This window comes from Paenibacillus sp. FSL R5-0473 (assembly GCF_038004565.1).
GTDB lineage: Bacteria > Bacillota > Bacilli > Paenibacillales > Paenibacillaceae > Paenibacillus > Paenibacillus amylolyticus.
Window position 1 is genome coordinate 3,114,258 of record NZ_JBBORL010000001.1, and the last position, 57,671, is coordinate 3,171,928.

Annotated in this window: 51 protein-coding genes (2 of these 51 cut by a window edge); 12 read left to right on the top strand and 39 right to left on the bottom strand. The window is 46.6% G+C overall.

From position 1 onward, the window contains the following. On the bottom strand, nucleotides 1-909 hold the 5' portion of the coding sequence (locus MKY28_RS13325) for a PAS domain-containing hybrid sensor histidine kinase/response regulator (protein WP_340936159.1). It extends 1,839 nt beyond the left edge of the window; only the first 909 of its 2,748 coding nucleotides appear in the window; the start codon lies at nucleotides 907-909; its stop codon lies beyond the left edge, outside the window. A gap of 210 nt (nucleotides 910-1,119) precedes the next feature. Between MKY28_RS13325 and MKY28_RS13330 the strand changes: the two genes are divergently transcribed. Further along, complete coding sequence (locus MKY28_RS13330; RefSeq protein ID WP_340936160.1) at nucleotides 1,120-1,944, top strand: protein-glutamine gamma-glutamyltransferase; 825 nt, start codon at nucleotides 1,120-1,122, stop codon at nucleotides 1,942-1,944. 188 nt (nucleotides 1,945-2,132) lie between these two features. Here MKY28_RS13330 and infC read toward each other — a convergent pair whose 3' ends face one another. The 17 genes from infC to MKY28_RS13415 all read right to left on the bottom strand — a co-directional run bounded on the left by infC (nucleotide 2,133) and on the right by MKY28_RS13415 (nucleotide 21,227). Beyond that, nucleotides 2,133-2,624: a translation initiation factor IF-3 gene (gene infC, locus MKY28_RS13335; protein WP_047842654.1), complete on the bottom strand. Its 492-nt coding sequence runs from the start codon at nucleotides 2,622-2,624 to the stop codon at nucleotides 2,133-2,135. A gap of 120 nt (nucleotides 2,625-2,744) precedes the next feature. Continuing rightward, nucleotides 2,745-3,677 carry a manganese-dependent inorganic pyrophosphatase gene (locus MKY28_RS13340; protein WP_017688903.1) on the bottom strand — a complete coding sequence of 311 codons (933 nt, stop codon included), beginning with the start codon at nucleotides 3,675-3,677 and terminating at the stop codon, nucleotides 2,745-2,747. Nucleotides 3,678-4,119: 442 nt separating this feature from the next. Then, entirely contained in the window at nucleotides 4,120-4,872 is a 753-nt protein-coding gene (locus MKY28_RS13345) for a metallophosphoesterase family protein (protein WP_338708614.1), read from the bottom strand. 99 nt (nucleotides 4,873-4,971) lie between these two features. Then, the gene (locus MKY28_RS13350; protein WP_339199203.1) at nucleotides 4,972-5,979 is read right to left on the bottom strand and encodes an LLM class flavin-dependent oxidoreductase; all 1,008 of its coding nucleotides are present in this window, start codon (nucleotides 5,977-5,979) and stop codon (nucleotides 4,972-4,974) included. Nucleotides 5,980-6,212: 233 nt separating this feature from the next. Continuing rightward, the gene (locus MKY28_RS13355) at nucleotides 6,213-8,150 is read right to left on the bottom strand and encodes an LTA synthase family protein (RefSeq protein WP_340936161.1); all 1,938 of its coding nucleotides are present in this window, start codon (nucleotides 8,148-8,150) and stop codon (nucleotides 6,213-6,215) included. A 115-nt stretch (nucleotides 8,151-8,265) separates the two neighbouring features. Beyond that, the gene (locus MKY28_RS13360; RefSeq protein ID WP_340936162.1) at nucleotides 8,266-10,635 is read right to left on the bottom strand and encodes a putative PEP-binding protein; all 2,370 of its coding nucleotides are present in this window, start codon (nucleotides 10,633-10,635) and stop codon (nucleotides 8,266-8,268) included. Nucleotides 10,636-10,899: 264 nt separating this feature from the next. Beyond that, on the bottom strand, nucleotides 10,900-11,976 hold the full coding sequence (locus tag MKY28_RS13365; RefSeq protein WP_340936163.1) for a fibronectin type III domain-containing protein: 1,077 nt from the start codon (nucleotides 11,974-11,976) through the stop codon (nucleotides 10,900-10,902). A 189-nt stretch (nucleotides 11,977-12,165) separates the two neighbouring features. Continuing rightward, on the bottom strand, nucleotides 12,166-12,483 hold the full coding sequence (locus MKY28_RS13370) for a hypothetical protein (RefSeq protein ID WP_340936165.1): 318 nt from the start codon (nucleotides 12,481-12,483) through the stop codon (nucleotides 12,166-12,168). Nucleotides 12,484-12,617: 134 nt separating this feature from the next. Beyond that, nucleotides 12,618-14,288 (bottom strand): helix-turn-helix domain-containing protein, encoded by a 1,671-nt coding sequence (locus MKY28_RS13375; RefSeq protein ID WP_340936166.1) that lies wholly within the window; start codon nucleotides 14,286-14,288, stop codon nucleotides 12,618-12,620. 99 nt (nucleotides 14,289-14,387) lie between these two features. Continuing rightward, on the bottom strand, nucleotides 14,388-15,386 hold the full coding sequence (locus tag MKY28_RS13380; RefSeq protein ID WP_340936168.1) for an ABC transporter substrate-binding protein: 999 nt from the start codon (nucleotides 15,384-15,386) through the stop codon (nucleotides 14,388-14,390). A gap of 178 nt (nucleotides 15,387-15,564) precedes the next feature. Next, a complete protein-coding gene (locus MKY28_RS13385) occupies nucleotides 15,565-15,939 on the bottom strand; it encodes a hypothetical protein (protein ID WP_340936169.1) in 375 nt (124 codons plus the stop codon). A gap of 22 nt (nucleotides 15,940-15,961) precedes the next feature. Beyond that, the gene (locus MKY28_RS13390; RefSeq protein WP_340936170.1) at nucleotides 15,962-16,624 is read right to left on the bottom strand and encodes a 3'-5' exonuclease; all 663 of its coding nucleotides are present in this window, start codon (nucleotides 16,622-16,624) and stop codon (nucleotides 15,962-15,964) included. A gap of 60 nt (nucleotides 16,625-16,684) precedes the next feature. Then, the gene (locus MKY28_RS13395; protein WP_340936171.1) at nucleotides 16,685-17,260 is read right to left on the bottom strand and encodes a histidine phosphatase family protein; all 576 of its coding nucleotides are present in this window, start codon (nucleotides 17,258-17,260) and stop codon (nucleotides 16,685-16,687) included. After that, the gene (locus MKY28_RS13400) at nucleotides 17,260-19,482 is read right to left on the bottom strand and encodes a class I SAM-dependent methyltransferase (protein ID WP_340936172.1); all 2,223 of its coding nucleotides are present in this window, start codon (nucleotides 19,480-19,482) and stop codon (nucleotides 17,260-17,262) included. The genes MKY28_RS13395 and MKY28_RS13400 overlap by 1 nt, the downstream gene beginning before the upstream one ends. Before the next feature lie 64 nt (nucleotides 19,483-19,546). Then, a complete protein-coding gene (locus MKY28_RS13405) occupies nucleotides 19,547-19,723 on the bottom strand; it encodes an aminoglycoside phosphotransferase family protein (RefSeq protein ID WP_340937921.1) in 177 nt (58 codons plus the stop codon). A gap of 158 nt (nucleotides 19,724-19,881) precedes the next feature. Then, complete coding sequence (locus MKY28_RS13410) at nucleotides 19,882-20,328, bottom strand: RidA family protein (RefSeq protein WP_047842646.1); 447 nt, start codon at nucleotides 20,326-20,328, stop codon at nucleotides 19,882-19,884. After that, the gene (locus MKY28_RS13415) at nucleotides 20,325-21,227 is read right to left on the bottom strand and encodes an AraC family transcriptional regulator (RefSeq protein WP_340936173.1); all 903 of its coding nucleotides are present in this window, start codon (nucleotides 21,225-21,227) and stop codon (nucleotides 20,325-20,327) included. Before MKY28_RS13415 ends, MKY28_RS13410 begins: the two co-directional genes overlap by 4 nt. Nucleotides 21,228-21,354: 127 nt before the next feature. Here MKY28_RS13415 and MKY28_RS13420 point away from each other — a divergent pair, with 127 nt between their 5' ends. The 7 genes from MKY28_RS13420 to MKY28_RS13450 all read left to right on the top strand — a co-directional run bounded on the left by MKY28_RS13420 (nucleotide 21,355) and on the right by MKY28_RS13450 (nucleotide 31,039). Further along, nucleotides 21,355-22,644 (top strand): Gfo/Idh/MocA family oxidoreductase, encoded by a 1,290-nt coding sequence (locus MKY28_RS13420; RefSeq protein ID WP_036670584.1) that lies wholly within the window; start codon nucleotides 21,355-21,357, stop codon nucleotides 22,642-22,644. Nucleotides 22,645-22,765: 121 nt separating this feature from the next. Further along, complete coding sequence (locus MKY28_RS13425; RefSeq protein ID WP_340936174.1) at nucleotides 22,766-24,583, top strand: sensor histidine kinase; 1,818 nt, start codon at nucleotides 22,766-22,768, stop codon at nucleotides 24,581-24,583. Next, a complete protein-coding gene (locus MKY28_RS13430) occupies nucleotides 24,558-26,114 on the top strand; it encodes a response regulator (protein ID WP_340936175.1) in 1,557 nt (518 codons plus the stop codon). The genes MKY28_RS13425 and MKY28_RS13430 overlap by 26 nt, the downstream gene beginning before the upstream one ends. Nucleotides 26,115-26,230: 116 nt before the next feature. Continuing rightward, complete coding sequence (locus tag MKY28_RS13435; protein ID WP_340937922.1) at nucleotides 26,231-27,145, top strand: carbohydrate ABC transporter permease; 915 nt, start codon at nucleotides 26,231-26,233, stop codon at nucleotides 27,143-27,145. A gap of 5 nt (nucleotides 27,146-27,150) precedes the next feature. Continuing rightward, a complete protein-coding gene (locus MKY28_RS13440) occupies nucleotides 27,151-27,990 on the top strand; it encodes a carbohydrate ABC transporter permease (protein WP_340936176.1) in 840 nt (279 codons plus the stop codon). A 38-nt stretch (nucleotides 27,991-28,028) separates the two neighbouring features. Further along, entirely contained in the window at nucleotides 28,029-29,360 is a 1,332-nt protein-coding gene (locus tag MKY28_RS13445) for an ABC transporter substrate-binding protein (protein ID WP_340936177.1), read from the top strand. A gap of 23 nt (nucleotides 29,361-29,383) precedes the next feature. Next, on the top strand, nucleotides 29,384-31,039 hold the full coding sequence (locus MKY28_RS13450) for an MGH1-like glycoside hydrolase domain-containing protein (protein WP_340936178.1): 1,656 nt from the start codon (nucleotides 29,384-29,386) through the stop codon (nucleotides 31,037-31,039). A 172-nt stretch (nucleotides 31,040-31,211) separates the two neighbouring features. Here the strand turns inward: MKY28_RS13450 and MKY28_RS13455 are convergent, their stop codons facing one another. Beyond that, nucleotides 31,212-31,556 carry a hypothetical protein gene (locus MKY28_RS13455; RefSeq protein WP_340936179.1) on the bottom strand — a complete coding sequence of 115 codons (345 nt, stop codon included), beginning with the start codon at nucleotides 31,554-31,556 and terminating at the stop codon, nucleotides 31,212-31,214. 123 nt (nucleotides 31,557-31,679) lie between these two features. On the opposite strand from MKY28_RS13455, the gene MKY28_RS13460 reads away from it, so the two are divergent. After that, entirely contained in the window at nucleotides 31,680-32,102 is a 423-nt protein-coding gene (locus MKY28_RS13460) for a hypothetical protein (protein ID WP_340936180.1), read from the top strand. Nucleotides 32,103-32,301: 199 nt separating this feature from the next. Here MKY28_RS13460 and MKY28_RS13465 read toward each other — a convergent pair whose 3' ends face one another. From MKY28_RS13465 to MKY28_RS13525, 13 genes are all read right to left on the bottom strand, one after another. Next, a complete protein-coding gene (locus tag MKY28_RS13465; protein ID WP_340936181.1) occupies nucleotides 32,302-35,475 on the bottom strand; it encodes a bifunctional cytochrome P450/NADPH--P450 reductase in 3,174 nt (1,057 codons plus the stop codon). Between the two features lie 300 nt (nucleotides 35,476-35,775). After that, nucleotides 35,776-36,330 carry a glutathione peroxidase gene (locus MKY28_RS13470; RefSeq protein ID WP_340936182.1) on the bottom strand — a complete coding sequence of 185 codons (555 nt, stop codon included), beginning with the start codon at nucleotides 36,328-36,330 and terminating at the stop codon, nucleotides 35,776-35,778. Between the two features lie 216 nt (nucleotides 36,331-36,546). Next, nucleotides 36,547-37,272 carry a LutC/YkgG family protein gene (locus tag MKY28_RS13475; RefSeq protein WP_017688925.1) on the bottom strand — a complete coding sequence of 242 codons (726 nt, stop codon included), beginning with the start codon at nucleotides 37,270-37,272 and terminating at the stop codon, nucleotides 36,547-36,549. Beyond that, entirely contained in the window at nucleotides 37,262-38,779 is a 1,518-nt protein-coding gene (locus tag MKY28_RS13480; protein WP_340936183.1) for a LutB/LldF family L-lactate oxidation iron-sulfur protein, read from the bottom strand. The genes MKY28_RS13475 and MKY28_RS13480 overlap by 11 nt, the downstream gene beginning before the upstream one ends. Further along, on the bottom strand, nucleotides 38,776-39,504 hold the full coding sequence (locus MKY28_RS13485; protein WP_017688927.1) for a (Fe-S)-binding protein: 729 nt from the start codon (nucleotides 39,502-39,504) through the stop codon (nucleotides 38,776-38,778). The genes MKY28_RS13480 and MKY28_RS13485 overlap by 4 nt, the downstream gene beginning before the upstream one ends. Before the next feature lie 113 nt (nucleotides 39,505-39,617). Continuing rightward, nucleotides 39,618-40,379, bottom strand: coding sequence for a DeoR/GlpR family DNA-binding transcription regulator (locus MKY28_RS13490; protein ID WP_340936184.1), 762 nt, complete (start codon nucleotides 40,377-40,379; stop codon nucleotides 39,618-39,620). A gap of 1 nt (nucleotide 40,380) precedes the next feature. Next, nucleotides 40,381-41,874, bottom strand: a complete 1,494-nt coding sequence (locus MKY28_RS13495; RefSeq protein WP_340936186.1) for a rhamnulokinase — start codon at nucleotides 41,872-41,874, stop codon at nucleotides 40,381-40,383. Between the two features lie 235 nt (nucleotides 41,875-42,109). Continuing rightward, nucleotides 42,110-42,625 carry a DUF2500 domain-containing protein gene (locus MKY28_RS13500; RefSeq protein WP_339188018.1) on the bottom strand — a complete coding sequence of 172 codons (516 nt, stop codon included), beginning with the start codon at nucleotides 42,623-42,625 and terminating at the stop codon, nucleotides 42,110-42,112. Nucleotides 42,626-42,735: 110 nt separating this feature from the next. Continuing rightward, the gene (pepF, locus tag MKY28_RS13505) at nucleotides 42,736-44,538 is read right to left on the bottom strand and encodes an oligoendopeptidase F (RefSeq protein ID WP_340936187.1); all 1,803 of its coding nucleotides are present in this window, start codon (nucleotides 44,536-44,538) and stop codon (nucleotides 42,736-42,738) included. A gap of 319 nt (nucleotides 44,539-44,857) precedes the next feature. Further along, nucleotides 44,858-45,217, bottom strand: coding sequence for a winged helix-turn-helix transcriptional regulator (locus tag MKY28_RS13510; RefSeq protein WP_062833989.1), 360 nt, complete (start codon nucleotides 45,215-45,217; stop codon nucleotides 44,858-44,860). Between the two features lie 267 nt (nucleotides 45,218-45,484). Then, a complete protein-coding gene (gene hxlB / locus MKY28_RS13515) occupies nucleotides 45,485-46,048 on the bottom strand; it encodes a 6-phospho-3-hexuloisomerase (protein ID WP_036608850.1) in 564 nt (187 codons plus the stop codon). A 4-nt stretch (nucleotides 46,049-46,052) separates the two neighbouring features. After that, nucleotides 46,053-46,685, bottom strand: coding sequence for a 3-hexulose-6-phosphate synthase (gene hxlA, locus MKY28_RS13520; protein WP_036670570.1), 633 nt, complete (start codon nucleotides 46,683-46,685; stop codon nucleotides 46,053-46,055). A gap of 381 nt (nucleotides 46,686-47,066) precedes the next feature. Next, nucleotides 47,067-48,149: a lactonase family protein gene (locus tag MKY28_RS13525; protein WP_076318669.1), complete on the bottom strand. Its 1,083-nt coding sequence runs from the start codon at nucleotides 48,147-48,149 to the stop codon at nucleotides 47,067-47,069. 214 nt (nucleotides 48,150-48,363) lie between these two features. Here MKY28_RS13525 and MKY28_RS13530 point away from each other — a divergent pair, with 214 nt between their 5' ends. Further along, nucleotides 48,364-49,293: an AEC family transporter gene (locus MKY28_RS13530; protein WP_340936188.1), complete on the top strand. Its 930-nt coding sequence runs from the start codon at nucleotides 48,364-48,366 to the stop codon at nucleotides 49,291-49,293. Here MKY28_RS13530 and MKY28_RS13535 read toward each other — a convergent pair. The 5 genes from MKY28_RS13535 to MKY28_RS13555 form a co-directional block, all read right to left on the bottom strand. Continuing rightward, entirely contained in the window at nucleotides 49,271-49,861 is a 591-nt protein-coding gene (locus MKY28_RS13535; protein WP_074094725.1) for a DUF2062 domain-containing protein, read from the bottom strand. The genes MKY28_RS13530 and MKY28_RS13535 overlap by 23 nt on opposite strands. A 58-nt stretch (nucleotides 49,862-49,919) precedes the next feature. After that, complete coding sequence (locus tag MKY28_RS13540; protein ID WP_340936190.1) at nucleotides 49,920-50,378, bottom strand: OsmC family protein; 459 nt, start codon at nucleotides 50,376-50,378, stop codon at nucleotides 49,920-49,922. 20 nt (nucleotides 50,379-50,398) lie between these two features. Beyond that, nucleotides 50,399-51,166 carry a DeoR/GlpR family DNA-binding transcription regulator gene (locus tag MKY28_RS13545; protein ID WP_340936191.1) on the bottom strand — a complete coding sequence of 256 codons (768 nt, stop codon included), beginning with the start codon at nucleotides 51,164-51,166 and terminating at the stop codon, nucleotides 50,399-50,401. Nucleotides 51,167-51,303: 137 nt separating this feature from the next. Beyond that, on the bottom strand, nucleotides 51,304-52,434 hold the full coding sequence (locus tag MKY28_RS13550) for an NADH-dependent flavin oxidoreductase (protein ID WP_076327800.1): 1,131 nt from the start codon (nucleotides 52,432-52,434) through the stop codon (nucleotides 51,304-51,306). A 187-nt stretch (nucleotides 52,435-52,621) separates the two neighbouring features. Continuing rightward, entirely contained in the window at nucleotides 52,622-53,299 is a 678-nt protein-coding gene (locus MKY28_RS13555; protein ID WP_036608866.1) for an SOS response-associated peptidase, read from the bottom strand. A 228-nt stretch (nucleotides 53,300-53,527) separates the two neighbouring features. On the opposite strand from MKY28_RS13555, the gene MKY28_RS13560 reads away from it, so the two are divergent. Together MKY28_RS13560 and MKY28_RS13565 are read left to right on the top strand one after the other, a co-directional pair. Further along, the gene (locus MKY28_RS13560; RefSeq protein ID WP_076318667.1) at nucleotides 53,528-54,049 is read left to right on the top strand and encodes a hypothetical protein; all 522 of its coding nucleotides are present in this window, start codon (nucleotides 53,528-53,530) and stop codon (nucleotides 54,047-54,049) included. Nucleotides 54,050-54,093: 44 nt separating this feature from the next. Next, complete coding sequence (locus tag MKY28_RS13565) at nucleotides 54,094-54,765, top strand: hypothetical protein (protein ID WP_340936192.1); 672 nt, start codon at nucleotides 54,094-54,096, stop codon at nucleotides 54,763-54,765. Nucleotides 54,766-54,903: 138 nt separating this feature from the next. Here MKY28_RS13565 and MKY28_RS13570 read toward each other — a convergent pair whose 3' ends face one another. After that, the gene (locus MKY28_RS13570) at nucleotides 54,904-56,814 is read right to left on the bottom strand and encodes an AraC family transcriptional regulator (protein WP_340936193.1); all 1,911 of its coding nucleotides are present in this window, start codon (nucleotides 56,812-56,814) and stop codon (nucleotides 54,904-54,906) included. A gap of 236 nt (nucleotides 56,815-57,050) precedes the next feature. Further along, nucleotides 57,051-57,671, bottom strand: partial view of a peptide-methionine (R)-S-oxide reductase MsrB gene (gene msrB, locus MKY28_RS13575; protein WP_081745905.1) — the 3' portion only. The gene runs 468 nt beyond the window's last position; 621 of the gene's 1,089 nt are visible here — the last part of the coding sequence; its start codon lies off the right edge, out of view — the gene reads right to left on this strand; its stop codon occupies nucleotides 57,051-57,053.

Consider the following 57,671-nt stretch of genomic DNA (forward strand, 5'->3'; position numbering starts at 1 on the left):
CTGTTCCTGACCCATATTAGCTTTCAGCAGATTGCCTTCCAGATCAAGAGAAGCCACACCTAGGGGATTACAGTCAAATAACGATCTGTACTCCTGCATGCTTAACTGTTGTTGCTGGCTGGCTGTGATATCCCGGGTTACGGCGACCATCTCCATTAATTCACCTGAATCGTCATATACATAGTGCGTAATCGTATCTGCCCATACCGTAGATCCATCCTTATGTAACAGGCGATAATTGAGCCGTTTGGGAGCCAGACCCTTTCTCTGCTCTTCTACGTACGCTTCAACCAGAGGCACATCCTCCGGATAGATAACAAATGTTCCCGGCTTACCTATAACTTCTTCCAACTCATAGCCCAACATGCTTTTACATGCATTTGATACATATTTAAATGTACGACTTGAATCGGCATCATGTATTGCAATCAGGTCTAGTGAAGACTCCGCCAGCAGGCGAGAGATGCGACTGCTCTCTTCCAATTGCTTACGTTGCACAATGAGGATTTCCTCTGCATCTTTTTGTTTCGTAATGTCAGCAGCCTGTACCAACAGATACAATGGCTCACCATTCGTTTCATCCCTAACAATGCAAGCTCTAATGGTTGCCCATAATAACGAACCGTCCTTTCGTTTCAGACGAACCTCCGTCTCGTACATCGGACTTGTTTCATGAGTCATTTCCCAGAACTTGCTGCGGAATTCCTCCATATGCAGATCTTCTTCGTAGATCATATGTATGACCGAAGTATCGATCAGTTCATCTTCACTGTATGCAAGCATCTCGCAAAATGCAGGATTAAGCTGCAACCACCGTCCATTTACATGCGATGCGACAGCAATGCCGATTGGTGCGTGCGTATACAATTGTTCGAACAGAGATCGGCTCTCTGTAATGGATTTCGACATTACATGTCCTCCTTTATGAGAATCTGAATGTATTCCGTATGAATAGATCGACCTGAACATAACTTCATCTATAGAGTACTACCCCAAATGCCATGATTTATAAACGAGATCGGGCAAAATCCCTGCATGAATCGACATATACTACACAATACCCGTGCTCTCCCGATTATACAATGTTGAATATTCGAATAGGAACGGAGGTTATGGATCATGATCATTGTTGCTAATCAACCCGCCCAGCTGAACCGCTCGGAATGGTCTGATTTTGAATGGTATTGGTTACAGCAACTCCAGAATCGTCCAACGAGGTATGTGTACCAATCCATGGATCATCTTCGATTTGAATGGGACTTGAGGGGCTCTCTCGTGGAAGCCGCGGAAGGACTGGATCGAAGCGGTGTGAGTTTTGCATCCTTTGAAAAATCCAGATGTAATCCTGCCTACTGGAATCGTAATGCGGAAGGTGGGTTTGAGCTAAGATCAAACGTGACCCCCGCCGACGGCATCCGGGATATCTGGAGGAATGGACACTTATATGCTTTTGAATGTGCAACAGCTACCGTTATTGTGCTGTATGGTGGAGTGCTGGGAAGCATTCGCGAAGACGCCTTTAATTCCCTGTTTCGCAATCTGTTACTCTTTGACTGGCATTATGACAGTGACCTGCGATTAACCGAAAAAAACGGTAGCGAAACCGCCCTGCCAGGAGATGTGCTGTATTTCAAAAATCCGGATGTTTCTCCGGAAACCCCCGAGTGGCAGGGAGAGAATACGTTCATGCTGCGCGAGAACTTGTATTATGGTCATGGCATTGGTATTGCAAGTGGCGAAGAGATTATACGTACCCTGAATCAGTTCCGCGTTCCAGGTAGCCGAGTCTCCGCCTACTTAATGGATATGGTGATCTATCCGGACTTCTTTTATTTATCCCGATTCGCCAAAAACAGCCAGAATAATATTGCCGCTGGTTCTACGCCCGTATTACCCGGACAGTTATATGTACGACTTGGTGGCAGCCGTTATTTACGCAGCTGAACTACTGAAACGGAAACGGATTTTGCATTAAATTGCGAACAATACCTCTATCCAAGTGATGACAAACAAGCCCAATACAGTAGCAGTTAACCTGCCACCTCATTGGGCTTTTTTTACATCCAAAAAATCATTACTATATCAACATTCGCGTTTACCTTTGTGCTACATCGAGGATCACTTCTGGCAGTTTACGCATTCGGGTCCAGTTGCACAACAACCTGTTTACCACTTACCTGAACACCTGTCGTTTTGCTACCGAATTCAGCCAGCGATTTGCTCAGTTGCTCAGCCCACTCCTTGCCTGCAACTCCTTCTTTGGCTCCATGCACCTGGATGACGAGTTTTACCGAATCACCCTTCTTCAGAATGCGCTCCGCCTGAGACTGCTTCGTCTCCCGGTCATGATCTTCCATCGCAAGGTTCAAGCGAATTTCCTTTACTTTACGTTTATCGGGGGATTTGCTCGCTTTTTTCTTCGCCTGCTGCGCTTCCGCTTTGGCTGCTCCTGCGCCAATCAGCTTGCATGGCGGTGGACTTGTCATCAAGGACAAGCACACCAGATCCACTTTATGCTGCTTTGCAAGTAAAAGTGCTTCCTGCGTGGACATCACACCCAGATCTTCACCATTCAGGCCGGTCAGCTGCACTTCGGCTGCTTTGATCTTTTCATTTTTGATCATGATTCTTCCTCCTCTACATCAAAAGCCTGTCCTGACCATTTACGGATCAGAGCAGGCTAGGATGGTGTTGCTACTTATTTGTAATACGTATTAGCGTACAAATACGCCAATCGGTTTGATTTACAGCGTGTTGAATGCTTCCGTCAGAACCGGTACAATTTGTGATTTGCGTGATACTACGCCTTTCAAGATAGCTCTGCTATCAGACAGCGTCACATTATAGGCTTTCTCCACTGCTTTAGTGGATGTACCATATGCCAAAGCTACGGAATCGTTGTTCAGAATGTCTGTTACGACAAATACAAACAGGTCGAGACCTTTGCTGGAAATGATCGCATCAATAGCTGCTTCAAGCTCAGGTTGCTTCACGAGAACATCATTCACGTCAACAGCATTAACCTGTGCAATTTCCACTTTGGATTGACCCATTACGAATTCTTTGGCATCCAGGGAAATTAGTTCAGCAATTGTTTTTTGGCTCAGATCCGCGCCGGCTTTCAGCATGTCCAGACCATAGCTGTCTGCATCTACACCAGCAATGGCAGCCAGTTCACGCGCAGCGGCTACGTCCTGCTCTGTGCAAGTCGGGGATTTGAACAACAGGGAATCGGAGATAATCGCAGACAGCATCAGGCCAGCAATCGGTGCACTCACTTCGATGCCATTTTCTTTGTACATTTTATTCAAAATGGTTGCTGTACAACCTACAGGCTCTGCACGGAAATACAGAGGTCCGCTTGTCTCAAAGTTAGCAATACGGTGATGGTCGATAACTTCAACAACAGTCACTTCCTCAATATCGCTTACACTTTGCTGACGCTCGTTGTGGTCAACCAGAATAACTTTGTTTACTTCATTTGCAGCGGTTTTAATCAGACGCGGTGCTGCAATTTTGAATTGATCCAGTGCAAACTGGGTTTCACCATTGACTTCGCCGAGACGAACAGCTTCAACGTCCTGACCCAATTTTGTTTTGAGATCCGCATAGGCGATTGCCGAACAGATCGTATCCGTGTCGGGATTTTTGTGACCGAAGATTAACGCTTTTTCCATATTCATAGCCCTCCGTCAATTCTGATTTATATAAGTTTAACCAAAGAATGTTTACACTTGCCACTCCGATGACAGAATAACCTTCCGATCGCTGTTATCCCCAGATTTTTTGATTCCCTTTTAAAGGGAAAATCCGGTGATAAAGGCGAACGCTCCGCTTCTCCAGCTTTTTTCTGTCCTCTCCGTTCTCGTGTAAAAAGTTTAGTTGAACTTATATAGAAAATAAATGTCATATTTAATCATACCCTACTGATTATAGCGCTAATAAGGCTTAATTCCAATCCCTTTACAGCGAATTAATTGCAAATCATTCTCAGGCAAGTCATTTTGGAAAATAGCCAAACTTGGTTCATTCCCTCAAGCTGATATGCTATGTATCCTATTTATTCCATCGTACAACCTTATAAATTAGCATACGAAACTCTGATACGCAACGAAAACATTAAATCTCAGGCTCTTCCGCGCTCTGCCCTTGCCGTACAAAAAAGGTCTGTAGACTGCCGTCCTCGCTAATCTCCAGCAGGTTCAGTTGTGCTCCGTAGGCACAACCACCATCAATGCCAATTTTGTCTCCGCTCGGGTCAAACCAAATGCCTGTCTCATCATGCAAATGCTTCACGGGGGTGTGTCCAAATACGACCGTCTCTCTAATCGTCGTTGGTTTGGAATAGAATGATTCACGAATCCAAATGAAGTCCCGCTCGGACTGGCTTCTCCAATCCTCGATATCCGGGTTGATCCCGGCATGCACAAAAATATAACCCGGAATCTCGTACACCAGCGGAAGCTGTTCCAGAAAACGAAGATGGTGTTCATAGTGTGTACGTATCCACTTTTTGGCTTCAGCATAAGCTTCCCAATCTATCTGCTGCTCATCATAAGTAAGCTCCAGATCCAGATAACTTGCCATCGTCTGTAATCCACCATTACGGATCCAGTGTTGATCATATTGCTCCACATCCTGGGTTAACGCCTTGACCATCATGGCATCGTGATTGCCTTTGATCACCATAATATCGTGCTGTTGCTGAAGCTGCATAATCTGTTCGATGACCTGTTTGCTGCTTGGACCGCGATCCACATAATCACCGAGTAAAATCAATTCATCCTGCTGCGGATTATAATCTGCAAGCTTAAGCAGTGCATTAAATTCATCGTAACAGCCATGAATATCACTAATGACACATCTGCGCATGTGAATCTCTCCTCCCCCTGATCACGCAAGAGTATAACCGGAACCTTGCATGAGCAAGATTCCAGTCTGTTTAGAGTAGTTATTCCCGCTTGCTCACCATTAGTCCTGCTTGAGTCCAAAGGCTTCTGCAATCAAGCCGAATGAGCGCAGACGTGCTTCAAACGAATGGACCGCTGACGCGATAATGACTTCATCTGCTTCATGGCGTTCAGCCATTGCGGTAATTTTGTCTCTCACCTGATCCGGTGTTCCCACGATGGAAAAAGAACGACGTTGACGAATCTGTTCCATCTCCATCGCTGTGTATGGATAGTTGTTCACCGTCTCCAGAGATGGGAATGAACTTTGTTCAAGACCTCGTCCAAGGCGTAAGAAGAAAAGTTCATTGCTGCGCGCAAGTTCAGCGGCTTCTTCCTCTGTCTCCGCGCAGAATGCCGAGACAGCAATCATTGAATGTGGTTTGTCATTCAGGATGGACGGCTTGAAATGTCTGCGGTAATGTTTCATCGCTTCTTCGCCGCCTGGTGTTCCGAAGAATTGGGCAAACGCATACGATGTCCCTTGCGCTGCAGCAATTCTCGCACCTTCGGAGCTGGAACCCAGCAACCACACTTCTGGTACCGTGGGAACCGATGGTCCGGCTACCAGAGATGCAAACCGATGATCCTCGGGCAACTGCTCGTGGAAGTATCCGCCCAGATCCGCGATCTGTTGCGGAAAGAATTGTACATTCGATGATTTCCCCTCATTCAGAGCTCTGCTGGCAATCGGCATGCCACCTGGTGCTCTGCCAATCCCCAGGTCAATCCGCCCCGGATGCAAAGCTTCCAGCAGGCGGAAATTCTCTGCAACCTTATAGGCACTATAATGAGGAAGCATAACGCCACCGGAACCTACGCGAATTCGATCCGTATGTGCAGCCACATGTGCAATCATAACTTCAGGACTGGAGAATGACAGCGCACCACTACCGTGATGCTCCGACATCCAGAACCGGGAGTACCCCAATTGATCTGCATGTTGTGCGAGTTTCACCGTTTCCTGCAACGTATCCTGTACACTTCGTCCTTCATTGATATGTCCATGTTCGAGTACACTCAGTTTCATATATATTCAATCCTCTCGTCTGTTAGGTTCATAAGTACTGTGAATATGAGATCTGCGAATATTACGCGCTTTTGCTCACTTCATTCTTGCTCATTCCATTGTAACATTAATTATTACAGTTTCAAACTTTAGTTATTCTCTTTATTACCACACTTGTGCAAGAAACATGCAAAAAAACGCCACCAGCTTTTGAACTGGTGACGTTTTTGACTGACCTATTGCAGAAAATTGATTTATGGTGCACGTTTTGGTAACAACTTCACATACTCGTCAGACAGTTTCATCAGGCTGAGCACATGTTCATAATCGGCACGATACGGTTCCAAATCCGTTACCGGCTCGTATGTTTTCAGCGAATAGGCTGTTCCATCGTCAAAGCCCGCACCCGGGATAAACATGATGTCATTGTTAACAAATGAACCCGTCGGCAAATAATACCGGATACCGAAGGCATTATGGTCCATGTTGAGCAGATCATGTCCGAAGGCAGTGAATTTCTCATCCTGGAGCGAAACACCCATCAGGTTCATGATCGTTGGCAACATATCCAACTGACCGCCTGGCTGCTCAATCACTTGTCCTTTGGTCTGTTTCGGCGTATGAATCATGAACGGGATGTTGAATCGACTTACTTTACCGTCATAAGGGACGCCCAAATTGGCCTGGATTTGCTGTGTAATCTCTTCATCAGCAGGCAGACCAAAGTGGTCTCCGTAGAGCACTAGAGTAGTATTATCCCATAATCCGTTCGCCTTCAACTCATTAATGAGTTGACCGATGGCATAATCCGTATAGTTGATCGCTTGCAGATAATCGTGAAGCAGTTTGTTCGTGATGGTCGCAGGAATCGTAATTCGTGCACGATCAGCGGGAACCGTAAACGGCGAGTGGCTCGATGCCGTTATGAACTGAGCATAGAACGGCTGGTTCGCAGCCTGATGCGCAGTCATTTTTTCCACACCTACACGGTACAACTCTTCATCCGATGGTCCAAAGTCATTGAATCTGTCGTTCTCGAAGCTGGGCTTGTCGAAGTAACGAGTGAATCCGAGTGCCGGATACATTTTGTTCCGGTTCCAGAAGGTGACGTCATTGACGTGGTACGTCTCGGACTCATATCCTTCTTTACCTAATAACTTTGGAAGACTCGGCAGTTCACGGTCACTATACCCTGCCGACATGGGAACAACTCCGGTTGGATAGATAGACGTGTTCGACATGAACTCCGCGTCTGATGTGTTTCCCTGTCCGATCTGTTGGAAAAAATGAGAGAAATAATAGCTTTCTTTGGCCAGATCATTCAGTACCGGTGTTAACTCTTGACCGTCTAATGAAGCATTAATCGGGAAATTCTGAAAGGACTCCAGTTGCAGCACAATCAGGTTACTGCCTTTGGCCTGACCAAAATATTTGGCTTTCACGGCTGTACCGTCACTTGGTTTATCCTGATACGGATACTGGCTAACCAGCTCATTGATCTTGGCAATCGTTTCGTTAATGTTGCCATTCGCAATGGCCTCATTTTCTTTGCTCGTCAGAATGGCAGACGATACCTGATAGTTCAGGAAACCAAGATTCTCGGCCCGCACCAGCTCGTTATCAATCGTTTCACCTTTGACAATAAAACTGCCAGACAGCACGATGCAGAATGCAGCGGTAAGCGCAACGCCGAGCTTGCCCCAGTAACGTCTGCGAATTCTGCCAAACGTCAAACCGCTATCGCGGTAACTGCTGTGGTTACGCCCGCCAGCACGTCTGCGCATAATCAACCATATTGGCAATGCCAGTACGATGTCTGCAAAAAACAGAAAGTGCTCCGGTCGTACCAGTGGTCCGATACTTCCCCGTACTTGGGCAACTTGCCCCAGCTCACTTAGCGCGGTATAGGTGGGTACCGAACTGAAATGAACGTTATACAGCGTAGCCGCGAACAGCACCAGAGAAAACAGAACATTAAATCCTCCGTATACTGCTCGCTTCCAGCCTTTGGGCACGATCAGATCCAGCAGGCATACCACGGTTAGTGCGCCTAATGCGTCAGTTAACAGACCGATGCCGGACAGACCCTGGAAAAAGAAATACCGTAGCAGTGACAGCTTCAGCAGCATAAGAATGAATAACACGGCGAATAAGGTCCGTGATGAAGTTCGTTCATTTTTGGAATTATACATGGTCGCTTTCAACCCTTACCCTGAAATTTTACGTTCATTTTACAAAACGCATATTTCAGTATAACAGTTTTCTGGTTGCTATTCCATGGAAGTTCCGTGTAGGACAGGGTGAGCGTTACGCAATTGTAGATATATCCGTGTTCTGCGTGTCCGCTCCCTCTCTCTGTCCCTTAATGGCTGCTTGTGCAGCAGCAATTCGTGCATAAGGGATCTGTTCAGGCAAACAGCTTACGTAATCCAGACCAATGCGGTGGCAGAACGTAATCGACTCCAGGTCAACAACATTTTCTCCACAGATCCCTGTCTTCAGATGAGGTTTTCGAATTCGACCTTGGACTACCGCCATCTCAATCAGTTGTCCGACTCCCTCAATGTCCAACACATGAAATGGATTATTCGTTACCGTACGAGAGTCCGTATCCAGTTGAATGAATCGCTTCTCAGCTTCATGACGACTATATCCAAATGTCATCTCTGTCAGCTCATCCGTGCCAAACGAGAAAAAGTCAGCCTGGCGAGCAATGTGAGTCGCCGTCAGCGCCGCTCTCGGAGCTTCGATCATGGCCCCCACTCTATAGTGACAATGCCGCTTTTCCTCACCGAGCACTTGGTCAGCCACATGATCCACCAGATCTCTCATCACCTGAAGTTCATGCACATGACCGATCTGCGGGATCATAATCTCGGGACGTACCCACCAGCCTTGCCGGATACCTTTCACCGCTGCGCGGAATATCGCTTCCAGCTGCATATCAACGATCTCCGGGAACACCATACTCAGCCGACAAGCCTGTTGCCCCAATGTCGGATTATGTTCATGCAATTCACAGACTCTGCGAATGACACGCTCCAGTTCCTCCAGTTCAACCTGATGGTCTTTTTGCTCCTGCCACTCCTCTGCTTGTAACCACTCACGTCGTTTCTCCAACACTCCCAGATCTGGTAACAGTTCATGCAACGGCGAATCGAGCAAACGTATCGTTACCGGGTATCCATCCATCGCTTCGAATATTTGTTCAAAATCAGACTGCTGCATCGGCAACAGACGCTCCAACCCACGCCTGCGTTCGGATTCACTGTCTGCCAAGATCATTTTTTGTACAAATGGTAAGCGCGCAGGTGATAACAGCATGTTCTCCGTCCGGCACAGACCTATTCCCTCTGCCCCTAGTAGCCGTGATGTCCTGGCATCCAGTGGATGATCTACATTGGCCAGTACCTTCAACTCTTTCACTTCATCAGCCCAATTGAGCAGTAGTTGCAGATCTGCTGATAAAAGTGAATCTGAGTTGTTATAAGCTGGACATTCATCATTAGTTACTGGCTGGATCTGTATGGGCAGATGTCCATTGCTCGCTTCGCTGATAGAACTAGGATTGGTGTAAAGCTTCTGCACTTCCGTGATATGCGCAGGTTGGATGCGAAGAAGTGCATCCTCCTTGGTGATGAATCCTTCATGGACAAAATCCACAGTACTCCTCAGTGTGGCTGTGGAGGATAATCGTGCGGACTGGGTCTGCACAACATACGACACGCCGGATTCAATCACAAAGGTGATTTCCTGCACTTCTCCCTTATGCGTCTCCAACTGGCTACCTATCTCCAGCAAACTTGTGTACAGCTCAGGTTCGTCATTCCGTAAACGCTCCAGGCTGTGATCTGTTTGGCTCGCGTTCCCGGTTGGGACGTATCGTCCTGTAATTCCCTTTTCTCCTGTAAGTGGGTTACACGTATATATTGTTCCGGTCCCGCTTGATTCTCCACATTTTCCATGCATCATCGTCTGTATAAGAACAGGAGCGCTTTGCTCCGAAGAGATGTAATATGATTTACGCATGATCTCGTCCTGAGATCTGGATGCTTTAATACGCTGTGAATGATATACCGCACGTACTGCTTCTTTGAATTGAATTTGAACATCTTGAGGAAAAGGGTTACGCCCCTCCCTTTCGATTAAATATTTAAACTCGGTAATGGTTAATTCAAGTTCCGTTTCATCCCGACCCTTGACGTGACTCGATATTTCTGTGAATAATTCAGACGGAATTGCATATACCAGCTGTCCATATTCCTTTAAGTAATCTAAATAACATCGGAGTGCATACAACCGATCACCGGTTTGATGTGCGAGTCCTTTCACAGTAACATCATTCAGACCAACATTGAGCAGTGATCGTGTCGCAGTTGCTGAGGCTCGATCCTGGTCCGTACGTACCGCGAGTAGTAGCGGATTCTCCGAATGTCCGAAGAACTTCCCGGTTTGCTGTTCCAGATGCCGGATCGCGTTAATAATCTCTTCCTCTCCTTCACCGGAAAGATGTCCAAGACGGGTACAGAACTCGCGACAGCATTCCGTTGTGACCACAAATCCGGCCGGGACAGACCACCCTGCATGGATTAGCTCTGCAAGATCAGCCCCTTTACTGCCCATTAGCCCTTTCATCTCTGCCGTACCTTCTTCCAACAGAATTACCCGTTTTGTCATTACAGCTCTCCCATCCGCCATTCATGGCTATGCTTGAAGACTTCAAACCCTGCGTTACAGATCAGCCTTCACTCTAATGGTATGTCACAATCGTTCAGTCAAGGACATCCGCTTTTGCATTTTGTGCTCGTTATCCTGTTTTTTTGTAAACGCTAGACTAAAATAAGATGAAACAAGCCTTTTGGGTAGTTGCATTGGCTCATTCATCACTGTGAAGCAAAAAGAAGCCCCTTTAGCCTAAGCTGAAGGAGCTTCACATTCTATTTAGTATTCACTTACCTCAAACGTCAGCACCCGATCAAACAGGATATAATCCTTCCGACTCTTAAAAGGTCCTTTGTTATTGTCTTGTTTATCGATCGCATACGAAGCTTTTCCACTTCCCGCTTGCTTGGCTTCATACCAGTCGATGAAATCATTTACTTCTTTCATGCTTAGGTCAAATTCTTTCTCCAAGCCCGTTGTCATGGTAACGACCAAGATGGCACGGTTGGTGGAAGGTTGCTCTGGTTGCTCCGGAGTTGTAGGTTCTTCTGGTTCCGGGTCAGGGAGCTCTTCTCCATACGGAGTAGCAAATGCTTCATTAGAATATTCAGTTTCAACACCATTAATTGTAGTCGTTACAACAAAATAATACGTAGTTCCGTTTGTAAGAGCAGGAATGACAAAGTTCCCATTTTCATCTTTTGTAGCAACAACAGTTTCAGTATATTTTCCTGATTCCGTCCCATACCTCACAATATAATTTTCTGCACCATCTATGGCTCCCCAATTTAGTCCGACCTGAGTATTTCCAGGAGTTGCTTTCAGATCAATTATATTTGGATTCATCATCTCTACTACACCTATCGTAAGTTCATTAATATGAGCCCATGACGCCGCTCCATCTACTTCTAACTTGATACCTTCGTAGACCCCCGGAGTAATTGCAACTGGGTCGGTTATCGTAACAGTTGCATTAACATACCTGCCGACTTTAGGGCTCACCAAAATCCACTTACCATCTTTCAGACCATACACTGTGTAATAGTTATTGGATTTAGGATTAGAATACGCAGCGACTTGAATAAAATTAAGACTTAATTCCTCTGGGAAAACATATTGAATTGTTCCTTTTGTTGCACCCGAATTCCAAAGAGTATCCAACTTACCGTCAATAGAATTTTTACCATAATTCGCGCTATATGTACCACTTACTGTTACGACTGTTTCCTTTGGAGGTGAAATTCCTTGCATCCCTTCTACTGTAACTACTTCTTCATTTGCTGCCATAGCTACGTTCATGCTCATTAAACATAATAACACTACCGCAAATACTGTTTTCTTAAACTTAGCAATCACTCTATTATCCCCCTATTAATATAATAAGTTACTAATGTAATATGTACTTAAAAATATGTCTAAACATAAACTTGCTAATCTATAAAATTCAGCTAAATTCTTGAAATTTTATTTTTTTTTGGATATCGAAAAAGCCCAAGAAGAATAAATCTCTCCTTGCGCTTCCATGTTGTAAATCTAATGAATTAGTTATTCCCATTCGCCTTTTTTAACGTAAGTTGCATCATAAGCAACAATTACATTCGTTTTATCTGTTACCTTTTGTACATCATCGAAAACAACTTCTTCTTCTCCGTAATCCACTAAACTCGAATCAACTTTTTCGAAGATCCCACAATCCTTCACATAAATTACATCTGGATGGTTAGAATCATATCGTAAGCTTTCAGGAAGATCTTCACCCGAAATTTCATGCGATTCGGCAACCGTAGTCTTCGATACCTCTGTAACAGGAATCATTCCAATAACAACTACTACTAAAAGTAAGGCCCAGATTTTTTTCTGCATAAGATGTCTATTCCCCAATTCATTTTTCCTATATCATACAGTAAATCCGATTAATAGAGTGTTTTTTCATTTTCTTCGATTTTAATTTAATTATTGAAACCAGCTTGTTTGAAGTTAGTTTTAACTCCCATTCCTCAAGCCATAAACCGCAATATATCCTCAATCTTCTTCCCATGAGAGATCACACCGTAGTTCATCCACGACATGAAATCTACTTCATACACATTACCGCTCTTCACCGCAGGCAGACGTTTCCATTCATCCCTATCGAGCAGTTCGCGCTCCTCTCCAGGTTTGGCAGAATTTCCAGTGTCAAATGTAATCAACAAGTGATCCGCATGAAGCTGACTTAACTGGTCCAATCCAATGAAAATCCTCCGCTCGTGTCTTGTCCATTGCTGCACACGGGAGTGCGGAGTCAGTCCAAGATCCTGATATATTACAGGGCCAACGTAGCCCTGCTGATCCCCATAGAGAGTAATATCCGAAGCAGATATGCGTAAAAAAGCTACCGTCTGACCACGTAAAGATCGTGCTAACCGACTCTTAGCTTCCATTGCCTTGTCCTCATACGCACCAATTACGTCTTGAACCCGATTCACTTTTCCCAATACATCGGCTGTGGATTTCAAAATGGAGCGCCAATCTTCTCCCAGATGATCTACGTAAAATGTAGGTGCTACCTGCTCAAAGCGGTTCAGATTCCATCGATCATATCCCTTGTTCAACATGATAAAGTCCGGTATATTGCCCACATTAAATTGAGCATCCTGCTGGCTTACATCGAATTCGGGTACATCATCCAATCCCAAATATTGCTGCCTGCCCCAAGAATGATGCGAACATTGCAGTACAGGTTTTACGCCAAGAGCCAACACAAAGTCCTCCAGATAAGGAGCAAAGACACGAACCTCTTGACGGTGATGACGGCGATATAACCCAGGTGAAATACCAGCATATTGCTTAAATCGGCGGCCAAAATAATACTCGCTGCTAAATCCCACATTCTGTGCAATTTCATGGATGCGATCATCCGTGAGCTGCAATAGTTGCTTCGAGCGTTCAAGCCGAACCGCATTTACATATTCAAGCGGGAGTTTGCCCGTAATTTTTTTGAATTGCCGAGTGTAGCTGGCTCTGGTAAGACCAATATCTGCCGCGAGCTCATCCACGGTTATCGTCTGATCATAGTGGTCGCCAATATAACGAATTGAACTTTGAAGACGGGCACGATCATCAGGTACTTCTGTTTCGGGGGCACTCTGGCGAAGCAAGGCACGGAACCATTCCTGGAAACGAAGCTGTACCTCCCATTGCTCCAGCCAATCGGCAGTGACCTGTTGACGCAGTATTTGTTCCAAGGCTTCCAGACAAGAACTCCACGGACTGTAACTGAGTTGCATAAGAGGTAATAATCTCGGAGAATCTGGACTTTGGGAAAGTTCCTGCTGCTCCTCCGTGTTTCTTCTAGACAAACCGTTCGAAGTCTCTTCGCTTAACTCTGCCACCATAAGATCAAGCTTATAATACTGCAATTCACTTTCTGTCCAAGGCGAACCTTCTATTTTAACGGATGTTCCAGCCGGAACAAACATAATCATTCCTTTTTCCAGATGAGATTCCCGATCTGAGCAAGCTATTGAACCCTTCCCAGACGTTACAACGAATATAGCGTGTGAAGACGACATTCTGTATAACAAACGTTTATCGATATGAGATTGATGGTGATCTACGTATTCCATATGCTGAAGTGAGCATAGCCAGGGCTTGGGAATCAGTTGTATTATCGTGGGGCACATGTTCATCGTCCTTAACTGAGAATTATTATCATTTAAAATAGTGTATACGAAAAAAGAAAGCTCTTCAACCCTGGCTGAAGAACTTTCTTTCTTATGGGATTATTCTTATGGAGTCATTTTTTCCAAAAGATCATCAATTTTCATGGAATTCGCTGTAATCGCACCTGATTGCCAATGTGATCTTTCCATAATATATACCTGATTGTTCTTAACGGCGGGAAGAGATTTCCACAATTTGCTGTCAAGTACCTTCAAGGCTTCCTTGTTCTCGGGAGAAGACCATTCTCCATTGGAAGGGAAAATAATAAGATGATCCGCATCAAGTTGCGGCACGGCCTCCTCAGACAGAATTTCCTGATATTCTTCCATCTTGCTAACCAGAGGATGAGGTGTTAGACCAAGCTCGGAATAAATAAATCCAGTAAATCGATTCTTCACACCGAACAGTGCCAGTGTGTCATCGTTAACATTCAGCCGGACAACTGCGACAGTCTCGTCTCCAACCGCTTCCTGCAGCTTCGATTTGGCATCTGCAATTTTGGCCTCAAATGCCGCAGCAACTTCTTCACCCTTGTCCGGTTTACCTACAACATCGGCGATGGTTTGTAAAATTTGATTCGAATCCTGCAGTACGCTCTCAGGCAGACGATACGTCGGTGCCACCTTGGAGTACATCTCATATTTCTCCATATCTACCCCACCATCTACAATGATGAGATCCGGATCATATTCCAACAAAGCTTCAATACTCCCCGTAGTATCAAATTGAGGAACATCCAGTTCTAAATAATCCTGTACACCCCACAATGGATGATACCACTGCACTACAGGTGTAATATCGAGCGCCTTCAGATAATCTTCTACATATATTCCAGCAATCCGCTGTGGTTGAACCGGAATCGTCACATCTCCAAATTCATCCTGTACAACTCGTGTCGCAGGCTCTGTCTCGTTTCCAGAAGTATTTTCTCCAGCAGCTCCACTTTCAGTTGCAGGAGTCTGTTCCGCATTCGTAGCGGTATTTGTACTACATCCTGAAATAACCAGACCCATGAGCAGTAATGTAATCGTCCACCCTTTGAAACCTTTAACTAAACCTACCATGTTACCCTTCACCCCTATGTGATCTGTTGATGTAACCGTGAGAATATTTCACATATAATGATTATCATTCTCATCGATTGCTTAGGTGAATTGTAACTCATGCTTCAGCCGACTCACAATGTACATTTGATGTTGTTTTTTTATACAAACGAAAACAGCCCTGTTGGTCCTCCCCCGCTTATCGCAGGGGCAACCTGCCTTGACGATAACTTTCCAACAACTGATCCACAAAGGAATCGTTCGCCGTACCCTGTAACAGTGCAGCACCAATTAAACCCATATCATCACTCACATACCCCGCTAACTCAGGTTCGCCGGTGAGAGCCAAGGTCTGTTTGAACGCCTGTTCCCTACATGCGCGCAGCACCTCTTCTTCAGCCACCACTTTATCTTGAGCCCATCGTTCAAAAGCTTGCATCCACTCGTCAGCAAATGCAGAGGCATCCCTTTCATCCAGATAAATTTCCACATCCAATCCTTCGAATGTCTGCTGGGTCAGAATCCGTCCCTCATTAAGATCCAACAGTAGCTTCTCCACATCCGTTTTGCTCATTGATCTCTCCTCCAGTTCCTCATCATGTCAAATACATCTCAGGTATAACAAAACGCTTCATCATTCGATTAGGATCGGCTGTAAAATGATCCAATTGAAATTCCTCATATTCGCTAAGGATACTTTCAAAGATACCAGCGATCACACCACAATCTGCCAAAGCATTGTGCCTGTGAATTCCATCTGTATTCAGATCGTAATACCGAATCAGAAAATCTGTAGAAACGACCTCGTTAATCTCAGGATGAATGTAGGTGAACATCGCTTTTGTATCGAGCACCGGGTTGGTCAACATCGGAAGCCCATACTCATCACAATGCCGCTTCAAGATGGGTAGGTCATACTCATATCCAGCTTGTGTCACAAGAACGTTATCACCAATAAATTTCTGAAATTCCTGAAATGCTTCTACGAACGACGGAGCCTCCAACATTTCCTCATTCGAAATTCCTGTTAATTTCGCCACAGGTTCTGGTATTGGTTTGTTCGCGCGTGTAAGTGAAGAAAATGTTGTCTTGCATTGTTGACCTCTTTGGTAATGCATCGCACCAAATTGAGTCACACTCTCCACCACAGGATTAATGCCTGTACCTTCGAGATCAAATATGCAGTACATTCTATCCTGTAATGAAGATACGCTTAGATTTTCAATAAAGTATGTATCAGGCAAAAGCGTAATTTTCATCCGCCAACTCACTCCTCCCCACTATCATTCTGGTTAATGCATTTCTCATATATAACTCTGTCACTCCCACAATCGGGTGACCTGGAGCAACTTGCGCGTTCCATCAAACTGCAACTTATAGATGTCCGGCATCGTAGTCTTCTCCCAGAAATCATAACCGTAGGAAGAATCATAGTGTTGTAAAATAAGCGTCATTACATCTCCATGTGTTCCGATGACTACCTTGTGACCCACATGTTTATCCAAAATTCTCTCGATCACCGTTACTGCCCTTGAGCGAGCCTGTTCACCAGACTCCCCACCTGAATACGCATACGTAGGATCACGGTACAACTGCTGCTTGGCTTCACGAAAATTAGCATGCTTCACATCTGAACTCGACAACTGGCGTTCACGCAAATCTTCCTCTGTCACCACAATTCCATCTGACCAATCTGCCAGAATCTGAATCGTATCTACCGCTCGCCTGTAGGGGCTAGAATAAAACAGTTGAATCTGCTCCCCATGGAGCAGACTGGCAACCGTTCCTGCATCTTGATGACCTTGCTCAGTCAGTCCACGCTCGCGTTCCTGTCCTTCAACATATCGAGACTCCGCATGTCTGACAAAATACAAAAACGTATTGGCCTCATTCATCATCCATCCGCCAACCCTTTTTTCTTCTCAATGACAATCAGGCAGGTACTGTCTGGCAAAGGCGTAGGCTCACCATTTTCCTTCATGAAGATCATTCGTTCTCCAAGTGCTTCCGTGTACCCCTCCTGAAGGAAATGTTCGAAAGTCATAATCTCGGCTTGCTCACCTAGCGCTTCTCGAATACAGTTCTCATAGGCTGTCGGCGTGAATATACCGAACTGTTCCTGAATTTCATGCACGTATGCCTCTTCACCCCAAGTATACGTGTAAAGAAATTCCATCGCATCGTTAATCGGCATCTCTACTTCGTTGTCTGAGATCCGCTCATATTGAATTGCACGTCCCTGAAAATCCTCTGCATACCGCTCCAGCCAGCGCATCCCATCCGCTTCCAGGAAACGAATACGGCGCTTCTGTGCCTCCGGTTCACTCATGATGCCATCCCGAATCAGAATTCTTCCTCCAGGTGACAGCACACGGAATGAACTTCTCAGCGCTGCTACAACCGTTTCAGAATTAAATCTTTGACCATCCAGTTCAATATATGAGTATAATTCATGCAGAATGGATGAAAAAATAACCGTATCCACTGTGCCCGGCTGCACATATTGCTCCAGTTGCAGAGCATCGCCCTTCATAACTTGCCAACGATGTCCCTCACGCTGTTTTTTGCGCTCCAGCGCTTCAATGACATTGGCTGAGATATCGATACCAATCGGCTCCACTTCCGGTTTTTCCTGCTCAATCAGATCCAGCAGAATTCCTCCACCTGGACCGATATCCAGTACCCGTTTACCAACGATATAGTCGAGCAGTACTTTTTTGTAATCACCGGAGCTGTTCATATCGGACAAATACGTCTCTTCGTTGTGGAAACGATCATACGCATCCCGGCGTAATCCGAACAGGTCAAATAACAGCAGTACAGCCTTCTCGTATAACGGCGACTTTTCCGCTTCAATACAGAATGCAATCAGCTTCTCGGCAGCTGGAGAAAATTCGAAGGTCACGAATAATGTATCCGGCAGATCCGTATGACGTTCAATGCGATGGGTTAGATGGGGATAGACGATCTGCTCCCCTGCCACAATCTGTTCCCACGAATACTGTTCCAAATATTTTTCAATCATTCGTTTCTTGTAAATATTGAGCTTCTTGACGCCCTTGTAATCGTAATACATCGTATTCATCAATGGTTCGAAGCTGATATGGCGAACGATTTCAGATCGACTCTCCATGGATGTTGGATTCATACTTTCGCTGCGAAGCGTCAACAGGAACACTTTTACCATCTCCTGCAACGAAAAATCCTGCATGGCCGACTCCACATACCATAATGTGCGATGAGCCAGCGGAGCCAGCGCCTGTTCTACATCCAGTTCCGTTTGTAGCTTGGCGTAAGCCGTATCCATAGCTTCTCCCTGCCGAATGGATGAACTTCTTAAGCGGGATAACCGTTCCTTCACGCTCCAGTCCTCATGATCCGGTCCAACGATAATCCAGCCTACAATGCGCTGCACCTCAGCCTGAACCTGATTCCATAACGCCGGATCAACACCTGCAATAATGCACTCATTTAATGCCATCAGTATGGTGTGCAATTCATCTGTAGTAAGCCATCCTTTGACGATCAAGCCGTGAAGCGGAGCATTTTCGGCAAATGGAATCTCACCCCGTATGTATTGACCAATAAGTCCATGTGTAGCAATTAGAGTACGTATAATCTCATGCCTTGGAGTGTGTGTATTCAGCGCATCATGCTCGCTTATATCCGCATTGTTACTTAGAGCACCACTCGGAGAACCAAGTTGATATATACTCGTCTCCTTGGTCTTACCGATGTCATTATCCAGGTGCTCTGCCACTGCGTATAAGTCATATAACTGAGCGGACCCCACATTGTGTACAAACAAGTTAACGCCCTGCTTTTGCCATACCCGCCGCTGCTCCCGTGATCCGGCCTTCGCCGTCTCTGACCAGATTAATACGTCTTCCAGAATTTCTCGCACCCAAAAAGAAACCTGAAGCTCCTCCAACACATGCAGTGTACGCTCGGTGTAGTCCAGTACCGGATTTGTTCCCTCAAGTTCGGCAATGGAATGAATGCGTTCGAGGTTAATATGGGGTTTCTCCGCTGCTGCCAGCAGTTGCAGCCATAGCTGCTGGGCTTCCGGCGTATTACCTGACTTGTGTGATTGTATGGCCTCTAATGAATGCAGCATGAATAAGTCCCCTCTCTTTCTCTACCCTTATATATAATATAGTTAGATTCGTTTATAAGTTGAACTATTGTATAACTGGCTCTGTATCTTCCGGCAATGTGGCACTCATTAATATTACCCAGCTTCGAGCCACATCACCCGCAGGATCACCCGACATACCAGTCATCCAATCAATGACCCAGTATTGATCGCCAGCCTCACTGAGCATAACATTATCGGGGTGAAAATCGCCATGACAGATCTGCTGTTAATCAGACAATGTTTTATTCTTTCTGGACGACATCGAGTGGAAGATCCATTTTATATAAGGTGCTCGAATCGTGAGGCGTTCCGTATGGAAGCTCTCGGGTATCGTTAACATGATCGGATTTAATGAAGACGATTCTGTAATCGTTACACCTACTCCTCCACTTGAAAAATAGAATCAATGATCAGCGGCAAATTATCCCTTACGGACACTGCACCGAATACTGAACGAGCGTGTACCCCCTGATCCCCAAATACCTCCATCATCAGATCCGAGAATCCATTTAGCACTTTATGATGCTCCTGATACGAAGCGGACGCATTGATGAATCCCTGCACTTTAACCACTCTCTTCACCCGATCCAGTGAACCCAACACATCTCGAACGACAGCAAGCACCTCCAGTCCAGCATTCCGGGCAAAATCATACCCCTGCTCTGTTGTGAAGTCTGATCCCAGTTTGCCGCGTTCGGAGGTATCCGGTCCTTTCCCGGATACATACATAATTCCATTCACAATAACGGCATTGGCGTATTTCGCTGCGGGGGCACTGGCCTGTGGCAAAATGATCCCCAGTTCATTTAATCTCGCTTCAATCATCGTATATTCTCTCCCTCTTTTAGGGTCCTCACGGAACCCGATTCCTTGTATTCCTGTCTATAAACTCTGGGTGATACCTGAACGGTACGTTTGAACATCTTGCCAAAATGAGAGAAGTTACTGAATCCCGCAAGCCAGGCGATATCCGTAATGGATTCTTCACTTTCTCGCAGCAAACGCTGTGCTTCCTTTACCCGTAACAGATTCAGATAATCACTGAAGGTAAATCCCGTCGTTTGTTTGAACAATCGACTCAGATAATGCGGACTAATGCGAAACATGCCCGCCACCTCCGGTAATGTCAGTGGTTTCTGATAGTTCTCATTCAGGTAACGTACAACTGCCTGTGTCTTGGGATGAAGAACCGGCTCACGATCATCGGAGCTTAACCTGCCCAAGTGTTGATTACGATAGGCATGGAGCAACAATTCAACAGCCCGGTGACAGAGCAACAGGTTGCTTCCAGGTTGAGGACGAAGCATTTCATCCACCATTTCGCTAACCATCCGTTCTAGAACCTCAGTGACTTGAGATGGAAACCTTACAATAGGAATCTCCCAACAGAAGGGTTCCTTCAAGCCTTCAACTAACTCCGCGGAAATAGCTATGGCTGCAAAAAGCTCAGGCTTCAAATACAGCACCATCCGCTCATGGTCAGGCATACCGCTCTCCAATGTTTTATGAACCGTATTGCGGTCAACAAACACCAGATCACCAGCCTTTACCCGGTAGGTCCGGTCCTTAATGAAATAGATACGCTCACCAGACAACAGGTAATATAACTCATAATGATCATGCAGATGGTCATCCGTCATCGAGAAATATCCAATGCGACGATCATATTCGATGTGCAGTAAATCCGAGGGATCATGAAAATCTGCACTGAAAGGTTCTGTCATATCGCCCTCTCTCCTTTCCATAAATTATAGCAAAATATGCGGCATTTGAAAGCGGTTACGCATAAAATGCGGCGAAAGAAGTACTCCCTTGTTATAGTCTAGAGCTATATTCAAGGAGGCGATAGACATGAGTAACAAGAAACGTTATGTATTAGTCGGAACTGGCGGCCGGGCCGAATTTTTTTATGGTGCTTTGACCCGGGATTATAGGGATACATCCGAGCTTGTCGGCTTTTGTGATATAAATCAAGTCCGCATGAACTACGCGAATCAACTATTGAAGGAAAAGTACGAGTATCCTGAGGTACCCACTTATCCTGCAGATCAGTTTGATCAGATGATTGAGAACGAGAAGCCTGACTATGTCATCGTAACGAGTGTTGACCGCACCCATCACAAGTACATCATTCGTGCGATGGAACTGGGTTGTGACGTTGTCACCGAAAAACCGATGACCATCGATGAGGAGAAATGTCAGGAGATTCTGGATGCTGTCAAGCGGACTGGCCAGAACGTAAGAGTCACCTTTAACTACCGTTATGCACCGCACCATACTAAGATTCGAGAACTTATTCTGAATGATACCATCGGGAAAGTCACTTCCGTTCACTTTGAATGGCTGCTGAATACCCGCCACGGGGCAGATTATTTCCGCCGTTGGCATCGGGACAAGCGTAATAGCGGCGGATTACTCGTGCACAAATCCACCCACCATTTTGACTTGGTGAATTTCTGGATTGGCTCGCAACCGGATACCGTGTTTGCATTTGGTGATCTGATGTATTACGGCAGAGAAAACGCAGAAGAACGCGGTGTAACGCAATTCTACAACCGGGCAACCGGCAACCCGATCGCAAAGGATGATCCTTTTGCACTGCATTTGGATTCAGACGCACATATGAAGTCCATGTATCTGGATGCCGAATCGGAAGATGGTTACCAGCGCGATCAAAGCGTATTTGGGGATGGCATCAACATTGAGGATACAATGGGTGTTCTTGTGAAGTATCGGAACAAAGCTATTCTGACCTACTCCCTCGTTGCCTACCAGCCATGGGAAGGTTATCGAATTGCCATTAATGGCACCAAAGGACGGATTGAAATGAACATTGTGGAGCAATCCTATGTCAATTCATTGGGTGACAAAAGTAAAGAAGGTGCTTTAATCGGTAAAACGTTGCGGGTTCTTCCAATGTTTGATGCGCCATATGAGGTTGAAGTGGAAGAGAAAGCAGGTGGACATGGCGGAGGTGACCCGGTTCTGCTGAATGATCTGTTTGGAGAGCCTGTAGAAGATCCGTTCCATCGTGCTGCGAACCACGTAGACGGTGCCAGATCCATTCTGACGGGTATTGCTGCCAATCGCGCCATAGCCACGGGTTTGCCTGTCAATGTCAATAATCTGGTTCGTTTCTAAGTCTCCCAGGTCCCGCACAACATTATTGTTTTCATTTTAAAGGCTGCGCATTTCACGCAGTCTTTTTTATACTTTTATAATTAATCTGCACGCAAGTCGACTCGGTAGAAGGAGGAAATCTATGTTCTTCTCTTTAAAAAACCGTCTGATTGCCTTTATCGTTGTCCTGTTTGTCCTCGCTTTTGGCACACTCTCCTACCTGCTCTTCAAGGAATCACGCACGGTCATTCGCTCTTACATCGAATCCTCTGCTCTTGAGAAAATGGAGGAATACGGTTCATACGTAGACATGGTGCAGATGCAGATCTACGATGTCGCCTCTCTTGTTTTCAATAGTGATATGGGCAAAAACTGGGATAACGCGATCGGTGATCCGAACCTGCCCGAAGGAGAAAAGATGCTGGCCAATCTTGCGATGAGCCGTTTTCTTACTCAGGCAACCAACAGTTACACCAGTATCTCGGATGTATCCATCTATCGTCGGAATGGACTGCGAATTGGCAGCGAGAATCAGGTAACATATGACCCTGCCTTTGTACAAGAATCCTGGTATACGAATTTTTACACGTTGGGAGAACGCTGGTTACCTGCACACACCGATCAACATGAACGTGTCAGAGATCATGGTAATCCGGTGGTCAGTCTGCTGATGCCCATTGGCACCTTTCATCATGCTACAGCGCAGAATGTCATGAAGGTAAATGTCAGTGAATCTTATTTTCTGGAGCCGCTCCGGCGCATACATCTTGCGGAGAGTAGCACTATTTTTCTACTGGGCGAGCAAGGAAATCCTATTCTGTCACAACAGATAGACGCGTTGGGTGCTGTAGCTACCGCAGAGATCGATCGTTTTCGAAACAGCCCGCTCAAATCCGGTGTGGCATACCTCACAAACCAGGAAGGACAGCGAGACATTCTTGTATTCAAGAAACTGGGACGTACCGGCTGGATGTTGGCGGGTATCGCACCTGAAAAGGAATTGTACCTCTCTCTCCATAAGCTCCAAAGCACAATTGTGGTGGTGACGATTGCCCTGATTCTGGTCTCCCTCTTGGCTGCTGCATGGTTATCCCACGGCGTAACCAAACCTTTGACCAGACTGGTGCTGGCGATGAGACAGGTTCAACGAGGTGCTTTTGACCAAGCGGATTCACTTCTGCCTCCGGATAAAAATGTAAAGAGCGAGATCAGTTATGTGATCTTCACCTTCCGTTATATGATCAGTCAGCTGCGGCAGCATATCCAGAATGAATTTGAACTGAAACTACTTCGCCAGCAAGCAGAGTACAAGGCACTTCTCATACAGATTAATCCACATTTTATGTTTAATACTCTGGAGCTGGTTAGCAGCCTTGCCATTCAGCGCCGTACGGATGATACGGTTCAGGTCATTGAGGATCTGGGTAAAATGATGCGCTTTTCTATCAATACCAATGACGACCGTGTTCCGCTAACCGAAGAGCTGGATTATGTGCAGCGTTATATCTCCATTTTGCAGACTCGTTTCGGTCATAAACTCGACATTTCAGTAACGTTGGAAGGTACACTGAACTACGTGGTCATCATCAAGTTTATTCTTCAACCACTTATTGAAAATGCAGTGAAATACAGCTTCCAACATCAGACGACAGCTCAGGTACAGATACGGATCAACCGGATGTATGATCGTCTGCACATCAGCGTTTCAGACAACGGACCGGGTATCCCAGCAGAAATAATCAATAAGTTGCAACATCCGGTTGCTCCCTCCTCATTGGAATCCATACTGCATAATGAAGGCTGGCATATTGGACTGAGCAATGTCATTGCTCGTTGTCGTCTGCATTATGGTGGCTTGTTCACGGTCCATGTGGAGAACGATGAGCGCGGAGGAGCTTACATTGAACTGACTCTACCCGTACAGGAGGAATATGATGTACAACGTATTAATCGCAGATGACGAGATCGAAGTTCGCGAAGGATTAAAATTGAAAGTCGATTGGCATGGCATGGGTTTTGTCATAACAGGAGAAGCCTCTAATGGGATCGAAGCGGATGAACTTTTGAAATCTGAACATTTTGACTTGCTGATTACCGATATGAATATGCCTGTCATGGATGGCATCAGACTATTGGATGTCTGCCGCAGTTATAACCCTTCCATTCAGATTATCATTATCACGGGTTATGAGGATTTTCAATATGCCAGAGCGGGGGTCCGCAGCCAGGTCATGGATTATTTACTGAAACCTGTAACCCGGGATGAATTGAAAGCCACATTAGGCAAAATCAAAGCGGATCTGGATGACAAACGTAAAATACGAGGCGATTCCGAATTGATGCAATGGCGACTCTCTCAGTATTACCGGGAAATGAAGGAACGTTTCCTTCTTGATCTCGTCAAAGGCAATCGCCTACCGCCTTCCTCCATGCCAGAACGGCTCAGATTGTTCCGTCTCGAATCATGGCAGGATCAGAAGGTCTGTTTCATCACCGCGAGTATAAGTCAATCGGACAAGCCGGATATTCGAAAAGATCGATTACACGAGCAGATGCATCTTCCTTTCGAAATGGTATGTTATGAAATCGCCCAGTCTGATTCAGACAATGTCCAGGTTTTTCATGATTTGGCACACGCAGGCATCATGCATTTCATAGTGCAAGATGGTATGCAGCATGAATTCATCCAACAGCTTACCGAACATACGGCATCCGTTTTTTCCATGGAACTCAAGATTGGGATGGGACTTTCTGTATCCGGACTTGAGCACTGGAAAGAAGGTTATATCCATTCCCTTCTGGCATGGAATTCAGCTGAACGGGCTGTCAGCGAGCCTAACACTCAGCCAGGAACGGACTATAGTCCATTACTACCTGAAGAAACAACACGCAAGCTGCATCGTTACCTCATTCGAGGGGAACTGGACTCCTTCCGCAGCATCATCCGCAAGGAACTTCACGAGGCATTCCAGCTTTCTCCCTCCAGAATGACACGAAGCATTTTTCAAATTTCATTGTTGATGGATTTTCCTATGGCCCCGGAATGGATACTTTGGCTTAAGACGCCAGATCAAGCAGAACGCTTATTAATGCAATGGGCTCAAGACTTCCTGAGTCGACAACTTCCTTCAGAAGATGGGGATGAGACGGTTATAGACTTAGCCAAGCGATATATCGAGGAGAACTACATGCAGGAGCTAACCTTGACGTTACTCGCTGAACGGTTTAACTATTATCCTACCTATTTCTCCGAACTGTTTAAGGAAGGTGCAGGGACCTCTTTTATTCAGTATGTGACGGGCGTTCGGATGAAACACGCCTTGCAACTGCTGAAGGAAACCCAATTAACCGTGTGGGATATTACAGAACTGACCGGCTTCAGTTCACCAAGTTATTTCAGCTCGAAATTCAAAAGAATGTTCAACATGAGTCCGTCAGACTATCGCTTGCTGCATTCCGAAAAAATCGATAGTCATGATCCGAAGAAATGAGATTCAAGCTTCTCCCCTTCCCCGGTATGATGTGGTTACCAAGAGAACGCCGTATGTTGTAAGCGGATTCATAATTGGTGACTATTATTCTTACCCATTCAGAAGGGAGGCACATGATGAAAAAACAGACCAAGCCCTTATACGGTCAGCACAATACCACAGCCTACTTGTTTCTTCTACCCTGGCTGATCGGGCTCTTCTGTCTGACACTGGGACCAATGGTTGCGTCCCTATACTTATCCATGACCAAATTCAATCTGCTGTCATCACCGACTTGGACTGGACTTAGCAACTATGTTCACATCTTTACCGAGGACGATACCTTTCGCAGGTCCCTTGGGCTGACGTTTTATTATGTCTTTCTATCCGTTCCACTAAGGCTCGCCTTCGCCCTATTGGTGGCAATGGCGCTGAACAAGGGAATTCGAGCCCTCGGCATCTACCGGACTGTATATTACATCCCTTCCCTCTTGGGCGGCAGCGTCGCGATTGCAATCGTCTGGCGTCAACTTTTTGAGGGAAATGGACTGGTCAATCAGTTTTTAAGCTGGTTTGGTATCTCGGGTCCATCCTGGATTGCGCATCCAGATTATGTGGTCTATACCATCATCACACTATCCGTGTGGCAATTCGGGTCTGCCATGGTCATCTTTCTTGCTGGCCTGAAACAGATCCCGGCAGACTTATATGAAGCGTCCGATGTCGATGGAGCGGGAAAGATACGTCAATTTTTTGGAATCACTCTGCCCATGCTCTCCCCCGTTATCTTTTTTAACCTGATTATGAGTATGATCAATTCATTTCAGGCGTTTACACCAGCTTATGTGATCGGGGATGGCCGTGGAGGTCCACTCGACGCAACAATGTTTTATACCTTGTATCTGTATCTGAAAGGTTTCTCGTTCTTTGATATGGGTTATGCTTCGGCTCTGGCTTGGATCATGTTGGTCATTATCGGGGTATTCACCGCAATCGTCTTTATCACATCCCGATTTTGGGTGTTCTACGGGGATAATCAGGAGGGGAGGTAATGCATATGCCAATCAAACGACAACTGGTTCAGGCCGGGAGGCATGCCGCCATTATACTCTTCGGTCTGCTGATGTTATATCCAGTACTATGGTTGATTCTCAGTTCGTTTAAACCGAATCATCTCATTTTCACCAGTGGCAGTCTTTTGCCTACCAGTTTCACGCTGGAGCACTATATTAATGGCTGGAAAGGTCTGCAAGGTATCTCCTTCGGCCGTTTCTTCAGCAACTCCGTGCTGATCTCGGTCATGAGTGTGCTGGGTAATGTGATCTCCTGCTCCCTTGCAGCCTTTGCTTTCTCAAGATTAAAGTTTCGATACAAAGGCCTGTGGTTCAGCATGATGTTGGTCACGATTATGTTACCTTACCATGTTACTCTAGTGCCCCAGTATATTCTCTATAATGAGCTTCAATGGATTAATACGTATTTCCCGCTGATTCTGCCTAAGTGGCTCGCGCAGGATTCCTTCTTCATCTTGCTCATGGTTCAATTCATACGCGGTATACCGCGGGAGCTGGACGAGAGTGCAACCATTGACGGCTGTGGGCAATCACAGATCTTTTTCCGAATCGTAGTGCCTCTGCTCGTTCCAGCACTGATTACAACAGCGATCTTCACCTTCCTGTGGAGCTGGGATGATTTTTTCAGTCAGATGATCTATCTGAGCAAAATCGATCTGTTCACCGTGCAGCTGGGCATTCGCTCTCTCTTCGATCCGTCAGGACAATCCGATTGGGGCGCATTACTCGCCATGTCCACCCTGTCACTGCTTCCCGTGACCATCATCTTTTTACTATTTCAGCGATATTTCCTTGAGGGCATTGCAACAACAGGTCTGAAGTAACAACACGTTTCTCATATCAATAGACAGGGGGATTTACCATGTTCAAACGTTTCATGATTGGTATGATCACTTCACTTTTGTTATTTGTAACAGCTTGCTCCGGAACAGACCATACCGGTACTAATGATGCAAGCAATGGTAATGGTAATGATAATGGAACTACCGAGGGCGGACAGGTCGAACTGCGCATTATGTGGTGGGGTGACCAGAAACGGGCAGATATTACGAATGAAGCCCTGAAGATCTTTCAGGCGAAACATCCGGATATTAAAATTGTAGGTGAATTTGCACCCTCCTCCGGATATTTCGACAAACTGAATACCCAGTTGGCATCAGGCACAGCACCAGATATCTTTTTCCTTGGGGGAAATGTCGTGGACTATGCTAAAAAAGATGTCCTGCTCAATCTGGACCCGTATGTAGGCAACGAACTGAATCTGGACGGTATGGATGAAACCATGATCGAATACGGACGTCTCGACGGGAAGCTACAACATATTTCTGCCGGTGCAAACGCACGGGGAATTGTTGTGAATCAGGCACTCTTTGAGAAGGCCGGCGTGCCTTTGCCAGCTTCGGATTGGGACTGGGCGGACTATGTCGCCATTAGCAAAGAGTTGTCCGACAAGCTCGGAGACGGTTTCTATGGAACGTACAATTTTACCGTCGACGGGATGGATATTTATCTAAAACAAAGGGGTAAACAACTGTATGACATGAAAAATGGCACACTCGGATTCGCCAAGGAAGACATTCTGGAATGGTTCCAGTATTGGGAGAAGACTTCGGCATCCGGCGGTGTAGTCACACCGGAATTGCAGGTGTCCAACCCGCATGATGACACCAGTAAATCCCTGTTAATCACAGGCAAAGCAGCCATGACTCTACTACCATCCAACCAACTTGCTGCATTCCAGAGCTTGACGGAAGATCCTCTGGTGCTACTCCCTGTACCACGAGGCCCTAAGGGAACGGGGGTTGTATTTGAATCCAGTCAGGGATTATCGGGTTATGCAAATACCAAACATCCGAAGGAAGTAGCTATATTAATGGACTTCTGGATACATGATCCTGAAGCAGCCAAAATCCTCGGTAATGACCGTGGCGTGCCCGTTACGGAAGCCAATCGAAATCTTCTTCAGGAAGGTGCAGGCCCTGTGGAGGAGATTGTCTATAACTATACAAACCTTGTCTCTGAAGCTACGAAGACTGAACCTTTTGACGTGAGTTACAACCCTCCTGGATTTGCAGAGTTCTCTAAGTTAGCTCAGACGACAAATCAGGAGATCGGATTTGGACGAAAAAGTGTGGAGCAAGCTGTCTCCGACTTCTATAACGGGACCGTTCGGATTTTTGAATCGAATCAATAAGCAGACGCTGTGAGGAGGAACATATGACAGAAGAGATATTAAATCGGCTGCGCAACATTTCGATGATGGATCAAGTTCAGCCAGTTAAACCGGAAGATCAGCAGTTATTACAAGAATGGCATGCGTCGGGTATCCGGTTTGCGGCATCGGGCGGACAACTGGAAGCTACGTATTATGCAGCGGTGGAGAATTTGCTTGCTTGTATCCTGCCCATGGGAGACAACGACCCTATTTTACAAGAAGGTGGCATCTATCTGGGATGTTGGTTAGAGAGCACAGGTACCATCAATGCAGAGCTGCTGTCTCGCCTGCTGCCTTCCGTGTCCGAAACAACGTACCTCGCATTTGCCAAGCAGCAAAGAGCAGATGGATTGCTCCCGTATAAACTCACGGCAAACGGACCCTCTTTCCGGCAAATCCAGTTGGTCACTCCGCTGGCACGCAGTGTATGGAACCACTATCAGCTTCATGGCAATCATGGGAAGCAGTCGCCTTTCCTGAACACGATGTATAAGGCTATGGTTCGTTACGATGAGTGGATTGCACGCAACCGTGATACCCGAGGAACTGGCTGTGTAGAGGCCTTCAGTACGTTTGACACCGGACATGACTTATCCCCGCGATTCTGGCATGTTCCGGATACACCTTATATGAATGATGCTTCTGCCTATCATCCGGATTCTCCGATTCTGCCTTTTCTGGCACCGGATCTGACCGCCAATATCTATTGTCAGCGCATGTATCTGTCCCGTATGGCTGAAGAACTGGGAGAATCGGGAACGGATTGGAAAGCAAAAGCCGAGTCTAGCCTGGAAAGTCTCTTCCGTTATTGTTACGACGAACAGGATATGTTCTTCTATGATCGGGATCGCAATGACGAATTGGTCAGAGTCCAATCTGATGTGTTGCTCCGCGTAATGGCCTGCGAGGTGGGCGACCGTGAATTATTCGATAACCTACTGCGTCGGTACCTGTTGAATACAAGCAAGTTTTTCGCTAAATACCCGTTTACATCGATTTCAATGGATGATCCCAGATTTGATCCCTTTTCCTCCTATAACAGCTGGGGAGGGGCATCCAATTTCCTGAGTCTGATTCGGGCGCCACACGCATTCGAGTATCATCATCGATATGTGGAGCTAACCTGGGTAATGCAGCCTATCTTGTCCGCTCTATCCAAAGATAAGCGATTTGGTCAGGTACTAAGCCCCTGGACCGGAGAACAAGGTTTTACCGAGACGTACTCACCCTCCATCCTCTGTCTCCTCGATTATGTGGAGCGACTATGCGGAATTATGCCTGTTGGATCGAATCAGCTCTGGTTTACCGGACTGCTCCCCATCGACATGGATCATGGCGAGATCGTATCTGGCAACACAGCTTATAGCCGGAAAGTCAACGGAGTAGGATATGAATTGGTCAACACGTCTGATCGCATGACGGTATATCTGGATGGCAAGGTTCATCTGGATGTCCCGTCAGGGATTCGACTGGTGACGGATCATAGTGGACATCTGGAAGGCGTTATTGGAATGAGCGTTCGCACCGTTGAGGGAGAGCTTTTCTATCAAGGAGAGCGCATTCCGATTCGGGTCAAAGGAAATGAAATGCAGCGTTATGCTGATGGAAATTTGAGCACCGAGCGCGATATTGGCATCATCCATCCTACGTATCGTTAATTGTTTGTATGCAAAAAGCGCAAGTTGCCGAGGTATACTTCCCCTGCACTTGCGCTTTTCCCTTTTGCGCGTTTATATTTCTTTATTTCTTATTCATAAGGACACAAGATAGAAATTGACGACCACTGCGGAAATCATTCTCTCTCTGGTTACAGAGGAGATGAGTTTCACCTTACACCTTCCGGTTCCACGCCGGGTGGCGATAAAATTCAATCGTATCAATATAATTTACCGTGAACTCCTGTTCCACATCCGACAAGTTCAACAGTTTGCGGTCGATTTGCTTCATCCCCATGACCACATCATGCCTTAGCAGGTCCATCGCAATTTTGCCTACAAATCCGCCTTCCATCTCTTTATGCTTGGTACGAAACTCTTCATTGTAGATCAGTTCAGGTGTGAATGCCGCTTCGACGAAAGCATTAACGAGCGTAAGCTCATTGCCCTCGATCTGCACTGCTAGATAATAATTGCCACGCTCATCCTTAATGAGGTCTTTATACATCTCTACGATCATGTGAATCACTCCTCTATTATAAAAGAAACCCCGTTAGCCTTAACGAACATGGGCTATCAAACGTACACCTTCCGACCCCGTTCCTTCATATACTAGGTACAAATGGCGAACGGAGGAATACTTATGAGCTGGCAGCATCTCCATACTGGAAAAACACTTCAGCAGCGCCTGGCAGAACTCCAGGGGCACCTTGCAGAACTGAATACTCCACTCTCCGGGTTGGAACCGGGACGTATTCGTCGTGTCTATCCAAGGCAGTTTATCAAAGTAAACCGGCAGTTATTCATTCCACTCAGTCTGAATTCCATTCGGGTATTCGATATTCCTCGAACACGGCGAGGCGTCAGAGTGGGAATCCGCACGACTTTCCCTTCCAGGAATGCATTTAACAATATCAGACTTGTGGGCGTGGGACTGGATTATCTTGAACTCCAGGGAAAAGGCAGAGTCCCTTCCCGTATTTTATTTCCTCTCTCCAGCGTCGAGTCGATCTATCGGCCAACCACCGGAAGAAAAAACCTGAAACGGGCTTGTAGGCGGAAGTAAAGCTGGTTCTTTTCGCAAGCCATACAATGGTTCCCAAATGTCTGCATACGGGTGCTCCCTTCCAATATATAATTATAACCCATGCAACCACTTATCTGCTGAAGAATCATTTTATGTCAAAAAGCGGTGAGAACAGAACTACTTCTGTATCTCACCGCTCAGCCAGTTACGGATCAAGCTGACCCTTCACATGTGTACATCAGATGCCTGTCCATACATCCTTGGCATAACGACCTTCCTGCTGAAGCTGATTAAGCCAATCTTCTGCTTCCTTCGCGGATTTGCCATGAATATCAGCGTATGCCTGCTGGAGTGTAGCTTCCACATCAGGTGCCATCTTGCTGCCATCACCGCAGATATACAGATGCGCACCCTCTTCAAACAAAGGAATCAGATGATGGGCATCGTCTCTCATCAGATGCTGTACATAACATTTCTCCTCCCCGTCTACACGGGAGAAGGCCGTATGAAGCTTCACAAGCCCTTCTTGCTGGGCTGCTTCCAGTTCATTTTTGTACAGGTAATCATGTTCGGGATTCCGGCATCCAAAGTACAGGTGGGCTTCGCCAACCTCTTGACCTTGTTCCTTCAATACATGTCTCGCCTGCAAGAAACCTCGGAATGGAGCAACACCGGTACCCGGCCCTACCATGATAACGGGAACCTGTGCATCCTCCGGCAGTTGGAAGCCGGATTCCGGTGTCCGCGTGAACATGACGATCTCGTCACCCGGTTTCAGGTTAGCCAGATAGTTGGACGCAATGCCTTTGTATTCTCCCTGTCCACTCCATGCTGGGGCGCGCACAACACTGACCGTAATACTCGCTTGATCGGGCTGAACACGCGGTGAACTGGAGATCGAATAATATCTGGCTTTTAGTGAAGGCAATAATTCAAGGAAACGCTCAAACGGCAGTTCACATGCCTCATATTTCACCAGATAATCCAGCATGGAGATCCGTTTATTCCGCACTTCATCCATATACACAGATTCATCAAGCAGCGCTTCAAGTTCTTTCTTATGCGGTGGACATACGGTGTATGCTGCCATTTCTCTCAACTGCGCACGAGTTGCCGCCTCCTGAAGCTCAACGCTATGACTGAGCAGATCATAGAGGTTCACTGGTTGTTGCAGCGGCAGATGCGCGGCACTGCGACCGGATGCATCCAGAACAAGATGCTCCGTTCCGGTGAATCCATAACGACGCAATACACGTTCCACAAGTTCCGGTGGATTCTGTGGCAGAATGCCCAGATGATCCCCTTCCTTGTAGGTTATGCCTTCAGGCAATTTAATCTCCAGGTGACGTGTGCTTCGTTCACTGCCCGCGTCGTTAAGCTCTCTGTTCTCAAGTACTTCTGCCACATGGGCATCATACGTATCCGCAAGCGGTGTTACGGCGAGCCCACTGACAAACTGTACAGATAGGGAACTGCGTTCGCTATTGGAGCTTGTGTTCAGTTTCAGTCCCATCGTTCGTGCGAGATCTGGCCATAATTGCTCTGTCCAATCCCCCACCTGTTTCTCGAAATCTCCACTGGCATCGGACTCACCCAGCGGTGATAACCGCTCTGCTCCTCTGGAAGATAACTGTTCATCTATTAAACGCGGAATACGCTGATAGGTGCTGGCCCAGTTGTGGTCACCGCATCCAAGAACGGCGAAACGCACACCCTTGAATTCATTCGCATCTGCATGTTCGATCCACTCGAGAAACATCTTGGCATTACTTGGCGGCTGACCATTATAGGATGCACTGACAATAATGACGGCACCCTCCTTTGGCAGTTTGCCAACACGATCATCCAGCGTAGCAACCTCACTCCGGAAACCCTGATATCTGGCGGTATCTGCAATTTCACGTGCAATGCCTTCAGCGGTACCCAGATTGGAACCGTACAGAACAAGCATCGGTGTGTGGTGGGCATTGGCTGCATCCGGCTCCGTTCTTTTGGCAACTGGCTTTGGTTCTTCAACCGCTACACCCGGAACGGCCATGACTGGCTGCCCGCCACGCGCACGTACACGAATTGTGAAGTTATCCGGTTTGAGCGTCAGCGTTTCTTTCACTTTTAACTGATAATCCGAATGATCTATGAAGTCAAAATGCTTCAACACCATGCCCAGTACCAGCGTTGCTTCCTGAAGTGCAAACTGCTGACCAATACAGGCCCGTTGACCGTTACCAAAAGGTTTATAGGCATCATGCGGCACTTTGCTCGGATCTTCGAACCGTTCCGGGCGGAATTCCTCTACGTCGTCTCCCCAGGCTTCGCGGTCACGATGCAGCTTGGGAATAAGTACACTGACACTGTCTCCTTTTTGCAAAGGATATTGACCCGCAAGTACCGTGTCCTCTTTTGCATACAGGGAAAATGCCGGGGCCGTAGGCCATAACCGCAGTGCTTCATTCAAAACCATGCGAACATACTTCAGATTGCGAACCTGGTTGTACGTGGGAACCGGATCTTTCAGAATCTGATCCACCTCAGCTTGTGCTTTAGCCAGCGTATCCGGATTCTTCATCAGATAATAAACGGCGAAGGATAACAGTCCACTTGTGGTCTCATGTCCAGCAATCAGGAATGTAATAATCTGATAACGGATGTTCTCATCATCCAGCGTTTCTCCTGTTTCCGGGTCCTTGCCGCTGAGCATGTGGGACAACAGATCATCTGCGCCTTCCTGCGGTTTCTCTTTGCGCTCGGCAATAATGTGATCCACCAAAGAGAACATGGAACGGATATCCTGTTCAAACTGTTTCTTTTTGGTGATCATCAGCTTGTCTTGCAGACGCAGTCGTTGCAATGAACTCATGGATTCATCCAACGCACGAACCATACTCGTAATGAATGGATGTGGTTCTTCCCGATAGAAGCTGTTAAACCGATAGTTGAACCCACACAGGCCAATCGTGTCAAGCGTAAGACGTGTCATATCATCCGGAACGTTAACCGTCTCATCCGGGTTCAATCGTGACCATTTCTGAACCAGCTGCACAGCCAGATCAATCATTTTGTTGTGATATCCCTGCATCGCACGTTGACTGAAACTTGGCAGCAGTACGTTATGGGCTTTTTTCCAATTCGGCTCCTCGGTCCAACTCGTAAATAGCCCATCTCCTGCAAAAGCACGAACCTTCGCAAGGGGTGCCCACACCCGTTTGTCGAATTTGGATTCATCTGTTACCTCGGCGACCAGTTCGTGACCGGAAATATACAATTCACTTCGTCCGGGGTACTCCATACGAAAGATCGGTCCGTATTCTTCAGCCAGTTTCACCAAGGATTGCACCGGCTCTTCAAAGTTCAATTGCGGCAAATTGCCCAGTGGGCCAAATGTTTTTGGTTGAGGCACTGAAATTGGTGGCATGACACTCACTCCTTCTTTCCAAGTTAAGAGTTCTACAACTAAAAAATAATGACTTGATTTACAGACGCGATTACACTTACTCTTCAGATCAACAGATTCAAGTTATTTTTTGCACATTTTCATATTTCATCCAGATAACGATAAAACCATTCAAAGAACTAACTGACCGAAATAGTATATTGGTCATTTTTGATCAAAAAAAATGGAGGACTTCGTTATCTTCTTTTACCCTAACATTTCCAGTTCTAATCTTCAACAGTCCCAAAGTCATAGGACCTCAGGACAGGGATTAAGGTATACTTATGATTTCTTCAACAAATTCTGAATAACTGACTCCATCTCTAATGGAGCTACTGTCGTTTCATAACGGCCATGGACGTTCCCACTGCGATCAATCAGGAATTTGGTGAAATTCCATTTGATGCCGTCACCTTGATACAATTCTGGATGCTTCTCCTTCACAAAGGTGTCCATCCACTGTCCTTCCTTCGTGTTCAGATCATATCCTTGAAATGGGGCTTCTTCAATCAGATAACGGAACAACGGATGCATCGATTGCCCAACGACCTCAACCTTCTCCAAAATCGGAAAGGATATCTGAAACTGACTTCTGCAGTACTCAGCTACCTCAGCGCTACTACCAGGTTCTTTGTCGTTAAACTGGTTGCAGGGAAACGCCAGAATCTCCAGCCCCTGATCACCATATTTCTCATACATCTGCTGAAGTTCACTGAATTGCCGGGAGTAGCTACACCGACTTGCTGTATTCACAATAAGCAGAACCTTCCCTTTAAAAGCAGAAAAATCACCGTTGTATCCCTCCATAAACGGAACTTGGTAAGAAAATATACTCATCTGTATTCATCCTCCTCTTTCTCTTTTGTACCTCATATAAATTCGCTCTTGAGATGGATTATACACCCCTATTATTAATAGGTGAAATATATAATTAATATAATTTTAATAGTTTTTAACTATAGTGAAAAAAAATAAAAAACTGCCCTCTGCAGTCAAATACTGCATCTCGGACAGTTATCAAAATCATGATGCGCCATCACGCTCAACACACCGTTAACCCATTATTAAACCATATACAATGCCTGGTCCGTGAACGCCAATGGTTAAATCATTTTCAATATCGGAAGATCGGCTTGGCCCTGAAATAAAGTGGATGCCTGCTGGAAGATTCTCTCTTCCCGCTTCGTCAAATCGATCCAGCGTCTCACCCAGTCTGGTGTACAGTCGATCTACTGGAATAATGATGATGAGCACCGTAGGCAAGAGACTGACTGAACGACCTTTTTCCGGTGAAGAAAGCACAGTGACCGAGCCTGTGTATGCTGTTGCATAATCCGCCATAACCACACCGATATCCGCCTCAGCTGCCCGAGCCTTCCAATTCTCATCAGCCTGACTATTCCAGACTGAGATCTGTACATCCGGAAGCTGCTCTTCCAATCCGAGATCCTGTAACGCCTGTTCATTCTGACGAATGATATACCTGGCACTCAGTTCATGAGATTTGTTGGCAATAAATTGAGATACTTCTTCCATGTTCTGAACCCGGGCGATGTGTGCGCCTACACTCACAAAGTTATCCGTAAATGCTTGAATACGCTTCTCTTCATCCCATTCCAATTCAGTCCAAAAATCGGGTGCTCCCCGAAAGGGTTGGGTCGGCGCATGGCGTTGCCTTGGTCTCCTCAATTTCGAAGCAATGTCATTCATGAACTGCTCCTGTTTCTCCATGGACTTCTTCTCCAATTGTGCGAGCCATTGCTGATGTTCAGTGACCATGCTTATCCTCCCCTTCCTCTCGTTCACGAATAATCTGCTCCATACGGCTGCGAACGGAAGAATCCATGGCCGGTTGCTCCTGGTTCAGTTCCTGATCCAGCTTGTTCCATTGTTGCCGGAAGGATTTCTTGGCTAGGCTTGGCGCAACCCGATAATTGTTCCAGCCTTTAAGTGGACCCAATTTGAGTGAAATGCCGTTGTTGCGTACAACCGCCTTCTGCCCGATCTGTCCCAGACGTATGGCCGCACTGAAGCGTTTGGAATTGGAAACCACGGCAGCAAAACCCTTCATGCCCATGCTCTCCATTTTGTTTCCATGGCCGTCTTCCACTTTACGCCTACGTAGATAAACGAGCATATCATGTAGCGGAATTTTGACCGGACATGCTTCATAACAGGCTCCGCACAGACTTGAAGCACCCGCAATATCGTTCCATTCATCAATGTTGCCATTGAGTGCAGGAGTCAGTACTGCGCCAATCGGACCACTATAGGTGCCGCCATAGGCATGACCTCCAATATGACGATATACCGGGCAAGCATTCAGACAAGCACCGCAACGAATACAATTCAGCAACTCCTGGAATTCGGGATCACCGAGCTGAAGGGATCGACCGTTATCCACGATAATAATGTGCATTTCATCCGGCCCATCCGCATCCGCTGTACGGCGAGGACCTGTGATGCCTGACATGTACATCGTTAATTTCTGACCTGTTGCGGAGCGTGGCAACAAGGTTGCCATGACCTCCAGATCCGTCCACGACGGGATGATCCGCTCCATGCCCATCAGTGTAATCTGCGTTTTTGGAACAGTGGATACCATACGGGCATTGCCTTCATTTTCGAACAAAACCATGGAACCCGTCTCTGCAATTGCAAAATTGCAGCCGGTCATGCCGATATCTGCTTCGAGGAATTTCTCGCGCAGCTTTTTGCGAACAAATCCAGCAAGTACCGTTGTGTCCGGCTCCAGAATTTCACCCGCTTCCTTGGATAACAACTCTGCAATCTGGTAGCGGTTCTTATGGATCGCTGGAATGACAATATGAGATGGGGCTTCGCCTGCCAACTGAATGATGTATTCACCCAGATCGGTCTCAATGGCTTCAATGCCCGCCGACTCCAGCACATGATTGAGATGTACTTCTTCCGACACCATCGATTTGGACTTCACCACCGTAGAAGCTTGCTTATGCGCCGCAATATCCAGCGCAATCGCCGCTGCTTCCACCGATGTATCTGCAAAATGAATATGAACCCCGTTCGCACGGGCGTTATTCACAAATTCATTCAGGTAATAATCCAGATACGCAATCGTATGCAGGCGAATCTGACGGCCACGATCCCGCCATTCATCCCAATTCCCATGTTCTTCTGAGGCAGACTTCTTTCCGTTACGCAATCGTTCTGTCGTGAATTTGACCGCTTTACGCAAAAAATCATCGTTCAAGGCCAGTCCGGCACGTTCTTTGACCGTAGTATCCATAACTCCCGGTTGGCTCATCCTGTTCGCACCCCCTCATACAGTAGTTCCGCCAGATGCATCACACGCACCGGTTCATTCCGATAACGCAGATTACCTGCGATATTCATCAGACAGGCCATGTCCAGACCAACCAGCACTTCAGCTTGTGTCTCTTTGACATGATCAACTTTCTCCGTCACCATCGCTCCCGAAATATCGGACATTTTAATGGCAAACGTACCCCCGAACCCACAGCAATCCTCAGCGAAAGGAAGCGGAACCAATTCCAGTCCTTTCACCTGAGAGAGCAGCGCCATCGGTTCATCCTTTACACCCAGCAGACGGCTGCCATGACAGGATGGATGATAGGTTACTTTGTGCGGAAAATGTGCGCCCAGATCGGTTATCCCGAGTACCTGAACGAGGAATTGAGTAAACTCATAAGCTTTGGCTTCCAATCGTTTTGCCTTCTCCAACCATACTGGTTCATCCGCGAACAGCTCGGGATAATGATGAATCATATACGTACACGATCCCGAAGGACATACCACAAAATCACTGTCGTCAAACGCTTCAAGAATCGTTTTGGCCGCTACCCGAGTCTCATCCCAGTACCCGCTATTGTAGGAAGGCTGACCGCAGCAGGTCTGCACCGGCGGAAAATCCAGCCGAACGCCATGAGCGGCGAGCAATCTGACCATGGCCTCCCCCACTCGGGGATAGATGGCATCGCTGAGGCAGGTAATGAATAAGGAGACCTTCATAATTACACGCTCCTATTAACTGATTAGTAGATAAATTGACTAAGAATATTTACACTGGACACTCCGTTTCGTATATTTGTGTAGTTCAATTTATATAGATAAAATCCAAAAGATTAAACCGTGATGATACCAATATCGTATCCATTCAAACGTTCTGTCTGTTCAGCCTCCAATGGCTGATTGGTAACGATCGTATGGACTGCATTTAACCCGGATACTCGGGCAAAAGCACGTACACCAAATTTACTGGCATCTGCAAGTAAGATGACCTGATCGGATATGCCAACCATCTTCTGCTTCAGCCTTGCCTGAAGTTCATTGGATTCACTGATTCCTCCACCTTCGAGATGTACACCTTTGCACGACATGAACATTTTATCCACGTGATACGTTTCCAGAGAACGCTCCGCGAGCGGCCCAACAAAAGACAACGAGCGAGATGCCAGTTGTCCCCCTGTTGAGATGACCTCAACCTTGTCACGGCTGCTTAGTTCAGTGGCGATTTGGATCGAGTTGGTTAAGACCGTCAGCGGAAAATCCGGCATGTTCGCTGCCATATAACCTGCCGTTGTGCTCGCATCCAACAGAATGCGATCACCCGGATTAATCATCGTCAGAGCCGCTTGTGCAATCCGTTTTTTCTCTTCTGCATGAGTTGTCTCCCTGATCCGGTAAGGGATCTCCGGTTGATCTTCTTTCACACTCACTGCACCACCGTGAGATCGGCGCAGTCGACCTGCCTGTTCCAACCGATCCAGGTCCCGCCGGATCGTTTCCTCCGTCACCCGGCAGCGCTCACTAAGCTCGGATACACGCATACTGCCCTTTACATTCACCATCTCCACAATCCGGTCATACCGCTCGGCTGCCAGCATGTTACACCTCACTCCCCGCTTGTGAATTAGATGAAGCCGTCACACGCAGAAATCTGCCGTAAGCATCTTCCCAGATTGATCCGTCCTGCGGCTCATACACAGTTACCGGAAATGAATCACGAATGGCCTTACGAGCTTCCCAGATATCTTTAAAAGCTCCGCTCGCCATCCATTGCACAGCCATATTCCCGATGGCACTTCCCTCTGCCGGACCTGCCCATACCGGCTTGCCAATGGAATTTGCAGTCCACTGACATAACAGGCGGTTCTGGATGCCTCCACCGACCATATGCAATCCGTTGAACGTCTGACCCGACAATTGCTCCGTCCATTCCAGCACTCTTCTATACTTCAATGCAAGACTCTCCAGAATTGCCCGGGCAATAGCCCCCTGATCCTCTGGTAACACTTGCCCTGTATCACGGCAATACTGACGTATACGCGTCGTCATATCTCCTGCTGGCATGAACAGTTCATCATCCGGATCAAACAAACTGGCAAATGGAGGTGCCTGTTCCGCCTGCGCCAATAACGCATCATAGCTAATTCCCTGCCCCTGGCGCTCCCACTCCCGCATGCTTTCCTGCAAAATCCATAGTCCCATAATGTTCTTCAGCAGACGGAATGTTCCGCCCGCCCCGCCTTCATTCGTGAAGTTCAAGGCCAGACTCTGGCTACTTATCGCAGGATGATCTATCTCCGTACCCATCAGGGACCAGGTTCCACAGCTCAGATAAGCAAATGAACGTTCCGTTGCAGGAACAGCCACAACGGCTGAACCCGTATCATGCTCCGCAACAGCGATCACGGGAATCGGGGACAATCCCAGATCGTTACAGATACTGCTTCGCAATTGTCCAACACGGGTACCTGGCAACACGGCTTTACCAAACAGTTTCTCCGAAATACGAATATGCGCCAGCAACTCACTATCCCACTGCCCCGCTGATGGATTGTATAATTGTGTTGTGGTTGCATTGGTGAACTCATTCACCGCTTCCCCTGTCAGGAAATAACGTAGCAAATCCGGAATCATGAGAAAACGCTCTGCTTCATGAAGCAACGGGGAACCGCTGCGTTGAAGCGTTGCCAATTGATACAGGGTATTAAAGCTAAGAAACTGTATCCCTGTACGTTCGAAGATTCGCTGAGAGCTCAGCTCTTGGCGTACCTGATCCATCATGCCGTTAAACTGTGTATCACGGTAATGATACGGGTTACCAAGCAACTCACCATTACTGCCAAGCAAACCAAAATCAACGCCCCAGGAATCGATCCCCAGGCTCTCTGGCTTTTCTCCCTGCTGTTTCACCAAGGTAAGCCCCTGCAACAATTCATGATGCAATCGCAGAATATCCCAGTGCATCCGCTTGCCAACCTTCACTGGTTCATTCTTGAACCGATGAATTTCGCTTGTTTCGATCCCTCGATCATTCAGATGTCCCAGTAGCGCTCTCCCGCTCCCAGCGCCCAAATCATAAGCCAGCACACTCACCGCGCTTCACCAACCTTTCGAACCAATCCTATTTTCCAAACGGTATCACTTGATTCAGTCCGTAACCCTGTACTTTATTCTGTATTTATTGTTTGTTTGTTTTTGTTTAATACTGTTTTACTTTATTTTACGAGTATATCACCATTGTAAGCGTTTGAATACCCTTCGGTTTTTCTTTCTCTTGTGTATACCAAAAACGACTCTCTCCCACCTGGGAGGAGCCGCATTTCTTTTCTCACGTATAAAACTGGCTTTTACTTATCCCCGACTGGGGCTGTACATCTCTCTCAAAATGCTTGAAACGTGTCCCCTGATACGTAAGCATCCCTCGATCATTTTCCACCATCATGCCATAATGGTTTCCGCCAACAATCAGTTCAGTGCGCTCCCCATTGTCGAATTCAAATGTAACATAATACCGGGTAGTCGCACTGCTATCGCCGCTTCCACCTGAGACTTCCGTTCGTTTAGCCACCACTGTTGAGTGCAGGGTTAACAAGGCTGCTGCGTTATTTGACATCCCTGAGCGTATGCCTGAAAAAATAACAAAAACAATGACTCCCGCAATGATGAGAAATATGGCACCAATGAAAATCGAAGCAAATGCATTCATTGCAGCAAACTCACTAAATCCCGAAAAAAAACCACCCTGATTGCCTTCAAAACCTGGTACTCCATTCATGTCGTCAAACACACCAAAGCCGTCTACGCTTAATCGGCCCATCGATGAGGACACGCTTGTTAACGCCATTCATCATCGTTCCTTTCCCCTTGCAAAAATAAGATGCACCGCCCCCACGCAAGGAAGGCGGTGCATGCAGACAACCCGTTCTGCCTTGTCCATATACTATATGAACCAGATCAGGAATACAGACGTTCAAGTTCGTCGACCAGACTGCCGACATAAGCAACCGCAGAGCGAATCGGCTCAGGTCCGGACATATCCACACCCGCAAGCTTCATTAACTCCTGTGGTGTGAGACTTCCACCAGCTTTGAGTGCATCAAGCCAGCGATCTACCGCAGGCTGTCCTTCTTCCCGAATCTGCTGTGCAGCCGCTGTGGAAGCCGTCAAACCTGCCGCATAGGTATATGGATATAATCCCATATAATAATGAGGTTGTCTCATCCACGTGATCTTGGCCCCTTCATCAATTACCAGATCAGGTCCCCAGAATTCGGAAAGGATGTCTCCTTTGAGCTGACTTAACGCCTTTGCCGTAATGGGCTCATCATTGGTTGCGCGTGCGTACACCCTGCGCTGTAATTCACCTTCCAGCAGATGTGTAACGAAGTTATGGTAATACGTGTTCAACAATTGCAAAATGACCCAGCGACGCATTCTCGGATTATCGGAACGCTTCAATAGATTATCGGCCAGCAGCATTTCATTCATGGTCGACGGCGCCTCAATGAAATAAAGAGATGGCCGTGTATTCGTGAGCCGTTGGTAACGTCCCGCAAGCATGAAGTGGCCTGCATGCCCCACTTCATGGGCAAGTGTAAATGCTCCGCGCATATTGTTTGCCCATGAAATTAAGATATAGGAGTGTGAACCATATATCGAGGAGCAGAATGCACCTGTTGATTTTCCTGCGTTATCTGCGTAATCCACCCAGCGATCACTGAATGCGCGCTCTACGATCTCGCCGTACTCCGGCCCAAGCACATCAAGTGCTTCTCGAATGAGTATGCACGCCTCATCATATGTAATGGCAGGGCTAAATTCAGGATCAAGCGGAGCCTTCAGATCACAAAACATCAGTTTGTCCAGACCCAGCTCACGTTTCTTGAGAGCCGCCAGTCTGCGCATATGAGGTGCGAGTTCCTGCTGGATAATATCCAGAATATTATTGTACATCTCTTTGCTCACTTGCTGTGGGCTGAGAAGCATATCTGTAACATCGTCGTAACCACGCAGCCTGGATAAAACAACCTGTTTCTTCACCTCGGTTGCATAACCTTCTGCAAACGTATTTTTGTAATCATTTAATGTCGAGCTGAATGCAGCATAAGCAGAACGGCGCAGCTTTGTATCAGACGACATCTCATAATTATTTTCATAGAATGACCAGGATAACGGACGATTATTGTCCTCTCCATCGAGAGCATCGTCAAAGGTCATGTCTGCCAGTTTACCGCGCAGATAGATACGGTATGGCGAATCCAGTACCTCTCCTAATGAAGCGAGTACCTTCTCGGTCTCGGGCGTAAGCCGATGTTCTTTTTCTCGAATCAAACGCTCCAAACTGCGCGCATACGGCTCCAATCCCGGAAGTTCTTCAAGGTAACGTTCAACGGTTCCCTCCGGCAGATCAACGATCTCCGAATTGACAAAAGACAAGGACGAAGACAGATTTGATAGGATATCTCCTGCCTTGGCTGAATTCTCAATATTGACCGGATTGGTGCTGTCCTCTGACTGCTTCAGTCGAGCATAAGAAGCCGTCTTGCCGATCCGCTCCTGCAAAGCTTCACGCGCATCCAGACAAGCCAGCAATTGTTCAGCGCCTTCGCCCAGACGTCCTTTGAACGTTTCGATCTGGGCAGCAGCCTGAGGAAGTGATCGAAGCTCCTGCTCCCACTCTACATCGGTTACAAACAAGTCTCTCAGATCCCAAGTCGTTTCTGGGTTTACCTCAGCACGTGTACGTATTTTTTCCATCTTTAGTTGTCATCCTCCTTGCATTTCCAATATCTCTCATCGTATCATATTCTGCTCATTTATACATGACAATGATTACTCCTTATTACTCCGCTGGCAGAATAGCCTTTCGATCACTGTTATCCCCGGATTTTTTGATTCTTTTTTTTAAAGGTGAAAATCCGTTGATAAAGGCGAACGCTTCGCTTCTTAAGTCTATTTCTGCCCGCTGCGTTTGGAGTAAACTATTGATCCACTGTCCAAAATTTAAAAGTAACTAAAAAACCGCTGGTTTATGGAAGTATCCATTTACCTAGCGGTCATTCTGAATATAACTTATTTAGCTTTCTTTCCAAATTACATTTTCACCATAGTTTTTACCCCAGTTATACATCGCGTGCAGGACGGGCATCAGACTTTGACCGTGATCTGTCAACGTATATTCCACCCGAGGTGGTACCTCTGCATATACCTTGCGCTCAATCAGTTTGTCTTCCTCCAGCTCACGAAGCTGGTTGGTCAGCATCTTCTGGGTGATATGAGGGATTAGGCGTTTCAGCTCACTGAAACGTTTGGTGCCTTCCAGACCCAAATGCCACAAAATAATCAGTTTCCATTTGCCACCGATCACCGCAAGGGTCAATTCCTTCTCACAGTTGATTTCTTTCAGATTAATCCGTTCCTTGACTTCGGCTGCCATGGCTCCGAGCCCCCTCATCTTCAATCTTATATCGCGTATATTACACATATCACGGGGACACTACACATGAGGTAAGCTTTCCGCTCCATGCATGATGTAATAAGTACATTCATTCGATACAGCTATCTATTAATTCTACTACAGCCTGGTCGGGATGCAAAGTTTAACTGAAAATCACGGATAAAACCTATACAGATGAATGATTATGTATCGCAGAAAAGACCAGAACCCTTCATAATCAAAGGATTCCGGTCTTTCATCTATTCACTATTCCAGGTTCGCGTGGCGGCCAAACATATCCGCTCCGGTCATACCCTTCATTTCCATCATCGTAAGGATGAGAGCATCCATGCCGATTAACAGTCCTTGTTCGAACAACGAGCCCATCGGCTGAATGGTTACTGCCGCTCCGGAAGTTGCTGTGTCCTCTTTCGCTGAAGCCGGGAGACGCACTACCGTAGTTGCCAATTTCCCAATCGTGGACTCTGGCTTAATCGTAATGAGACCTACAGGCGCACCAGCCTGATTAGCCTTTTGAGCCATGGCCACCAGACTGCCTGTCTCTCCTGAGCCAGAGCACAGCAAGAGGAAATCTTTCGAGCTGATCCCAGGTGTTACGGTTTCGCCCACCACATATACACGAAGCCCCATCTGCATCAGTCTCATGGCAAAAGCCTTCCCCATAAGTCCTGACCGGCCTGCTCCTGCTACAAAAATCTGTTCCGCAGCCAGAATGTGCTCAGCCATCGCTTGCATCTCTGCATCGTCGATCTGGCTTAACGTACGTTCCAGCTCCTTCAAGATGTCAGCTGCGTACTGTGTTTTGCTCATCTTCTTACCCTTGTTTAACGAGACGTTGCATTTCAGCTGCAACTGCCGCTTTGTCTGCTTGTCCTGTGATACCGCCGCCTACAATAACCAGATCCGGTTGTGCTTTGATTACTTCTGGCAATGTTTCCAGCTTGATTCCACCAGCGACAGCCGTTTTAGCGTTTTTCACAGCTGCTTTGATCGTTTGCAGATCTTCGAACGGGCTTTGTCCTTCAGCTTGCAGGTCATAACCTGTGTGTACACAGATGTAATCTACGCCAAGCGCATCAATTTCACGAGCACGTTGTTCCAGGTTAGGCACGTTGATCATGTCCACAAGAACTTGTTTGTTTTGTTTCTTCGCTTCTGCTACTGCACCTTTGATCGTGCTGTCATTGGTTGCCCCAAGCACAGTGATTAGATCCGCACCAGCTTCAGCTGCTTTCATGATTTCATAACCACCAGCGTCCATGATTTTAAGGTCTGCAAGAACTTGCAGATTAGGGAATGCTTCTTTCATCGCTTTTACCGCGTGCAAACCTTCATTAATAACGATTGGAGTACCAATCTCAACGATATCAATATATTGTTCAACCTCTTTAACCAATGCGATACCTTCAGGGATATTTACCAAGTCAAGCGCCAATTGCAATTTCATCATTTATTTCTCCTTTGTTGTTCAAGTATGATTCGTTCCTGTAAAAATAATAATCAGATATTTAGCCTGCACCAATTGGTCTGTTCAGATGCATGCAGTGTTTGTTTTGGCTACTCACTCATTGTAGACCCTGACTATCCATTCAGGAAGTACGCACTTTGAAGTGGGGTAGTTACTTGGGGGATACTATTGATAATTATTCGTTGTTAGGTGAATCAAATATAGAATTAATCCTCTATTCCAATCCACATGCTTACAGCAGAACAGCAGCCTAATCATCCAATTATATATTCAATATAAAAGACCCCGCCACATGGCAGGGTCTTTATCTTTATCGTTTCATTTTCAATCCAGCCAAAGCTGGTTTAGAAATTTATCATTTTACAGATATACAGGTTTCACGCATACCGGCTTGGATACACCTGTGCTGTGACCAGTGTATTTCAGACGTCCGCTCTCCTGATCCACCGTGAATGTCACGAGGTTGTTCGTATCGCGGTTAGCTGCGATCAGCAATTTGCCGTTAGGTGTCAGCGCAAAGTGACGCGGGTGCTCACCTTCTGCAGATACATGCTCAACCAGTGTCAGGTGACCTTTGTCTGCATCTACTGCAAATACAACGATGCTGTCATGTCCACGGTTAGAACCATATACATAACGCCCATCATTGGATACCGTGATTTCGGCTGTTGTATTCTCTTTGCCATCATATCCATCAGGCAGTGTGGACACTGTAGACAATTCAGTCAACGTACCCGCTGCTGCATCATATTTGAACGAAGTAATGGAAGAATCCACTTCATTGATAACATAAGCGAATTCACCATTCGGGTGGAATGCCAAGTGACGTGGGCCTGCTCCCGGATGTGTTTTGGTTTCACTGTGCAGCACAAGTTCATTTTTGTCTGCATCAATGGAATAGATCGCGATGTTATCTGCGCCCAGATCCTGTACCATCATGTATTTACCATCCGGGCTGAAAAATGCGGAGTGAACATGTGGCTTGTCCTGACGTTCAGGATGCGCACCTTGTCCTTCATGTTTCTTCTCGTCCAGAAGCGCTCCAACTTCACCGTTATCCGTCAAGGCTTGCAGACCTACCAGACCACCGTGGTAGCTGGAGAGGATCAAGTATTTGCCGGAAGGATCGCGCTGGATATGACATGGTGGAGCTGAAATGGAGTCATTCCGGTTCAGCAACGTTAATTTTCCTGTAGAAGGATCAATGCTCAGAGCTACAGCTTCAGACATTTTGTTGCCTTCAGCTGACGCTGTTTCACCAATCGCATACAGTTTGTTACCTTCAGCATCCACGTTGACAAACGTTGGGTTTTTCACACCAGCGATGCCGTCAAGCTTGGACAAGCTGCCTGTATCCTCATTCAATTCATATGCATAAATGCCCTCATTTTCCGCTTCGGCGTAAGAGCCAGCAAGTACGAGCAAGCGTTTTGATTCACTCATTACAGTTTCCTCCTCTATGTGTATGTAATCTTGTTGCACCTCTTCTATAATAAATCTGCCATATCAAAATAGCAATCCGCTGTCGCTGCACATCAGGGAAATCCTTAGTTAAGCAAGGCGATTACTACACATCATCATACTGAAATCCATTCATATGAGGTGCATCTTCTGCTATGATAAGATAGGTTTTTCATCCAGAAGGGACTGAGTTGCATTGCTTCACTCATTTTTACTCACGTTATATCATGTGTTCCTGCCGATATCACTTCCCGTGATCGGAGGTATTCTGTTAAAACGCTTCAAGAATTGGGATACCCGGTCGCTCTCGACCTTTTCCCTTTATATTTTGAGCCCTGCGCTCATCTTCAATACATTGCTGCATGCCGAGATTACCTGGACGGACGTCACCAGCACGTTCTGGTTCTCTATTATTAATCTGATTGCTCTGTGGGCACTCGCCGAGCTGTTAAGCCGGATTTTCCGTCTGGGTGCAAGCGAAAAAGCGGGTCTCACCCTCGTCTCCACGTTTACAAACTGCGTGAATTACGGGCTCCCGCTTGTACTGCTTGCCTTTGGTCAACTTGGACTGGACAAGGCTTCCGTCTACGTCATTGGACAGATGATAATTGTTAATACAGTAGGTATCTTTTTTGCCGCGCGATCCGAATTCACGGTGAAAGATGCGATCCTGTCCGTTTTCCGCATGCCATCCATCTATGCTGCTGGCATCGCCATTGCGCTGCGTGCGTCCAATCTGAGCCTGCCTGACGCACTCGATGGAGGCATCTCCATGCTGGCTGCGGGCTACTCGCCTGTCGTTCTCGCCATTCTGGGAGCACAGATGCTCAGACCCAAAGGTGCAACGGCACCTTGGCTGCCCAATGTACGCCGAGCCTTCTGGACCGGACTTGTGGTCCGTCTCGCAGCTGCGCCAATCCTGTCCTGGCTGATACTGACCGCGCTTCAGGTCGAAGGCACGTTGTTCAGTGTACTGCTGATCCTCGCATCGATGCCGACCGCAGTGAACGCTGTTATTTTGGCTGAACAGTTCAATGCTTCTCCGCAGTTTGTATCCCGCTGCATTCTGTGGACCACAGCTGCATCCATGTTGATGCTACCCATTATGATTGTGATGGCTTCCTGATTAATACCGGAGGTGATACCGAAGCGATATCCGCTTGTCGGCGTTTCTCCAGCCGGCGTTCATAACGCCGGTTGAGCGCTCTGACGTAGAAGAATTTTACGACAAAGTACGAAATCACACCCAGAATGACACCAAATACGGACATGCCTGCCAGGATATCCAGTCCACCAAGCAACAATTCACTCACGGCCGACCAGTTCCCGCGAAACAGCTCCATGAATGCACTCTCATGTACCGGTCCCTGTCCCATGCTGTGCGCAGGCAATATCCATGAGCCAATTTGTTTCGCGAGCGGCATCAGGATAATAGGTAAAAACGTAAGTTTCCCGATCACATTACCAACAATGGCTGCTGGCACCGAACCCCCAGACAGTCGCACAATCGGATAAAATACGAGATATATCAGGGAAGCCGTCGAGATCACGATCAGTTCCAGTCCAAACCCTATGGCAAATCCGGTAGATACTTTATGGGCACCTCCGGGAGCACGTAACAATTTGAGAAAATTCAGCTTCATAACACGTGTTAAACGTACCCAGCGGTTAGTCTTGCGCTTCTGTGTGTTCATACCGAATTACTCCTTATTTTACACAAATGACAACTTGAATCGTCTATTCTTCAGTATATCACACCGCGTTAGCAGCTGTAGTAACAATGACCGGTTGTGTCTCCATCTGGACATTACCTGCCACCGCTCGGGAGATCATACAGGAGGATTCAGCCTTATGCGCCAGGCGCTCAGCCTTGGTCAGATCCGCTTCCGAAGCATCTTGGCTGAGTACAATCCGGGGTCTATGTACGATCCGTTCGTACGTAAATACGTTATTTGTAACATCTACCGTTGCTTCCGATTCAAGCGTCAATTCATCTGGTGTAATGTCCGAACGCTCCAGCATCGCTGCCAGCGTGATCAGGTAACAGGTGGAGGCTGCACCCAGCAGCATCTCGTCCGGGTTAGTTCCCGTACCGGGTCCGCCCATCTCCTGCGGAATCGATATGACCGTTTTTAATCCACCTGCATCGATTGTTCCCTCACTGTTACGCCCACCATTCCATACCGCTTTCAGATGAAAAGGATGTTTCATGACATTCATTCCCTTCTTGTTTACACACGTATACACGTAATATTCTGCTCGATCAATGCGCTAACGTGCTCTTCATCTACACCCTGATCTGTAATCACTTTGCCCACACTGTTCATCTCAGCAACTCTGGTAAAAGCCTGTATGTTAAACTTGCTGGAATCTGCAAGTAAAATGACCTCATCCGCAATATGGATCATCTTTTGCTTCACCAAGGCCTGTAATTCATTGGATTCACTGATGCCTTTGGTCAGATGCACTCCTTTGCAAGACAGGAATACTTTATCCACATGATAGGCATCAAGCGAACGTTCCGCCAGCGGTCCTACAAAAGACAATGACTTCGAAGCCAGTTGCCCACCTGTGGCAATCACACGAATCTGTTCCTTGTTACTCAGCTCAGCGGCGACCTTAATCGAGTTGGTTAATACCGTCAGTGGAATGTTTGGCAATCCTGCCGCCATATACCACGCCGTTGTACTTGCATCCAAGGCGATCCGGTCGCCGGATTCCACCATTTTCACCGCTTCGATTGCAATTCTGCGTTTCTCTTCTGCATGGGCTACAGCCCGTTCGGGATACGGAATCTCCGACTGTAATTCATCCTTGTATTTTACGCTGACCGCCCCGCCATGGGACCGTCTGAGCCTGCCCGCCTGTTCGAGCTTATCCAGATCACGACGAATCGTCTCTTCCGTCACCCCGCAGCGCTCACTAAGTTCGGTCACACGCATGCTGCCTTGCGTATCCACCCATTCCACTATTTTCTCATACCGTTCAGCTACGAGCATATTCCTTCACTCCAAACCGTTGATTATCCAGTTGATCCTGTTCATCCATCATACCACAGAGCGATGACAAGGAGAATTTGGACCATGTGCAAAAAGAGGGAGCTTTCGCCCCCTCCATTCCAGTTCTGAAGTGTATCTTATTTATCTTCTGCCATAGGGAACCAGCCCGGTGTGTGGATGATTGCATTCCACAACCCGTCAGGGATAACCAGACGTTCCTGATCGGATTTGGTCAGAATCGTCTCGATATCTTCTTCACGTCCGCTCTCGATTTTCTCGACCCAATCCGGTTCGATAATCAGTTCACGTCCAATGGCTAGCAGAGGTACTCCCGTTTGGAGCGCCTCAGCGGCCTGATCAGCCGTATGAATTGAACCTACGCCGATTACAGGCAATTTGCCGTTCACACGATCCAGGATGAATTCCATTCTCGAACGTGTATCTGCTTCGCCACGTCTTGGCTTGGACCAGAACTCGTTCACAGAGACATGAAGGTAATCCAAGTTTTTATCCTTCAGCGCATCCACTAGTAGGTACGTATCTTCCATTGTGAGTCCCGGTGTTTCCGGTTCTTCCGGAGAGAAACGGTAACCAATGATGAACGGCAGTTTGGTATGTTCGGCAACTACTTTCTGAATCTCATCCACTACAGCAAGTGGGAATGTCAGACGTTTCTCGACACTACCACCCCAACGGTCTTCACGTCGGTTGGAATGCGGGGAGAAGAATTGCTGGATCAGATAACCATTAGCACCGTGAATCTCAACACCATCAAAGCCGGCTTCGATTGCACGACGTGTCGCTTCACCAAAGTCTTTGATAATCGAAGTAATCTCGGCATCCGTCAACTCTCTTGGTTCAGGAGAGCCCGGACGCTCACTTGCAACCGCACTAGGAGCAACTACTTGACCCGCAGGTACAGCTTGTTCAGGCGTCAGACGGCCCGCATGGAAAATTTGCAATACAGCTACGGAGCCCTGTTGTTTCATGGTATCAGCCAGTTTTTTCAGACCAGGAATGAAGCGGTCGTCATATACGCCAAATTGAGCCGGGAAACCAATGCCTGTCTCTGTTACATGCCCTACAGCCGTAATTGACATGCCCGCACCACCGGTGCGACGTGCATAATAAGCAAGTTCAGCGTCGGATATCGTACCATCAGCATTCGAGGACATATGAGTCATGGGAGCGAGCACGATACGGTTTTTCAGTGTAATGCCAGTCGGTAGTGAAACTTGTTCAAACATCTGGTTAAACTTTGGATTCATTCGTGGTTCCCTCCTGGTTATAAATATCTCTTTTAATAGATATATGAATATATGCGTTCACTTACTGTAATGATTATAGTTACGTTTCACTGCAATTGCAACTTTTCATTTTCAGAAAGGAAAAAAAGAGCAGAGTGTCTCCAGACTCTCAGCCCTCTTCCTTTTCTTCACATCTTCCAAAAGATACTCAGAAACTCCGAACGTAAGCCAGCTTCTGATCCATCTCTTCTACGCATTCGTAACAATCGTGTTCATCGTTGGCGACCATTGGGGTTACTGGATACAGATTCATCTCTGTACTGTTATACGATTTCAATAGCGGTAACAACTGAGTCACCCGTGTATTTGCCGGGTCAAGCCAGGTGTTGATCTCTTCTTCGGAAAGGATCGCTGGCATTTTACTGCCAAACTCGCGTGTAACCATATTTGCGCCTGTCATAAGCATCGTGCAGGTACGAAGCGGCTCTTTCCGTGTATCTCTCCACACCTCATATAACCCAGCAATCCCAAACAGGCCACGATCCGGCATAACAACACGAACCGCATAACTTTTTTTGCCCTCTTGCCGCCAGTAATATAATCCATTGCAGGGAATAACGCAGCGCTTGGTCTCTACCAGTTTGTAATAGGAAGGATTCTCATGCACCGTCATGAGGTTTGCGTTAACGGCATCACGCCCCCAGAATGGAATGAACCCCCACCGGAACTCATCCAGTACACGCTCACCATCCTGATGCAAAATAATCGGCGTATGCTGGGTTGGACTGATATTGTATCGGTTTTTGTAATAATACATCACTCGCTGAATCTTGAAATGATCTCTGACATCGTCCAAATCGGCTGCCAATGAAAAACGGTTGCACATGTTCAAGCACTACCTTTCCCTATGAGAAGTTGAACGTATTGTTTGTAATTTTAGGGAAATTATTCATGAACATTGAACAGGAAATGACTTATTTTGACACCATTAGGGTCGGATCAAGATATATTTCATGTTTTTCACGACAAAAACAACGACCTCGGACTCATTTCAACTCCAATATTACTTGTTACTATAATAGAGAATAAAATACATTTATTGGAGGTTTTAAGTATGAAAAGGAAGTTTTTGATGAGCATCATGTTGTTCTCAGCGATTGCGATGTTTGGCAGTACCATCTATGCGGCAACCTTTCTGACCTACGGTTATCCCAGCACCACCATCCCCATTCGTACGTATAATTACGCCGCCGCATGGCAGACTCCCATGGACACTTCCCTTACCAACTGGAACAATGCAGGTGCCAAAGTTAAATTCACCAAAACAAGTAACTCTCCAAACACCATCACCGCAGGAAACTTCAATAATACAGCATATGGTGTCAACTACGCCTCCGTATCCGGCAGTCAAGTCGTAAGCTTCCGCATCGAACTCAATGCATCCACAATCACCCCTGACGCGACCAACTTATCCAACTTCATTCAAAGCGTATTTGTCCACGAACTCGGACACTCCATCTGGCTCGGTGACAACCCGACAACAAGTAGTCCTTCCATTATGTCTTACTCCCGTAACCGCAATTCCATGACCCAACCCCAAACTTTTGATATCAATAACGTAAAATCCAAGTACTAATCCACTACGAACTTATCCCAAAAATCCAAGGAGGATTCCTGTCCATGAACAAAAATCGAGTATTAACGCTGCTTCTCTCTTCCATTTTCATTTTATCTGCTGTTGGATGTTCTTCTGTTACACCTACCGCGTCCCCATCCGATGCACCCATGACCATTATTGCTTCTGAAGATTACCCGAGTTATGGCAGCATTGGCGACCTGTCCGAGAGAGCAAATACCATTGTAAAAGGTAGTGTTGTTGAGACTCGTGTGGAAGCTTTAAACGATATTGTACAAGTTACTGATGCTGCCAATGAAAACGAGTTAAACCCCTCGTCCGATCTGGGCGGAGAGCCAGCTTCTTTTGACAAAATCTATACGATCCACACGATTCAGGTCGCTGAATCCTATAAGGGCGGTTACACTGCCGGGGAAAAACTTGAAGTGAAGCAACTTGGCGGACAACTTGGCAACACCGAGATTATTAATGATGACAACCTCAAGCTGATTCCTACCAAAGACTATGTACTCTTCCTGGAAACGTATGAAGACACCCCTGCCAGCCTGCTCAACTCCGTTCAAAGTCTCTACGTGATCAAACCTGCCGCCAAGTCGAATCAGCCAGGTCAGCAACAATCACAGTCAGAAGTCATTGTGAGCGCAAACCCCGAGAATGACCTCACACTGCAACTGGAGGATCTGCAAGAAATTCAGAACGAACAAAAGACCGAATAAACTCTTATACGGTAATCACACCACACTGTTATTTCATCTCCGTACAGGCAGCTAATCCCCTCTACTGTTCAGTCCTACATAAGAATATGAAAAACCGTGCTGCTCAGCAAACTGGGCGGCACGGTTTTTTGAAGTTCCTTATTTAGACGGTGTATTAAGTCCAATAATCCATTCAGCCAGATCCTGTGTCTGTTTCAACAAGGCAATAGGGTCACGGAACCAGGATTGTTCTTCCGTCCATATGTACACTTTTCCATTTTTGATAGCAGGCAATGAACCCCAGATCGGATCTGCCTGAAGGTCTTTCAACTGAGACTTGCTGGTCAGCACAATGTAATCTCCAGCGTATTTGGAGAGCAGTTCTATGGAGAATTCATGATAGGCGCCCTGCATCAACTCGGATGGAATGTTCTTTGGTGCTTGCAAACCAAGCAATTCGTAGATGTTACGCCCTCCCCGGCCCGACTGATTGCCAAAAATGAAGACTTGGCGATCATATTCCTGCATAACGGAGAATGTAGCATCAGCTGGAACAACACTCTGCACCTCCTGCTTGATTTTGGCAATCTCCTCATCAAAATCAGCCAGCCACTTCTCTGCTTCCGCTTCTTTGCCAAGGACTTTACCGAAATAGTTCACTTCGTCCTTGAGTGTCGGAAAAGTGATGGATGCGATCGAAACGGTCGGAGCAATCTTGCTATATTTCTCATAAGCCGCCTTGTCCGGATTCAATGTAATAATGAGATCAGGTTCCAGCTCCATCAATTGTTCAACGGAATCCCCTATCGTTTCAAGACCATCCATGTGACCTTCCAGATAAGGACTGTTCATTAGAAATTGGCCTCCACCAATCGGTTTGACACCAAGAGCAAGCACCGTTCCCAGATAATCTATGGCAGCAACTCGCTCGGGATGTGCAGGAATCTCTACCTCACCAAAGGTCGTATTTACCATTTGGGTCTCCACGACTGCCGGTTGTTCGGGTTCAGCCGCAACTTCGGATGTTTCTGCCCCCTGCTGGGCTGTTCCACAAGCACTCAATGTGAGTACAAGCGCAAGCGACATAATCGCTGATTTAAAATGGTTAAACATGTTGATTTCCTCATCTCCCTTATATTGATAATGATTATCATCATCAATTAAAGGATACCGTTCATCCCCTCCTGTTACAATGGATTCATTTGTTGCATTTAATGTACTTTTTGAAACTGATTTCGAGTTTTCCTGCTGCTTCAACCGATATTGCCCTGGTGTTATACCGATCTCTTTTTTGAATATACGATTGAAATAAAACGGGTCCATATAACCCACATACGCAGCAATCTCCTGTAATGAAGCTTCTGTGGACGCAAGCAGACTCCTTGCCTCACCCATTCGTAACCGAATCACATATTCTGTCGGTGTACATCCCGTCTGTTCCTTGAATTTGCGTGATAAATATTGCGGACTGTAACTCAAGGACTGGGCAAGCGAATCAAGTGAGATGGATTCCCGGTAATGAGCTTTGATATATCGCAAAACCTGATCGGTAAGCGAAGGCTGTTGAACTTCGTTAGACATGCGACTCCGCTGTAACAAGACAAGCTGTACCAGTTGAAAAAAATACACTTTGACCTGAATTTTGCCCACTCGCTCCTGCCCTGACCAGCATTCATGTATATTCCGCACAAGCTCACGCAGCTCAAGTGTATGATCCGGCACTGTCGCCCAGGACTCTTCAAACGGATTACGCTGGTTCAACATCATTCGGTACTCCACAAGCACATTGGAGGGCAAGGTTGATTTGTACAAAATCAGATGTACCTCCATAACCCCTGTCGCTTCAAGTGTCAGACGTCTTCCTTTTCCCCCATGCAGCAACAAGAACTGGTTTGTAGTCCATACCTCTTCATCAAGCCAGACCTGCCCCCTGCCTTGAACATACACAAATGCACTCGTCGGTAACACATAATTGCGTATGAACTCGTGTGTTGCGAGTGATATAAGACGCACATCAAGCACGCGAACCTGAACCTGATCCCACAGCTTGATGTCATTCTGAATTCCCATATAAACTCCCTCTCCTAAGCGATCAAACACACACAATACCTTGGCATTGTGACTAAAAACCCACCTATAATTGATAATGATTATCAATTATAACAATGATGCAACCATCTTTGAAGCCTACCTTCGTTTTTGTTAGATGCCGCAAAATAAAAAACGGTCGAAATCCCTCATAGAGAGATCTCAACCATTCTAAAATTATGGCCTTATTATGTTTTGATAAAGTCAGTTGCCCTTCTCTACTCGACAAAAGACAGTAAATATCCGTATCGTTCTTCCTCCATCTTGTCTAGCGGAATAAAGCGGATCGATGCACTGTTAATGCAGTAACGTTTGCCACCACGATCTTCGGGACCATCATCGAACACATGCCCGAGGTGGATGTCACCTGCCCGGCTTCGTACCTCCGTGCGGTCCATACCAAAGCTCGTATCCGTTGTATAGGTAACAACCTCAGGTACAATCGGTTTTGTAAAACTCGGCCACCCGCAACCGGAATCATACTTATCTCGACTGGTGAATAACGGCTCTCCCGTTGCAATATCCACATACAGACCGGGCTCCTCATTATCCCAGTATTCGTTACTGAACGCATGCTCCGTATCATTGTTTACCGTGACCGCATACTGTTCGTCTGTTAAACGTTCCTTTAATTGTTCATCTGTTGGACGTGGATATTGAGCGGGATCAATTCCAATCTCCAGGTCATCCAAAACAGTCATATCAATGTGACAATATCCGTTCGGATTTTTTTCCAAATAATCCTGATGGTACTCCTCCGCCAAATAATAATTCTGCAGAGGCATTACTTCCGTTACAATGGGTTGGTCATATTTTTCTTGCTCTGCCTCTACAGCCTG

What these genes read in the sequence shown, in the direction of transcription:
- MKY28_RS13435 (WP_340937922.1), top strand. Translation starts at nt 26,231, where the DNA reads ATGAAAAAACAGACCAAGCCCTTATACGGTCAGCACAATACCACAGCC.
- hxlB (WP_036608850.1), bottom strand. Translation starts at nt 46,048, where the DNA reads ATGAGCAAAACACAGTACGCAGCTGACATCTTGAAGGAGCTGGAACGT.
- MKY28_RS13565 (WP_340936192.1), top strand. Translation starts at nt 54,094, where the DNA reads ATGAACAAAAATCGAGTATTAACGCTGCTTCTCTCTTCCATTTTCATT.
- MKY28_RS13470 (WP_340936182.1), bottom strand. Translation starts at nt 36,330, where the DNA reads ATGAGTATATTTTCTTACCAAGTTCCGTTTATGGAGGGATACAACGGT.
- MKY28_RS13465 (WP_340936181.1), bottom strand. Translation starts at nt 35,475, where the DNA reads ATGCCACCAATTTCAGTGCCTCAACCAAAAACATTTGGCCCACTGGGC.
- MKY28_RS13510 (WP_062833989.1), bottom strand. Translation starts at nt 45,217, where the DNA reads ATGGCAGCCGAAGTCAAGGAACGGATTAATCTGAAAGAAATCAACTGT.
- MKY28_RS13340 (WP_017688903.1), bottom strand. Translation starts at nt 3,677, where the DNA reads ATGGAAAAAGCGTTAATCTTCGGTCACAAAAATCCCGACACGGATACG.
- MKY28_RS13560 (WP_076318667.1), top strand. Translation starts at nt 53,528, where the DNA reads ATGAAAAGGAAGTTTTTGATGAGCATCATGTTGTTCTCAGCGATTGCG.
- MKY28_RS13445 (WP_340936177.1), top strand. Translation starts at nt 28,029, where the DNA reads ATGTTCAAACGTTTCATGATTGGTATGATCACTTCACTTTTGTTATTT.
- MKY28_RS13380 (WP_340936168.1), bottom strand. Translation starts at nt 15,386, where the DNA reads ATGGTAGGTTTAGTTAAAGGTTTCAAAGGGTGGACGATTACATTACTG.
- MKY28_RS13480 (WP_340936183.1), bottom strand. Translation starts at nt 38,779, where the DNA reads ATGAGCCAACCGGGAGTTATGGATACTACGGTCAAAGAACGTGCCGGA.
- MKY28_RS13500 (WP_339188018.1), bottom strand. Translation starts at nt 42,625, where the DNA reads ATGGCGTTAACAAGCGTGTCCTCATCGATGGGCCGATTAAGCGTAGAC.
- MKY28_RS13410 (WP_047842646.1), bottom strand. Translation starts at nt 20,328, where the DNA reads ATGATTGAAGCGAGATTAAATGAACTGGGGATCATTTTGCCACAGGCC.
- pepF (WP_340936187.1), bottom strand. Translation starts at nt 44,538, where the DNA reads ATGGAAAAAATACGTACACGTGCTGAGGTAAACCCAGAAACGACTTGG.
- MKY28_RS13390 (WP_340936170.1), bottom strand. Translation starts at nt 16,624, where the DNA reads ATGAAAATTACGCTTTTGCCTGATACATACTTTATTGAAAATCTAAGC.
- MKY28_RS13555 (WP_036608866.1), bottom strand. Translation starts at nt 53,299, where the DNA reads ATGTGCAACCGTTTTTCATTGGCAGCCGATTTGGACGATGTCAGAGAT.
- MKY28_RS13355 (WP_340936161.1), bottom strand. Translation starts at nt 8,150, where the DNA reads ATGTATAATTCCAAAAATGAACGAACTTCATCACGGACCTTATTCGCC.
- MKY28_RS13425 (WP_340936174.1), top strand. Translation starts at nt 22,766, where the DNA reads ATGTTCTTCTCTTTAAAAAACCGTCTGATTGCCTTTATCGTTGTCCTG.
- MKY28_RS13420 (WP_036670584.1), top strand. Translation starts at nt 21,355, where the DNA reads ATGAGTAACAAGAAACGTTATGTATTAGTCGGAACTGGCGGCCGGGCC.
- MKY28_RS13415 (WP_340936173.1), bottom strand. Translation starts at nt 21,227, where the DNA reads ATGACAGAACCTTTCAGTGCAGATTTTCATGATCCCTCGGATTTACTG.
- MKY28_RS13330 (WP_340936160.1), top strand. Translation starts at nt 1,120, where the DNA reads ATGATCATTGTTGCTAATCAACCCGCCCAGCTGAACCGCTCGGAATGG.
- MKY28_RS13535 (WP_074094725.1), bottom strand. Translation starts at nt 49,861, where the DNA reads ATGAACACACAGAAGCGCAAGACTAACCGCTGGGTACGTTTAACACGT.
- MKY28_RS13370 (WP_340936165.1), bottom strand. Translation starts at nt 12,483, where the DNA reads ATGCAGAAAAAAATCTGGGCCTTACTTTTAGTAGTAGTTGTTATTGGA.
- MKY28_RS13570 (WP_340936193.1), bottom strand. Translation starts at nt 56,814, where the DNA reads ATGGGAATTCAGAATGACATCAAGCTGTGGGATCAGGTTCAGGTTCGC.
- MKY28_RS13440 (WP_340936176.1), top strand. Translation starts at nt 27,151, where the DNA reads ATGCCAATCAAACGACAACTGGTTCAGGCCGGGAGGCATGCCGCCATT.
- MKY28_RS13525 (WP_076318669.1), bottom strand. Translation starts at nt 48,149, where the DNA reads ATGAGTGAATCAAAACGCTTGCTCGTACTTGCTGGCTCTTACGCCGAA.
- MKY28_RS13550 (WP_076327800.1), bottom strand. Translation starts at nt 52,434, where the DNA reads ATGAATCCAAAGTTTAACCAGATGTTTGAACAAGTTTCACTACCGACT.
- infC (WP_047842654.1), bottom strand. Translation starts at nt 2,624, where the DNA reads ATGATCAAAAATGAAAAGATCAAAGCAGCCGAAGTGCAGCTGACCGGC.
- MKY28_RS13455 (WP_340936179.1), bottom strand. Translation starts at nt 31,556, where the DNA reads ATGATCGTAGAGATGTATAAAGACCTCATTAAGGATGAGCGTGGCAAT.
- MKY28_RS13475 (WP_017688925.1), bottom strand. Translation starts at nt 37,272, where the DNA reads ATGGTCACTGAACATCAGCAATGGCTCGCACAATTGGAGAAGAAGTCC.
- MKY28_RS13430 (WP_340936175.1), top strand. Translation starts at nt 24,558, where the DNA reads ATGTACAACGTATTAATCGCAGATGACGAGATCGAAGTTCGCGAAGGA.
- MKY28_RS13350 (WP_339199203.1), bottom strand. Translation starts at nt 5,979, where the DNA reads ATGAAACTGAGTGTACTCGAACATGGACATATCAATGAAGGACGAAGT.
- MKY28_RS13485 (WP_017688927.1), bottom strand. Translation starts at nt 39,504, where the DNA reads ATGAAGGTCTCCTTATTCATTACCTGCCTCAGCGATGCCATCTATCCC.
- MKY28_RS13385 (WP_340936169.1), bottom strand. Translation starts at nt 15,939, where the DNA reads ATGAGCAAAACGGATGTGGAGAAGCTACTGTTGGATCTTAATGAGGGA.
- MKY28_RS13545 (WP_340936191.1), bottom strand. Translation starts at nt 51,166, where the DNA reads ATGCTCGTAGCTGAACGGTATGAGAAAATAGTGGAATGGGTGGATACG.
- MKY28_RS13400 (WP_340936172.1), bottom strand. Translation starts at nt 19,482, where the DNA reads ATGCTGCATTCATTAGAGGCCATACAATCACACAAGTCAGGTAATACG.
- MKY28_RS13375 (WP_340936166.1), bottom strand. Translation starts at nt 14,288, where the DNA reads ATGAACATGTGCCCCACGATAATACAACTGATTCCCAAGCCCTGGCTA.
- MKY28_RS13345 (WP_338708614.1), bottom strand. Translation starts at nt 4,872, where the DNA reads ATGCGCAGATGTGTCATTAGTGATATTCATGGCTGTTACGATGAATTT.
- MKY28_RS13540 (WP_340936190.1), bottom strand. Translation starts at nt 50,378, where the DNA reads ATGAAACATCCTTTTCATCTGAAAGCGGTATGGAATGGTGGGCGTAAC.
- hxlA (WP_036670570.1), bottom strand. Translation starts at nt 46,685, where the DNA reads ATGAAATTGCAATTGGCGCTTGACTTGGTAAATATCCCTGAAGGTATC.
- MKY28_RS13490 (WP_340936184.1), bottom strand. Translation starts at nt 40,379, where the DNA reads ATGCTGGCAGCCGAGCGGTATGACCGGATTGTGGAGATGGTGAATGTA.
- MKY28_RS13360 (WP_340936162.1), bottom strand. Translation starts at nt 10,635, where the DNA reads ATGACAAAACGGGTAATTCTGTTGGAAGAAGGTACGGCAGAGATGAAA.
- MKY28_RS13460 (WP_340936180.1), top strand. Translation starts at nt 31,680, where the DNA reads ATGAGCTGGCAGCATCTCCATACTGGAAAAACACTTCAGCAGCGCCTG.
- MKY28_RS13450 (WP_340936178.1), top strand. Translation starts at nt 29,384, where the DNA reads ATGACAGAAGAGATATTAAATCGGCTGCGCAACATTTCGATGATGGAT.
- MKY28_RS13395 (WP_340936171.1), bottom strand. Translation starts at nt 17,260, where the DNA reads ATGAATGAGGCCAATACGTTTTTGTATTTTGTCAGACATGCGGAGTCT.